The sequence below is a fragment of the Lamprobacter modestohalophilus genome (assembly GCF_016583905.1).
GTDB lineage: Bacteria > Pseudomonadota > Gammaproteobacteria > Chromatiales > Chromatiaceae > Lamprobacter > Lamprobacter modestohalophilus.
Map to the genome: position 1 here is coordinate 112,943 of NZ_NRRY01000005.1, position 51,607 is coordinate 164,549.

Genomic DNA, 51,607 nt, shown 5'->3' on the forward strand with positions numbered 1-51,607 from the left:
CGAGAACGCCGGACGCGCCACCCAGCCGCTGAGCGCGAGCCCGACCGCCTGCTCATCCACCTCGAGCGCATGCTGCACAAAGGTCTCGCCGAGCAGCGTCTGCAAGCGCTCGCCACACGCATGCGCTGACAACGGCTCCGACTCAGGCGCAGCACGCAGATCAAAGAGCTCGCGACCGTTGTGCTGCACGCGAAAGCCGACATCAGCACGCGCCAGCGCCATGCGCCGGATCAACTGCTCGATGTGACCCAGCTCGGTGCGTTCGGTGCGCAGGAACTTGCGCCGCGCTGGCACACGATAGAACAGGTCACGCACCTCCACCGAGGTGCCGACCGGATGCGCAGCCGGCGCCACCTCCCCCGCACAATCGGTGCCGTCGGCGCTCAGGCGCCAGCCGTGCTCGGCCCCCGGCTCCCGGGAGATCACCTCGAGCCGCGCCACTGAGGCGATGCTCGGCAGCGCCTCGCCGCGGAACCCCAGGCTGGCGACCGATTCCAGATCATGGAGGCTGCTGATCTTGCTCGTCGCATGGCGAGAGACGGCTAGGGCGAGGTCCTCAGCGCCAATTCCAGAGCCGTCATCCCGCACGCCAATGCGTTTGATCCCGGCCTGCTCCAGCTCGACGACGATCTGTCGCGCCCCGGCATCGAGGCTGTTCTCGAGGAGCTCTTTAACGACCGAAGCCGGGCGCTCGATGACCTCACCGGCGGCGATCTGGTTGACGAGAAGCGGGGGTAGCGAACGGATGCGTGGCATCCTTGTGATGGAAGCAGAAACCCAGCGATGGAGCAAGCCGACTGTCTCGGCTTCTGTGCTTCTAGACTTATGGGCTTCTGGGCTTCTCGACCCGCGCGTCCCCGCTCTGCCGCCGCTCCCCGCTGAGCCGATTCAACTGCCGGGGATGATCAGCACCTGCCCAGTGCGAATCTCATCGCCGTGCAGCTGGTTGATATCCCGCAGCACACTCAGCCTGACGTTATAGCGACCCGCAATCTCGGACAGGGTATCGCCAGGTTCGATGCGATGTTGACGCGCCCCCGAGGTCGTCGCCTGAGCAAGCGTCTGTGCCGACGTCTTGGCAAAGCGCGTGCCCGGCGGCGGGTACTCGGCGAAGTACTCGATGATGCCGTCGAGGATCGCGTCAGCGAGCTTGTTCTGGTAGCTCGCATTGCGCAGCCGCTTCTCCTCGTCCGGATTCGAGATAAAGGCGGTCTCGACCAGCATCGACGGGATATCCGGTGACTTCAGCACCGCGAAACCGGCCTGCTGAATACGCTGCTGATGCACTTCACCCAGCCGTTGCAGCTTCGACAGCACCTTGCCGGCCGCGATGCCGCTGAGTTCGATCGTTGCGTTCTGACTCATCTCGAGCAGCACGCTGGCGAGTAGATCATCACGCTGTTTGAGATCGACGCCCCCGATCAGGTCGGCACGGTTTTCGCGCTCGGCAATCCAGCGTGCGGCCTCGCTGGTTGCCCCACCCGCCGAGAGTGTGAACACCGACGAGCCACGCACCCGTGGATCTTTGAACGCATCGGCATGGATCGAGACGAAGAGGTCCGCGCGATGCTCACGCGCGATCTCGATCCGCTTGCGCAAGTGAAGGTAGTAGTCGCCATCTCGAACCAGCACCGCTCGCATGCCCGGTTTAGCATCGATGCGCTGCGCCAGCTTGCGCGAAATAGCCAGCGTGATGTCCTTCTCGCGCGTCCCACCGCCACCGACCGCCCCCGGATCTTTCCCGCCGTGGCCGGCATCAACAGCGATGATGAGATCGCGATTCGACGGCTTTGCACTGCGAATCGAGAGATGCTCGTCACCTTGGTTGATCGACGCCAGCCCGGCAGCCTTGGGGGTGACACTCGCCGCGACCGCCGCCTTGGCGTTAGAGCTGCTGGCCGCGCTGGAGCCCGAGCTTGCCCTGCTAGACGCCACCATCGCGCCAGACCGCGGCGAGAGATCGATCACCAGCCGGTGACCATGCGAGCCGCTCGGCCCCAGGTTGAAGCTCTTCGCCCGCACCTGCTGTTTCAGGTCGAGCACGATGCGGAGATCATCGCCTTCACGAATACCGCTGCGCAGGCTGGCGACGACGGGATCTTCGGCTGCAGGCTCAGGAAGATCACCCAGGAGTCGCGCATCGATCAGATCGATCACGAGTCGGTGCGGATCATCGAGCGCAAACACCCGGTGCCCGACGGGAGACTCGACATCCACCACGAAGCGCGTGTACTCGGGGCCAGTCCACATGCGAGCGCCATCCACAGCAACCTGACCCCCGAAGGCCACGCCAGCGAAGCTTACAACAAGCATCAAGAGACTGGTTCGAGCCAGCGTCCAAAGCATCAGTCAGGGTACCTGTGCGCGGTATCACCACCGCTTGGCTAGGTGGTATTTTTACCTCTAGAGCATAGACGCATCCGAAACAATTTCCAAGCTGAAACGGATGCTTGAACGCACTTCTTGACGGCCCGACGAGCTTAGAGTAGCGCCGGCGCAACAGGGCATCAAACAGGACATCAATCAGTTACCAGACCCGCAGCTCGGGCTCGACCAAGCCCATGCGGGCCGCCAACGACAGGCTCAGCGGGCACTCTGGCCCGGCCAGGAGCAGGCCAGCCTGATCAGTCTAGCGCTGCCGCCTGGTCCGCCAGCGCCGACAGGATGGGAGTCCAATTTGGGCAGGCATTCAGCCTGATCCGGCGCCGATCCCCGGCATGCTCGATCAACAGCTCAAGATCCGCCGGCGGCAGTGCGCCAGCGCCTCGCTCCGGCCATTCGATCAGGATCAAGCCGGGACGCTCGAGCAGATCACGGAGACCGAGGTAGTCGAGTTCCTCCGGATCAGCCAGGCGATAGAGATCCAAATGCACGACCGGCGGATCAACCGCGTCATAGGGCTCAATCAGCGTGTAGGTGGGGCTGCGCACTGCACCCTGGTAGCCCAGCCCGCGCAGCAGACCACGTACCAGCGTGGTCTTGCCGGCACCAAGGTCGCCGCGCAGGTAGACGATACCCCGATGGGGCCGCAGCAGCGTTGCCAAACGCGCACCGAGCGTCAGTTGCGCGGTCTCACCGGCAACCTCGAGCTCGACCTGTGCCGGGGACTCGGCCGCTGCTGACGTGTCGCCGACCCGATCTGACTGCTGATCTCGATGCTGGAGTGAATGCATATCTGGATGCTGCCTTAGATAAGGAACGGGGCAAGAATGACCGGAGCATCGACAAGCCAGCGACGACCTTCTTCAACTGGCATCGTTACCACGAATCTCACGCGATTCATCTTCCGGGGTGACACCGCGCCAACAGCCTTAGGCGATTTCTGTCAAAGCTCATACCGCCTCATCCGCCAGGCCGAGCAGCGGCTGCAGGGCAGCAATCAGATCGCTGACGATCAGACCTCGCTCACCCTGCTCCGCCGCGCGATCGCCGGCCGCCCCGTGCAGGCAAACACCCGCCTCAGCGGCTGCAACCGGCTCCATACCCTGCCCGATCAGCGCGGCAATGATACCGGTCAGGGCATCGCCCATGCCTGCGCTCGCCATACCGGGATTGCCGTCCATACAGACCGCGACTGGACGCAGTCCGGGGCCATCGACCAGGGTGCCGGCACCTTTGAGCACGACGACACCACCATAGCGCTCCTGCAGGTGCTTCAGTGCAGCAAAACGGTCAGTCTCGACCTCGGCAACCGAACAGCCCAGCAGCCGCGCTGCCTCACCCGGGTGCGGCGTCAGCACCCAGTTGCTGCGGCGCTGTGGGTCCTGTGCGAGCAGGTTGAGCCCATCGGCATCCAGCACCAGCGGTGTGTTGGCCGCAAGCACCTGCCTGTACAACGACTGTCCCCAGGTGTCTTGTCCCAACCCGGGCCCGAGCGCGACCAGGGTGGCACGCTGCAACAGGGCCCCGAGTTCGGCGGCCTCCGCTACCGCATGCACCATCAGCTCGGGCCGGGTGAGGTTGAGCACCGCCGCATGCGCCGGATGGGTCGCAATCGCAACGCGACCAACCCCTGCCCGCAGGGCGGCCTCGCCGGCAAGACGCGCCGCGCCACTCATGCCCTGGTCACCACCGACCACCAGTAGATAGCCAAAGTCACCCTTGTTGGCGCACCGCCGACGTCGCGGCAACAAGCGTCCCTGCTGGCTCCAGTCGATCCGACGCGCGGCTGGGATCTCGCTGGCATAGATCAGCGCTGGCACACGCAGGGCATCGAAGCAGACCTCGCCGCAATACTCCGGGCCCAGCCCGGTAAAGAGGCCGCACTTGAGACCGATGAAGCTGATGGTGGCAGCAGCCTTGATCGCCGCGCCCAGCACCCGACCACTATCGGCATGCAGACCCGAGGGTATATCCAGTGCCAGGATGGGTGCTCGCGAGGAATGACACTGAGCAACGGCGGCCGCCCAAAGCCCTGTCAGCGGCCGCTCGAGGCCGGTTCCAAGCATCGCATCGACGATCAGCTCAGCGTCTGGCGGCAGCCGCGTAAACGGCTCGATACTTCCGCCCGCTGCTTGGTAGGCCTGAGCAGCGCTCAAGGCCGCTCCCTGCAGCCGACTGTGATCTCCGAGCGTCAGCACGCGCACCCCGAGCTGAGAGTGATGCGCAAGCCTGGCGATCACATAGCCATCGCCACCGTTGTTGCCCGCTCCGGCCAACACGACGAGCGACCGCGCTTGCGGCCAACGTGCGCGTAACAACGAAAAGGCCGCAGCTCCTGCGCGCTCCATGAGCTGCTCGGCCGGAATGCCATACTGCTCGATCGCAATCCGATCCAAGCTCCTGACCTGCTCGGCGCGATAGAGTGCGCGGGGCAACTGCTGAGATTCGGGTAACACGCGGGTCATGAAATCGTCCTCTCGAAACGTCCTACGAACAGCGCGCGTCGCCAGCCCGGACGATGAAGCGCTTGTTTTACGGCAACCGACATGAGGGCCGAAGACATGAGAGCCGAATCAGGGCCGAATCGGGACCGAATCGGGACCGAATCAGATCCGAAGTAGCTCGGCGCGATAGTGGGCCAGCTCGGCGATCGACTCCTTGATATCGGACAGCGCTAGGTGGGCACCCTCCTTTTTAAACGCATCGGCCACCTGTGGCGCCCAGCGCTGCGCTAGAATCTTGACTGTGCTCACATCCAGGTTGCGATAATGGAAGAAGGATTCGAGGCGAGGCATCCAGCGCGCCAAGAAGCGGCGATCTTGGCAGATACTGTTCCCGCACAGCGGCGAGGCCCCGGCCTTGCACCAGGCCTCGAGGAACGCCAATGTCTTCACCTCAGCCGAGCGCTCGTCTTCGCGGCTGTTACGGACCCGTTCGAGCAGTCCAGAGGCCGCGTGGTGGGTTTGGTTCCAGTCGTCCATCGCCGCCAAGACATGCTCGGGCTGACGGATCGCAAGCACCGGCCCCTCAGCAAGGACCTTCAGGTCTGAGTCGGTCACTAGGGTTGCGATCTCGATGATCTGGTCGCGGAACGGATCAAGCCCGGTCATCTCCAGATCAATCCAGATCAGGTTGTCTTCGTTTACCACAGTCACCCCGTAAGGTTCGAAAGTCGATTCTACCCAAAGCATTGCAGGACTCAGCTCAAACTGACTGAGCGTCACTGCAGCCTCTTCAGCCCATTTGCCATTCCACTCGTGGAGAATCTCATGATCCAGCGTTTCCTGCTCAACCTAACCGCCGCGTCCTTGATCACCATCGGCATGCATGCCCAAGCCGAGGACGCCGTCGATGCGCAAGCACTGTTCGATCAGAACTGCACCAGCTGTCACGGCTCCGAGGTCTACACCCGTGATGATCGGCGCATCGACTCACTCGACGCCTTGCACGGCCAAGTCCGCATGTGCGAGCAGAACCTTAACCTGACCTGGTTCGACGATCAGGTCGATGCCGTCACCGCGCTGCTCAATCGCGAATATTACAAGTTTGAGCCTTGACCGCGGCCCGGCGCTCTTAGCATGCCTCGGCGGCGCCTCTCAGAGCGACAGATCGCGCGCATCGAACGCATACAAGACCGCCGCCGCAGCAAGGTCGAGGCGCGTGCCGAGCTCGCGCTCAGCGAGCTCGACGACGAGGCCGCCCGCAACGGTCTCGTCGTCGTCCGCCACGGCGCCACGCTGATCGTCGAGGATCAAGACCAACAGTGCCATTACTGCGTCACCCGACAACATATCGGCCATCCCGTCTGCGGTGACCAAGTGGTCTGGCAGCCCAGCGGCCCAAACGCTGGCGTCATCACTGCGATTCAAGCACGCGAAACGCTACTCAGCCGGCCCGGCGCTAGCGGCCACGACAAGCCGCTCGCGGCGAATATCGGCCTGCTGACCATTGTCGTCGCACCGCAGCCGCCGCCGAGCGGTTTCCTGATCGATCAGTACCTGGTGGCGGCGGAGCGGATCGGCGTCTCGGCCCTGATCCTCTGCAACAAGATGGACCTGCTCGACGACAGCGAGCGCGCGGCCTTCCTCGGCCGGCTCGAGCATTACGCCAAGATCGGCTATTCGCTGCTACCGTTGAGCCTCAAGCAGGACCCTAGCCTTGCGCCGCTGCGCGAGCATTTTGCCGGACGCTCCGGCATCTTGGTCGGTCAATCTGGCGTCGGCAAGTCCTCGTTGATCAAGGCCCTGCTACCCGATCAGGCGATCCAGATCGGGGCCCTCTCCGATGCAACGGGGCTCGGGCGGCATACCACCTCAGCGGCAACTAGTTATCGCCTCGACAGCGGCGGCCGCCTGATCGACTCCCCCGGTGTGCGCAGCTTTCGACTCGGACCCATTGCGCGCGCCGAGCTCGAGCAAGGGTTCCCTGAGTTCCGGCCATTCATCGGCCACTGCCGCTTCAGCAACTGTCATCATCAACACGAGCCTGATTGCGCAATCCTCGCTGCCAGCGCCGATGGCGCGATCGCACCTGATCGGCTATTGGCCTTCCAGCAACTCGCGAAGGACATCACCCGCGGCGCGGAGTGATACCTTGAAAAAGCACCCCTAGTCGCTTGGGGATGACGCGCTACGAACATCAGCACCGCTGATCAAAGATTGGAGACGCAGATGGCCCATTGGCTCCTGAAATCAGAACCTGATGCCTTCGGAATCGAGAATCTCAAAAACCGTCGCAACCAGACCGAGCCTTGGGACGGGGTTCGCAACTATCAGGCACGCAACATGATGCGTGATCAGATGCAGGTCGGGGACCTCGGCTTCTTCTACCACTCGAACGTCAAAGAGCCGGGCATCGTTGGCATCATCGAGATCGTGAGTGCGGGCCACCCCGACCCCACCGCATTCGATCCGCACGCCAAGTATTACGACCCGAAAAGCGATCCGGACCATCCGCGCTGGTATCTGGTCGATGTTCGCTTTGTGCGCGATCTAAAGCGCACCATCAGCCTCAGCGAACTCAAGGACCATGCCGATGATGCACTGGCCGGCTTTCCACTGGTGCGCAAAGGCAATCGCTTATCGATCATGCCGGTCACCGATCAGCAGTGGGAGTTTATCCTTGGCCTCGAGAACGGATGAACGTTGCCGGGCAGGACTTCGGCGGCGGCTATTGAACGGACTCAGCGGATCGCGGCTCAAGACCGAGCATCGGCATCCGGCAACACGATGTTCAACTCAAGGATCTCGTACTTGTCTTCTTGTTCGTAGTGCACTGAAACCGCATCGTTATCGACCTCCACATACTTGCGGATCACGGCGAGGATCTCCTGCTGCAGCCGCGGCAAGTAGGAGGGTCGATCACGCGCGGCACGATCATGTGCAACCAGGATCTGCAGCCGTTCTTTCGCGACTGAGGCCGAGCCCTTTCGCGCCCCGCCCGGGCCGCGGAAATAGTCGAGTAGCCCCACAGATCACCCCCTGAAAAGTCGGCTGAACAACCCTTTTCGCTCCATCTCGAGAAAGCGCATCGGCCGCTCCTCACCGAGATATCTAGCCACCATATCGCTGTAGGCCTGGCCCGCATCAGACTCGACATCCAAGATCACCGGAGTACCCGCGTTCGATGCATTCAGCACGGCCTTCGATTCCGGGATCACGCTCAACAGGTTGAGCGCAAGGATCTCCTGCACGTCTTCAACGCCGAGCATCTCGCCACTCGCAACGCGCTCTGGCGAGTAGCGGCTCAGCAGCAGGAACTCGCGGATCGGCTCCTCGTTCTCGAGTGCTCGGCGCGATTTGCTGGAGAGGATGCCGAGCATGCGATCGGAATCGCGCACCGAAGACACCTCCGGATTCGTCACCACCACGGCATCATCGGCAAAGTACATTGCCATCAGTGCCCCATGCTCGATACCAGCGGGGGAATCGCAGACGATATAGTCATGCGTCTTGCGCAATTCTTCGAGCACTTGGCCAACCCCTTCTTGGGTCAGCGCATCCTTGTCCCGGGTCTGAGACGCCGGCAAGATAAAGAGATGCTCGCAACGCTTGTCGCGAATCAAGGCCTGGTTGAGGTTCGCCTCGCCATTGATGACATTGGCAAAGTCGTAGACCACGCGTCGCTCGCAGCCCATGATCAGGTCGAGGTTACGCAGGCCGACATCGAAATCGATCACCACTGTACGATGCCCGCGCTGCGCGAGGCCCATGGCCATCGCGGCAGATGTGGTGGTCTTGCCGACGCCCCCTTTTCCCGAGGTTATGACGATAGTTCTGGCCAAGAAGGACTCCCCTTATTCATGTTGACCTTATTCGAAAACCTGCTTTCGACTCATCACTGCCGCTGCCGCTGCCCAGCAGGGGCCGCTCCAGTTATCTCGGTGCCTGGCACAGACTAAAGCAAAGCAGCGTCCAGCGCAGGCTAAAGCGGCGAACGACACAGACGATAGCGGCAACCGACACAGACTATAGCGGTTCTATGCGCAAAACATCATGATCCAGAAAGACCTGGGTCTGACAGCCCTTTAGCTTCGCGGGGATGCTGTCACTGACCCGATAATGACCCGCCACCGAGACCAGCTCCGCCTGGAGGTCGGAGCAGAAGATACGCGCCTTCCTATCTCCGTGCAGTCCCGCGATCGCCCGCCCACGCATCGGCGCGTAGACGTGGATATTGCCATCGGCCATGAGCTCGGCACCCGAATTGACCGCGGCAAGCACGGTCAGATCGCCACCAGCAGCATAGACGCGCTGCCCAGAGCGCACCGGACGATCGACCAAATGCGAGCCGGTCTCGACCCCGATCTGTGGCTTGGCGGACTGGCCGGTAACCGGCAGCTCAAGCGCCAAGTCATCAACCACCTCGGGCTTGGCGTTGGGCTTCGCAGCATCGCTCAGTATGGCTAGCTCCATCGCCTTGGCCGCCTCATGCTGGGCAGCGCCGCCACCACGCACCCCCACCGGAATCATGCCAAGCCCACGCAGAAGGCCGACCAGCTGTGGAAACCCAACCTCCTCATCCTCAGACGGCAGGGCGTTAAGCTCGATCACCACCGGCGTATGTTGAAAAAAACCCGGCGCTTGCTGCACCTTCGGCATCAGCTGCGCTTCAACAGCGTCCATATCGAGCCGCAACAGGCGAATCACGGGCAAGGTGAACCCCGCCGCTTTTAGCTCAAACGCCGGCGCAGAGCTTGCCAGCTCGCTGCCCGCAGTCTGATCCTTGGCCGGTATTCCAATAGTCAATGACATGGTCTCGACGATACTCCAAAAGACGCTGCAAGCGGCTGCACTGAGGCGGCGCTCAACCCGAGGCGCTTAGTGTGAAACAAGCGCTTCATTGCACGGGTTGGCGACGCGGCACATCGATTACCCCGGGGGCCATTGCAGCGGACGCCCACCAATCAGGTGGACGTGTAGATGGTAAACAGTCTGGCCGCCGCCAGCGTTACAGTTGATCAGCGTCCGGTAGCCTTGCTCGGCAATCCCTTCCTGCTGAGCCACCTTTGCCGCTGCTAGCATCAAGCGGCCGAGCAGCTCAGCGTCTTCCGGCCCCGCGTCGTTGAGGGTCGGGATTGGCTTGCGCGGGATCACCAGCACATGCACTGGCGCCTGCGGATTGAGGTCGCGGAACGCCACCACCTCGTCGTCTTCATAGATGAGGTCCGCCGCGACCTCACCGTTGGCGATCTTGCCGAAGATCGTATCAGACATCGGTCTCTCCGCTCTTGCTTAACGTGAATCAGAGCCCCTGCCGACCCGCAAAGGCATGTGCCAGGGTACTCCCGTCGACAAACTCGAGCTCACCGCCAAGCGGCACACCATGCGCAATGCGACTCAGACGCAGCTGGGAGCCGCGTGCCAGGTCAGCGATATAATGGGCCGTCGCCAGGCCCTCGACCGTCGGACTGATGGCGAGGATCGCCTCGCCGAGGTCGGGCTCCTTGAAACGCGCCTCGAGCCGGTCGAGGCCGAGCTCTTCGGGTCCAATGCCATCGAGCGGCGACAGCCGGCCACCGAGCACGAAGTACAGCCCTTCGTAATGCGTCGCCTGTTCAATCGCGACAATATCCGACGGCTGCTCAACGATACAGAGTAAGCGCGGATCGCGGCGCTCGCTCGCGCACAAGTGGCAACGCACATGCTCAGTCAACGTCCGGCAGCGCTCGCATCGACCAATCCGCTCCATCGCTGCCGCCATCACCTGCGCCAGCTGACGCCCTGCATCCCGATCACGCTCTAGCAGGTGAAAGGCCATGCGCTGGGCGGATTTCGGCCCAATGCCGGGCAGCCGGCGCAATGATTCCACAAGCTGATTCAGCAGACTGGATTCGGACACTGCAAGCAACCACCGGTCACTGGAAATAGGCGACGGGCAAACAAGCATCCCGGCGCTGACGAGAAGGTCAAAACGGGAGCTTCATCCCAGGCGGCAATGGCAGTCCAGCCGTCAGCTCCGCCATGCTCTCCTGCGACTTCTCGCTAACGCGGCGCGCGGCATCATTAACAGCCGCGGCGACCAGATCCTCGAGCATCTCTTTATCGTCTGCCATCAGCGAGGGATCGATCTCAACCCGCTTGACCTCATGGCGGCCGGTCATGGTGACCTTGACCATACCGGCACCGGATTCACCGGTGATCTCTTCACTCGCAAGCCGCTCCTGCGACTTCTTCATCTCCTCCTGCAATTTCTGGGCTTGCTTCAGCATCCCACCCAATCCGTTCTTCATTGCTCAACCTCTTCTCGTCGATGATCCAAAAATCTCCAGCTCAGCGGCCTTAGCCCAGCCAGCCAAGTCGGCCCCAAAACGCCCAGCAAATGGGCCTCAGCCCCGCCATCAGCTCCCGGCAGACACAGGCAGCGCGGTGAGCGTACCTGGTACCCACTCGGCCTCGAAGCGCTCGCGCAACTGCTGGGCGACGGGATCGGCCTGCAAGGCACGCTCGGCGGCGCTCAAGCGGTTCGCGTCATCGCGAGCGCGGCGCAGCGCAGGCGTCTCATCCATGACCGTATCGGCAACGATCTCTAACCGCAGATCGCTTGCGAGCGCGGCGGCCAACGCCGCTCCGAGCCGTTGCTCGGCGCCCGCGGCACGCAGGTTCAGATGCCCCGGGTCCAGCACCAGCCGCAGCCGCTTTCCATCCCAGGCGCTGAGCGCGCAGTGGCGCGCCAGCTCCAACGCCAGCCCGCCCAGGCCGATGCTCGCCACCAGCTGCTCCCAATCCTCAGCCGAGCGGAGCGCATGAGCCCCGGATGCCAAGCCTGAATCGGGGGCCTGCCGGGACGCCCGCAATGGCGGCTCATCGCCCCGGGGCACCAGGCTTGGAGCAGACTCAAGAGCTGCCGGCTCGAATGCAGCCGTTGAGTCCGCGCACGGGCCGGGTTGGGGCTTTGCCGCACTTGCTGATGCGGTTGGACGCCTTGCTTCTGGAGCACTTCTTGAGGCAGCACTGGCTGAGGCAGAACTGGCTGCAGCCTCAGCGCCACTAACCGCTGGCCGCGGTGCCTGATCTTGGTCGCGAACACCCATTCCTGGCTTAGAGCCAAAGCCAGCGCCGGTGACGGAGCCGGTGACGGAGCCGGTACAAGCGTTCACTCCTGATGTTGACCCTGCTCCCTGCGGCGCAGAATGAGCGCCTGCGCCTGACGTTGCCCCCGATCCCTTCGGCGGTGTTGATGGCGCTGGAGCGCGGGATTCGATCGATGCCGGCCGAAACGCCAACGCTCGCAACAACACCATCTCTAGACCCGCACGCGGATCAGGCGCCAGCTCGAGGTCACCCTGTCCGGTCAGCAGCACCTGATAGTAGAGCTGCACGTCTTCGGTTGATAGACGCTTGGCCAGTGCGTCGAGGCGCGCGTCGTCGGGGTCGTCGCTGAGCAGCGTTGATGGTACCTGCTGCGCAAGCGCGAGGCGATGCAAGGCGCCAATGAGATCCACGAGCACAGCTGAAAAATCTGGCGTCAGCTCGGCGATGCGACCGATCTCGGCGAGGACGCGCGCCGCGTCGCCAGCGGCCATGGATTCGAGTAGATCGAGCGTCAGCTCGCCGCCGCGGGTGCCCAACATGGCCCGCACATCATCAACCTTAACCAGGCCCGCACCATAGGCGATTGCTTGATCCAACAGACTCAGCCCATCGCGCATGCTGCCATCGGCAGCCCGCGCCAACAGCGTCAACGCCGGCATCTCAAAGCCGAGCGACTCGGCCTCGAGCACAGTGACGAAGCGATCGCGAATCTGCTCCGGCAACAGGCGCTTCAGGTTGAATTGCAGACAGCGCGACAAGACCGTCGCCGGCAACCGCTGCGGGTCGGTGGTCGCGAGCACGAATTTCACGTGCGGTGGCGGCTCTTCCAGGGTCTTCAGCAGCGCATTGAAGCTGCTCGCCGAGAACATGTGCACCTCGTCGATCAGGTAGACCTTGAAGCGCCCGCGCACCGGCGCAAAGGGCACGTTATCGAGCAGCTCCCGGGTCTGATCGACCTTGGTCCGCGAGGCCGCATCGACCTCTAGCAGGTCGACGAAGCGCCCGGCATCGATCTCGGTGCAGGCCGAGCAGACGCCGCAGGGCGTCGGACTCACGCCCTGCTCGCAGTTGAGCGTCTTGGCGAGGATACGGGCGAGCGTGGTCTTGCCGACGCCGCGGGTACCGGTTAACAGATAGGCATGATGCAGCTGGCCGCGCTCGAGGCCATTGACGAGCGCCCGCACGACATGCTCTTGGCCAACAAGATCGGAGAAGGACCGAGGGCGCCACTTTCGCGCGAGGACCTGATAGGTCATGAGGTCAGTTACAGGCGAGCCTGACGCAGCCAGGAAATAGGGTGGCGAGCCACGCCAGCCACACCCCGGCACACACATCCACTGCTGCGGCTGCTCCCTTCCGGGCCTGACCGGGTTCACAGTTTCGTGTTGCGAGGGGACCGACGAGGCCCACCATTGCATAATGCGCAACGGCTCACTGCCGAGACGCGACGTGCCAAGTTAGCAGTCACCGAGCGCTGCCGCAAGCATCAGGTGGCAAACCGAGGCACGATCGCAGCCCGATCTTGCTACTCTCTGCACCCTGACTCATCGTGATCAGTCGCACGCGCGGCAGCTAAAGACGAGGCAAGACAGGCTCATGACGCATTGGACATCCGGCCCGGCGCCAGCAGAAAGACCCTCGAGACAACCGCACCGAAGTGCAGGCATCGGCATGGCGCTCAGCCTGCTGCTGGTTGCCGCGGCTCACAGCAGCGCTGCACAAGAGCCGGTTCCAGAGTCCACGGGATTCGCGACAGACGCCAACCCGAACCCTCACCTGAGCGCTAAGGCGGACCCTGAGGCGGACCGGGCGGCGGGCCAGGCGGCAGACCAAGAGGCAGGCTGGGGCGAGCCTACGGCGAACGACAGCCCGGATGGCGACCTCTCGACTCTGCTCGAGCGCTCGCTCGAGAGCGCTGGCTCGCTGTGGCAGCAGTCAACCCAGTCTGCAGACAACTGGTGGCAACGTTCGCGCGAGACCACACTCGAGGCCTGGGATGAGGCCCGGCGCTCCCTGAATCCAGCCGATCCACCAGCAACCGCGGCCCTCTGGAAGCAGCTGGTGCCGAAGCTCGAGGAGACGCTGCAGATCGAAGAGTCTCGGGCAGCGCTACCCGACCAGGCCTGGCTCGGCCGCGACAAGCTAGATGCCGATGCCGATATCAATGCCCTGCTCGACGCCTCGGTCGCCATCCTCTCGGGCTCGCCAGTGCAGGCCTACCGCGCTCAGATCGAGTCGCTGCGCACGCAGATCGCGCAGGCACGCACCGACATCGACCAGTTCCGACGCGCACGCATCGCTGCGCCCACTGAGTCGCTGATCGCAACCACCGTCGCCGGTTACGACGCACGCATCGCCGAGCGCGAGGCCGATATCCGTGAATACCGCGCCGAGCTCGAGCGGATCAAGGCCGAGTTCGTGCGCGAGCTGCGCGCGATGGGGCTCGAGCTCAGTAACGATCAGGTCGACCTGCTGCTCGCCACCGTGGTCGGCGACAACATCATCGACCTCGGCATCGTCTTCGACAACGTCAAGGCGATCACCGAGCAGCTCGAGATCTTGGTCGAAGAGAGCGGCGAGGATCTCGAGAGCGCTCGCCGCTATTACGGCATGTACGTGATCCTGCTGCGCGCCCTTGCGCGTATGCACAGCGATGTCGCGCAGGCGATCGAGACACGTTACATCCCAGAGATCAACGCCATCGCCGGGCGCGCCGCCGACCTCAGCGAGCAGACGCGCGCGTTGATGCGGTCGCAACCGGAGCGCAGTCAGCTGCTGCGCAATAACCTCAAGGCGCAGCAGCTGACCATCGAGGCCGCTGGCGTCTACCGCGATTACCTCGCTGAACAGCGCAACGAGGTCGAGCAGGCTCGATCCGCGCTGGATGCCGACATCGAGACCGCCTGGAACACCTATCAAACGGTCCGTGTCTCGGGCGAGCTGGTCGATCTCGTACAATCCAGCCAGAGCCTGCTTGACGGGTTGCTCGAGCGCGAGGTGCCGCCGCTGCGGCCCTTCCAAAACCTCGAGATGCAACGCGAGCTCGAGAAGCTCACCCGCGAGCTGCGTCGCTCAGAGGGTTGATCTGGCCGGAACGGCGCGATCAGTCGAGCAAAAACGTGACTCAAAGAAGAGGCGCAAAGAACAACCCCCGGCGATGTCTGTAGGCAGCTAACAGGAATCACATAAGCCGAATTTCGCACGAAGTCTTGACCCGGGCGGTTGCCCACCATCAAAGTAACGAACCGGGAATACCCGCAAGATCGGGTAGACCAACCCTGAAGCTCTTCATGGGCTTATCGCCAAGCCTCTGCCTTGTATTTTCATGCCTCGATTCACGCCCGCCTCTGGCGACCACCAAGCAAAAAGGCAGTCGCGCAACCGAGACTACCGCCGTCAATGGCTCGCGGCGGCACCCTGCGCCTTAGCAAGTAGGCACTCGGTCAGGTTCTCGGATGCATCGCCGATCGCAACCCTCTGTTGGCTAGCGCTGATGCTGCTGCTCCTGGCCGGGCCAGCAACTCCGGTTAGCGCCGCCAGCAACACAGACGCCACGCAAATCAGCAGCGCAGACGCCGCCCAACCCGCCACGCCCATCTCCGCGGCAGACTGGCTGCAGCGTTATCGAGCATTGGCCGCCGCAGCACCAGCAAGCTGCCCGCCCGCGAGCATCCCTGTGCTCAATGAGCATGCACCGATACGTGCGTTCGTACTCGAGCCGAGCGCAGATCAACAAGCGTCGGAACCACTTGTCGCGACGCTGAAAGACCCGATTCTCGAGTCCTTCATCGTCTTGGCACAAGACGCTAACGGTTGCATTCATATCGGCGAATCGGGTCGCTTAGCGCCATTCGATCAACGCAGCATCTCCAGTCCGTTCCCGAACAGCCGACTGCCATTGAGCTTTGGCACGACGTCACCGATCGCGATCGTGATGGATCACAAGTCGATTCGTCCATGGATCGAGCTGGTCCCCGAGTCCCAATTCCGGCGCCTTAGCGAGCGTCTCTGGATCGCGCTCGGGATGCTAACTGGCATCCTGACAACCCTTTTCCTGATTGCCATTCTGATGACTCGCTATCAGCGCAGCGCCCTAACGCTCGCCTATCTCGGGTATATCGCGGCACTCCTTTTCTATCAGCTACAAGCCACGGGGCTAGGCCCTGAATGGCTGCCGTTCTGGCCTGCGCCGAGCACTCAGCATCTGCTGCAAGCGCTCGCGGTCGGCAGCGCCGTGATCGGTATGTCGCTTCCAGTCTTCGCCTTTCTGCGTCCCCGCGGTCGACTCCGCAGCCTACTGCTGATCAGCGTTGCCCTGAGCGCGACTGGCTTCTATCTGTCGGCACAGATCGCCGAGGCCTATCGCTTCGGTGCCGCCATCTTGCCCGTGCTCGCAATACTGGTCATCCTGTTGTTAGCGACGCGTCTGCGTGACGACGAGCCAGGCGTGCGCTGGTTTTCGGCAGGCCTCGCGGTCACTCTATTCGGCGGCGGCATCCAAGCGACATCCGTGGTTACCCAGGGTGCCTGGCTTCCGCCCCTGACCGCGTTTGCATTCCCCATCGGCAACCTCATCGAGTCGATCTGCTGGCTAACCGCCATCGCTTTACGGCTAAAGGCGCAGCATCTGGCATTACTGGAAAGGCAGCTCTCCGAGGCAAAGTATGACTCGCTGACCGATTCTTATAACCGCCGTCATGTGCGAAAACGAATCAATCTGGCCATCGCCAAAGCCAAACGCACCAGTAGCAGCCGCAAAGACAACGGCGTCAGTGGATTGCTCTATATCGATCTGTGCGGCTTCAAAGACATCCGGGACCGCTTCGGCCAAGCCATTGGCGATGAAGCCCTGCGCCGGTTCTCCAGCCTGCTGCAGGGGATGGGTTTCAATGTCGATGCTATCGGACGCTATGGCGGCCACGAATTCGTGATCTTGATGCATCAGGACGCGCACTGGAGCGAGACAGAAGGCGCTGCCGCGACGATCCTTTCGCGCTTTCAGGAAGCGCTCGAACTCGACAACCAAAGCATCCTCATCCGACCCGATATCGGCATCGTGCGCATCGGCGCTCAGTATTCAGACGTCGACGAGGTCATGGAGGATGCGAGTCGGGCGCTGAGGGTCTCAACCCAGCTTGGGGGTCGGCGCGCGACGCTGTTCGAGCCACAGATGCGCGATCGCGCAAAGATCGAGCAGGAACTCCTCGATGCACTCGAAGAGGCCATTCGCAACCACCAGCTCGACCTCCATTATCAGCCCATGGTCGCGTTGGAGAACATGTCTCCCGTGGGTTTCGAGGCCCTGCTCCGCTGCCCACACCTCAGCGAGAAGGGGATTGGCATCGAACAGATCTTTGCCTCGGCGGAGTCGGCCGGCATGCTCAAATCGATTGGCGAGCGCGTGATCGAGCTCGCGCTGGCGCAGATCGTCGACTGGCAACGCCAAGGCGTTTGGTCAACGAGCTTCTTTCTCAGTCTCAATGTCTGCCAGCAGCAGCTCATCGACGGCCGCTTTCTCGAGTCTCTACACCGCGCCTCGCAGCGCCTGAACATCGACGCCGGCGCCATTCGACTTGAGCTGTCTGAGCGCTCACTGGGCGTCGACCTCGATTGGTCGCATCATGTCCTGCCGCGGTTGCTGAATCAGCAGGTGCTGCTCGGCATCGATAACTTCGGTACCGGCTTAGCCTCGCTGACGATGCTCACGGATCTGCAGCCAGACTACATCAAGATCGACAAGCGGCTCGTGGCCGTCATGGCAACCTTGCCGCGCGCTCAGCATCTGGCGCGCGCTGCCCGCCTGTTCACCGCCGAGACCGGCAGCCTCGCGATCGCCGAGGGCATCGAGACCAATGTTCAGCTCGAAACCCTGCTCGAGCTCGGCTTCGAGCACGGCCAGGGCCACCTGATCGCGGGCCCCATGTCCGGGTCTGAAACCGCGAATTGGCTTCAGCTAGCCGCGCGCGCTCATGAACAGCCACGGGGCGACAGCCTCTGGCAACGGCAGCTGCATTGATCACCAAGGCGGCTTCATCACCAAGGCATCAGACTGCGCAGTGGCGCGAGCGCAAGCCCAACCGCCAGCGCAATCAGACAGGCCACCAACACCAGCAACAGGGCTCGACGCAGATCCTCGGCATCGAGTTCGGCGGGCCAATCAGGCTCCCCCATATAGGCCTCGTTGACCAAGCGCCCCTGGTGCCAGATCGGCCCCACCAGGCGCACCCGAAGAGCCCCGGCGCAGGCGGCCTCGCTCCAGCCCGAGTTCGGGCTAGGTAGCATCGCGTGATCGCGCAAGGCCGCCGACAACGCCAGGCGCGGATGCAAGCGCAGCAGGGCGGCGGCAAGCATGATCACCAGCACCGCAAGGCGCGCCGGCAGCCAGTGCACCAGATCATCTGAGCGCGCGCCAGCCCAGCCGAAGCGCGCATAGCGCGCATTCTTGTAGCCGACCATCGAGTCCAGGTTCGAGACCACCTTGACCAGGATCAGCCCCGGCAGCCCGAATAGGCACAGCGCCCAGAGCGGCGTCAGTACGCCGTCGGTCAGGTTCTCAGACAGACTCTCGATCGTCGCTCGAACCACCCCAGCGCGCGGCAGGGTCTCGGTATCGCGGCTGACCAACATCTGCAGCTCGCGTCTAGCCAGCGGCAGATCATCCAAGGCCAGGAGCACGCGCCGGCCCTGATTCAGCAGATCGCGCGCACAGAGCAGGCTGTAGGCGATGAACAGGTCCCAGACAAAGGCCAGCCAGGGATGCAGCAGTATCAGCCCAGCATGCACCAGCCACCAACCGCCAAGCGCCCCGCCGACGGTGGCAGCCCAGAGCAGGACACCACCCAGGCGCCCGTCGAGCCCACGCGCAAACAGCCAGCGCTCACAGGCCAGCGTCCAGGCACCGAGCACGCGGATGGGGTGCAGGCGGTAAACCGGATCGCCAACCAGCGCATCCAGCGCGCAAGCGGCAAGGATCAGCAAAAGATGCTGCGTCAGCCCCATTTGCGCGCGAACCCCTGCGCAACGGCGCGAGCCGCGAGCACACCGGGGGCCAGGTCGCGATGCTGCTGCAAGGCCTCGCGCAATGCGGGGAACTGCGCGGGATCGACCGCAACCGCCGCCGCCAGCAGCGCGGCCTGATTGAAGATCGCCTCCTGCGCCACCTCAGCGTGCAATACGCCAGCTCGAGCCAGATCGATGATCTCGGCCAAGGCATAGGCCGCGGCCGCCGTCTGCGGATCATGGATGAGCGCCATCAGATTGTGCGCGAACAGCTCGGCGTCGGCGCGCTCGAGCTCAGCCTCAGCCTGAGCCAGCAGCTGCGCCTCATCGCAACCATGGCGGCCGAGCGCGCTACAGACCGAGCGACGCAGCTCGGCGCAGACCCCATTCTGCAGCAGGATGCAGCGGGTCACCGCCGCGTGCACGGCCCGTCCCAGCAATTCGCCAAGGCTATTGTGGCCGCCGGCCCAGTTGCGCTCCCAGTCGCCCGCGGCCGGCAAAGGCGCGGCAATCACCAGTTGATCGGTCCCGGTGCCGGTCGCCAGGCCCGCCGACTGCAGGCTCGGCATCCGCAGGTCGAGCAGCGCCGTGCTCTTCGCCTCCGTTACCAGGGTCGCGGCGCGGACCAGGCAGGGCGCCGTACAAGGCTGATTGATGAACACCAGCAGCACGATGGTGCCGGAGCCGGTCGCATCCGGCGAGCGCATCGGCACGGACCCGGACTGCGACGCCTGTTGCATGTCGAACAGGGTCTTAGCCTCGACCTCCCCAGCAGTGTCACTGGTGCGCGGGATCGGCCGGCTACCGTCGCGATACTCATGCCAGCCCGCAGGATCACCGGCACGGGTCGCATTACCGAGCACACCCGCAGTAGCCGCCACCGAGACCACCAGATCCTCGTGCTCGGCCTGCGCCAGCACCGCACATTGCATATTCGCGGCGGTCGACATCAATGCCGTCTTCGCCGGCGGCAGATCGGCATCCAGACAGGCTTGAGCATGAAACGCGTCCAGCCCCGGAAGCGGTGACTGATTGCGCGCATAGCGCGTCAGATGCGCAACGCCCTCGCAGCTCTGGTGGTTCGCGACATGACTGAGATCCTCGCGCAGACCGCCATTGACCTTACAGGTGCTGAGCACGCGGTGTGCCCGCTTGAGCGCCGCCCAGAGAAAGCGACCTCGACGATACAGGCGGTAATGATCGGTCTCACTGAGCAACATGGCGTTTAACGTAAATCTCACGCGATTCATCGTCCGGAGTGGCGCCGCGCCATCAGCGTTAGACCGGACAGCTTGTACCGAAGGAACGTCGCCGCGGCTAGGCTGAACGCGCTAGCGTCATCAGCTGATACGGCTCGAGCAGCAGCTCTTGGGTGGCAATAATGGTCTGGCCGGCGAACAGATCGACCATGGTCTTGCGCATGCCCATCTGGCGCAGCCGACGCGCCTCCAAGCGTTGCGGATGCTCGCTGAAGTTGCCGATAACGAAGACCGTGGACTGCTCGCTCGAGCGCAGGAAGCCGAACACCTGGCGATTGCCAGTATCCAGCAGCTCAGTATCACCGCGCGCGAAGGCATGGTTATGGCTACGCACCTGCAACAACCGCAACAGGCCCTGATACACGCGCCCGGCAACCGTCTCGACATCGCGACGCTGGTCGGCGAGCTCCCAATCAAAGGTGCCGCGATGCAGCCAGCGCGAATCACCAACCTTCTCCGAATCCTGGTCGTAGCCGTAGTTGTTGAGGGTCGCGATCTCATCACCGAGATAGATCAACGGAATACCGCCGATCATGATGATGATGCCGTGGATCAGCAAGATGCGGCCGATGGCCAGCTCGAGCTCTGCCGTATCCTGCTCGGCAAGGGCTTTCTCGATCCCGGTCAGTGAGGCACAGGTGCCGGAGATGCGCGCATCCCCGGTGACCGGGTCTTCTTGGAAGGGTGCCCCGCGGGCAAAGCTGCCCTCGAAACGCCCGGTGTAGAAGCGCGTGAGGAAGTTTCGGTGCCGATCCGCATCGAAACCAACCGCTTCGACGTCGTCATTGGCGAAGGCCCAACCGATATCGTCGTGGCAGCGGACAAAATTCACCCAGGCACAGCCCGAGGGTACCGAGAAGCGATGTTGCATGGCCCGCTGCAGCACGCGCACATCACGCGTCGCCAAGGCATCCCAGAGCAGCGCCATGAGCTGCGGGTTATAAGACAGCGGGCACTCGTCCATGCTGATGTATTCGCGCACCTCGTCCGGATGCACGATCGCCTCAGACTTGAACACCATGGCCGGCGCAGCGATGCTGACAAGCGCATTGAAGGCCTGGATCACCCAGTGCGCCTCGGGCAGATTCTGTGAATTGGTCCCAAGGCGTTTCCAGAGGAAGGCGACCGCATCGAGACGCAGGATCTCGACGCCCTGATTGGCCAGGAACAGCATCTCCTCGAGCATCCGGTTGAAGACCTCCGGATTCTCGTAGTTCAGATCCCACTGATAGGTGTGGAAGGTGGTCCAGACCCACTTCTTGATGCCCGTGCGATAGGTGAAGGCGCCCGGGTGATCCTCACCAAAGACCTCAGGCATGGTCTTCTCGTAAAGATCCGGCAGGGTGCGGTCCGGAAACAGCCGATAGTAGCCCTGATGGGTGCGATCACCCGCCAGCGCGGCACGCGCCCACTCGTGCTCGTCGCTGGTGTGATTGAAGACGAAGTCCAGCGTCAGCGAGATGCCATGATGGCGCAGTTCCGTGGCCAGATCCGCCAGATCATCCATCGTGCCGAGCGCTGGGTCGACCTCGCGATAACTGCTGACCGCATAGCCGCCATCATTATCGCCCTCGGGCGAGCGGAACACCGGCATCAGATGCAGATAGGTGATGCCGAGCTGGGTCAGGTAAGGGATGCGCTCGCGCAGACCCGCCAGGTCGCCGGCGAACAGGTCGACATAGCACATGGCGCCGACCATCCGATTGGACTGATACCAGTACGGGTCGGCGCCACGCATCGCATCCAGCGCCTTGAGCTCTGGCGAGCGCGCGATCCACATCTCGGTGGCCGAGGCGACGATGCTCTCGAGATGGTAGAAGAAGTCGTAATAGCCGCCATACAGGCCGTATAGCCGCTTGAATAGGCGCGGGAAGTGGCGCTCGAGGCGCTCCCGATAGCCAAGCCATTCGACCTCATCAACCGCATTGCTGAAGCGTTGCTCGAGCCGCGGCAGCAGGCGTGCGAGCGACCGGTCGGCCTGCTCGCGGACCCAATGTTCATCGGTGATCGGCGTCTTGTTATCCATTAAACCTTCGATCGGGCTCGCTGAGCGGGCCTGTGCAGAGTCTTGATACTGGGCGGACTGGGCGTGATCCGGCGCATAGCAGGCCCCAAGCCTGTCGAAGCAACCGGACTCGGGCGCGACCGCGGCGTGACCACACCAGGGTTAACGTCAATCCCACAAGGATTCATTGTCCGGGGTAGCGCCGCGCCATGACGCTTAGTTGTCGACCTCGACGACAGCGCCATGACCGTCGCTGCCCTCGATCAGCACCAGCTTGCCGAGCGTCGGATGGCGCACAATGATGATCTGAAACAGAGGTAGCTGCTTGACCATCATGACGGTTCCCTCGTCTCTGAGGTCGGCGACGACCTGCTTCTCCGCGTCGAACATGCGCATCGATGGATTCTCCGATGGATTCCCCTAGAGGTGGGTCACGCCCAGTTGCATGCAGGCAGTAACCCGGATTCCCAACGCTCGCGGCTAACGACACTCCGACGCGAACGACAAGGTCCACAGCCGGAGGCGCAAGGATGCTGAGTCTCCAGCTCAAGCGTTCTTGCCGCGCCAGCGCATCAGCACAACCGTGATCCCCGCGACGACAATGCCACCAATGCTGATCAGCAGCGCATTGTCATCGACGAAGGCGATACCAAGGGCACTCGCGATCAGGAAAGCACCAAAGACCGACATCTTCCAATCGACATAGATACCGGACAGCAACGCGGACAGACCAAGGATATAGGCGACCACGAAGCCTTGGCTCTCGGCGTTCAGGAAATGCGGCGTATCGCCCATGAACAGGAGATAGATCCCGACCAGCACCGCCGCCCAGTACAGAACCTGTTTGCCGATGTAGCGCGCCTTCTCTTTGGTGTCCTCGCCGGAAAAACGCCAACCACCGATCACCGAGACCAGCGCAACAACCGGCATGAACAGTCTCCAGAGATCAGCCGTTCGCTCAGGATCGGCGTCGGTCATGGCGACCAGTACGATGGCTGCAAGATACAGCACCAGATAAGGCAGGCTCACGAAGAGCAACTTGGTCCAGCTAACCGGTTTGGCCTGCGGGTCGTTGTTCATAGCAGCTTCGGGCACATCATGTCTCCTCTATTGAGTGGGTTAAGACTGTGCAGGGCTGGTCATGGAGTGTCGCCCATATCGGTTGACGACCAAGGCACAGCTCAAGCGACCATCAAAACACGGCCGCTTTAAGCATAGTATCAACGTGGGTATCCGCAGGACCAACCGGAACAACGATCGGGCAGCGTGCAACAAGTGCCTTATTGTTCCAGGTTGCGACGCGGCTCCGGGTTGCGACGCGCCATGAACGTGAGTGCACAACCGTGCTTGCTCGAGCATTCGCTGAAGCGCCCGACCGGGCTCAAGCAGACACATGATCGGCCTCAACCGCCTCTAGCAGCCGCTCATAGACCAGGGGAAAGCTATAGGCGACGCGGTTCCAGGAAGGGATGAGCTTGGCCTCCTGGGGCCCCTTGGTCTGCATCCAGGCATCCCAGAGGAACCCGCGGAAATGCCCGGCAGCCGCCTCTTCTTGATAGAGATCGTAGGAGAGGTCGTTCACATCCGCGTCATAGCTGTACTTTCGCACGTAGGTCAGCGCCGTCTGGTAGTAGGTATGCAGCAACATGTCGACATAGGCATCGTCGAGCGGGACACCATGCGAGCGCATGTAGGTCAGATAGAACTTGGCGATGTCGACCACCATCCGATGCAGCCCCTTGGACGTATCGTCGGGCGACAACTCCTGGTGCTTGTGCTCGTAATTCGCGGCCAGATCGATCTGCGCAACCTGTCGGCGCGTCAGCTGATCGTAGACCTGTGACAGGGTTGCCACCTCGAGCCCCCAGTCATAGGCAATGTTGAGGCCCCGCGCGAGGTCTGAGGTAAAGCAGAATTCGCCGGCCAACGGATACTTGAATCCGCGGTGGTACTCGAAAAAGCGTTGCAGCTCGGGCAGCCCCTGATTACACATCACGCGTGACAGCGTATCGACGAAGGGGGTCACGAACAGCCGGGTCACTCGCCCTTTCATCGAGCGCTCACTCGGCGAGATCCGCGCGTAGTAGCCTTTGCAGAACTGGAACGCGTTGTTCGGGTTAGCAACCGGCTCGATCAGCCGGCCGAGCATGGTGCGGTCGTAGGTGACGATGTCGCAATCGTGCAAGGCAATGGTATTGGCCTCCGCGCGCGCAAACAGATAGCCCAGGGTCACCCACACCGATTGCCCCTTGCCTTGCTGACCCGTCGGTATGCCGCGCTCGCCCAGCTCAGACAACAACCCCTGGACGCGCGGCCCGTCGACCCAGACCACCCGAACCAGACAATCCGACCTCGCCAAGCGTCCGAAATAGGCCTGCGCCTCGCGGAACTGTTGCTCCTCAGGTGCCCCGCCGAGGGCGACGACGATACTGCGGAGATAACGCACCTCAGCGATCCGCTCGACGATCCGATCAAGCACATCGCCGTTACTGATCTCGCTGAACAGTGAGGGCAGCAGCAGGCACATATGATCCTGCTTGGCATGCGCCTCGAGCTTGCACTCCAGCCGTGTCAGATAATGATCGGCATCAAAGGCTTCATGCAGCCCGTGCAGGGTCGTGATCTGGGGCTCTTGGTGAAAATCGGCCATGCGCTATCAACTCCTGCCGTGGATTGCGGCACGATTGACCGCAGGCGCAGCCGACCAGACACACCAGCCAGCTGCTTGATCATCGTGAACTAGGTGCCCAGCGAAGTGGCGCTGGTCGCGCGATGGCGCAGGTTATTCATGCGCAATCGGCTTGTCGGTGAACAGGTAATCCTTGAGTTCGTCGTCGAATTTCGAGTCCCGCCGCCGAATCCACTCGAGCACCATCGCCGCATGCTCCTTCTCTTCATCGCGGTTGTGCGCCAAGATCGCGCGCAGTTCCGCATCCTTGCACGCATCGACGCGCTGGTTGTACCAGTCGACGGCCTCGAGCTCCTCCATCAGCGACAGGATCGCGCGGTGCATATCGCGCGTTTCGTCCGACAGTTCAGTGATCGGCTCGTGATAACCCTCGTTGGACATCGCTTGTCTCCGAAGCTGGGGCCGCGGCAGGCGACCCTGGAATATACCTGGAATGAACCTAGATGAAACGAGCGGGGCCGAGCCAAAACAGCTGCGCCTCCGCTAGACGCATTGTCCGAGCCCACGCGAAAAATTACAACGCGCGTTGACCCTATTGAAACTTGATGAAACCTGATATCAGGAGAAGGCGCTCGCGTCCAGAGACAATCCCGAGGCCGCAGCACGACCGGCGCTGGTCCCATGGCCTACCGCACCAACCGAGACCAGCACCTGGGCGTCGCGCGGCAGCACATCGACCTCGGCACCGGAGGCGATCAGCTGTTCTGTCTCCATCACCTCCATCACCGCCGCCAGCGTTTCCGGGTCCTCGCGCGCGATCTCATTCAGGGCCTCACCGACCACCCGCGGCCGGGTTGCCGCCGCCTCGGCCATCTTCTGTGAGACCTTGAAGGCGGTCTCGCTCTTGATCAGGCCGACCCGGTTATCGCCGTCCTGCTTCATCGCACTGGTGACCTGGATCAGGCGCTTGACCACCTTTTCGGTGATGTTATCGACCATCTGCCGATCGGTAAAAGCGACCTTGCGGATATACACCGAGCCCAGCTTGTAGCCCCACTTCTCCGATAAGGGCGAGACCGTCGCCCTAACCTTGCGGCTGAGCTGATGCCGATCCTCGAGCATCTTGTCCATCTCCAGGTTCGACAGCGTCGAGATGGTAGAGCTGGCGACGTTAGCCTGCAGCGAGCCCTCCGGGTTGGCGTTGGTGAACAGGTAGGCCACGGGGTCGCAGACCTGCATCTCGTACCAGATGCCAACCCCCATCGGCGTGCCCTCCTCCGAGTTCACCATCAGATCACGCAAGTAATACTGTCGCAGCGCGGTGTTCACCAGATAGCGCTTGCCAAAGAAGGCCACCAACAGGGCCTTGGGACCGAAATAGGCGATCGGAAAGCGCAGTCCAGGCTCATCGAGGGTGCCGATGACCTTACCGAACAGCGTAAATACCTGCGATTCGCGCTCGCGCACGACGGCATAGAGGCCGAGCTGCCTAGCAATGCCCAGAACGGCCGGGATGGCGATGATGCCAAGCACGAAGGCAATCAATGGGGCGAAGTCAGAAACCGGCATGGTTAGGCTCCTCCGCGCGAAGCATGATCAGCGCCGGCAGTTCCGGCAGTTCCGGCACTTCCAGCAGCTCCGGTCACGATCGCTGCACCTTCATGGGCGGTCGGACCCGCAACCTGCACGATGCGTTTTGCCTGCTTCAGGAGCGGGATACGCATGTTACGGATGTAGGCGCTCAAGGCGGCCGCACCCCCTGTGCGCTTAATGCCCATCAAGGTCGCCGCCAGCTCGCGCAGCGGCGCCACCTCGGCCTGGGCATTATTGCTGGCAATATCGACGGCCCGATTGCTCATGGTGATCTGCTGCTCCGCATCGGCGCGCGCGGTGCTGATATCGGCAGCGACCTGATTCCGTGTGCTATTGATCGCCGAGAGGGCGCGGTCGACCTCGTGCGGTGGGTCGATCTGGGTAATCAAGGCCGCATCCAGCTCGATCCCATAGCGCGCTGCCGTGGAGCGACACTGGCTCTCCATGTAGTCGTTGAGCAGTGGCAGATTCTTGCGCAGGTCGTTGATCGAGACCCCTTCGGTCAGATCCACCGTCGCGGCCCCCGCCTCGCCTGAGACATCGCCGGTGTCGACCAGGCTCTGCCCTTTCGGGTCGACGAAGTTCGCAATCCGCTCGCGCAGCACCGCGATGAAGTAGCCCATCACGTGCTCGAGGGGGCTATCGACGCCGAAACAGTTGGCGTAGAGATTACCCTCGGCGACGCGGAAGCGGATCTGGCCGTCGACGCCGGTGGTGAGATTATCCTTGGTCACCGCTTCGATCGTGGTCTGGCGTTTGGTTGGGTCCCAGGTCAGATCAATCGACTGGGTCGCGACATCGACCTTATAGACTTCTTGCCAGGGCCACTTGAAGTAGGGCCCACCCGGGCCGATCACTCGCAACTGCGGGAAACGATAGCGCTCCCGCTCGTCTTCATTGAGGCTCTCGTCGGCGACCCATTGCTCGCCGAGGCGCACGGCGCGACCAAAGGACGTAAGGACCGCGCGCTCGTTCGGCTTCACAGTATAGAGCGCCCGGATGAAGACCTTAACGACGACGTAGACAACAACACCCAGAAGGAAGGAAGCGAGCAGCATCAAAACCCCCGTGACTGGACGCGCTCATTGGCATCCGTCGCTTGCTTGCTGGAATCCTGTGAACGCCAGCTCATCATCGGCTGGTCGAGACTCAGGTCGGCACTGGTGAAGCGCTCAGAGGCGCGTTGGGATGGGCGGCTTAAGCTCGGCGCGGGCGTTGCCGCGAGCGCGGGGAAGACCTCAGACGCCTGCAGGTTCATCGATAAGTCCCACCAAGGCTCTTGCGCGGGCTGTTGATTTGACGATGCTTCCGGCGAAGAGGCATCCGGCTGACTCGAGTCCGGCGCCCGCCCGGCACTTCGTGCCGCCCTCGGCGCGGCCTGATCGGGCGACAACAACTCAGCCTGGCCGTCATGCTGAGCATTTACGGTTGCCTTGAGCCCCGCTTCAGCCGCCCCGCTGGACGCGACCGGCTCAGCCGTCTTAGCGGTGGCGGTTGGCGTTGGCATCGCCGTAGTCGTCGCCGGAGACTGCAGCTCGGGCTCAGTCACTGGGGCCTCGACCTCACTAAAAACTAAGCGGTCAGCTCGGCTGGGGCCACCAAGCCTGGAGAGCAAGCTTGCGTCGCGCTGATAGAGGTCGTTCCGAAACCCGACCCGACCCTGCTCATCAGCGCGCGCAGTCAAGTAGTAGAGGAGCACGGGCAGGTGCTCGTCGAGATTCACATAGCGGGTGCGGCCGCTATCGACGACGCGATTGATCGCGCTCATGTCCCAATTCTGGCTGACCAGAACCTCTCGAGCCAGGTCTAAGGGCTCCTGAACGCGCACGCAGCCGTGACTGTAAGCGCGGCGACCGCGCGCGAAGAGATGGCGGCTGGGTGTGTCGTGCAGATAGATCGCATGACCATTCGGAAACATGAACTTGACTTTTCCAAGCGCGTTCTTTGGGCCAGGCTGCTGGACAAGGCGGTAGCGACGATGATCAGTCGGATTCGACGGATAGGCGCGCCGACCGGTGCGCCGATCGATCACATGGTAGTCACTCGGGACACCGCGCATCTTCTTCTGGATCGAAGACGGCACCGACCAGGTCGGGTTGAACACCAAATGCTCCATCTCGTCGCGGAACATCGGCGTCTGATTCTCGTCGGTGCCGACAACGGCCCGCGTGCTCCAAACCAGCTGCTGGTCACGCACCAGCTCGAGCTGGTAGGCGGCAATGTCGACCAGCAAGTAATCATGCGGTAGCTCGTGGTAGAGCCAGCGCATCCGCTCCAGGTTGGCGCGAATCGCTGCGAGACTCTCATCCAGCGGGCGATTCAAGGCAGCCAGAGTGCGTGGCCCAATCACCCCATCTGGCGCCAAGCCGGAACGCTTCTGGAACTCCCGCAGCGCCTCATAGAGGGCCTTGTCATAGATATCCGGATCCGCCGTCGGCGGGAAGTCATCACCATCGAGCAACGCGAGCTGTTCGCGAATTCGCGGCACGCGCGAATCGCGCATACCAATCTTGAGGTTGGGCCCAGCAGGGAGCGGCGTCCAACCGCCCTCGTCCTGCAGCCGCTCACTCAGCGACAAATAGCGCGCATAGCCGAGCTTGAGCTGCTCGTAGAAGGGCGCATGCGGTAGAACCGCGTCGACTGCTGCCGACAGTTCATCCGCAGCAAGAACCTCCTGTATCTCGGCCTGCAGCGCGGCGGCATCGACCGAGGCGACGAAAGTCCAATCGGGGTTGATCTCTTTGGGGTTGTACTTGCCGTACTGAAGATGATGCAGATAGCGGAGTAAGGTGTCGCTGAGGATCAGGTCGGCGCGCCAGCGTGCGGCGCTGTTGTCACTCGCATCAAGATCATGCGCCGCCAACAGCCCCTGAATCGCGTCTACATTAAAGTCCTTGGCGTCTAGGCCGTGGGCGACGCTGTCTTGCGCGAGACCGAGCATCGAGGCGGCCTGAGCAGGGCTCCACGCGTGGCTAAAACCGCGCGCCGCATAAAACTCGCGCAGCAGGCGCGGAGAGAACAGCGACAGATCCTCCATCGCCTGCTCGAGCGCGTCGTCAACATTCACGGCAGCGACCGCAGCGTCCTCCCGATCTTGCGCGAAAAGACAGGACGGGCCGAGCATCGCTACGGAGAACCCGATCAGTAGACAACCGATCGGAAAGGTGCCGACCGGGAAGTAGTTCGACATCGACCGCGTACCCCGTTTGGTGATCAAATGCCTCGTCTTCCCGACCCAATCTGTGCCAAAAGCGCCCGATTAGGTCTCTCCGACGAGCTGAACGCGACCATGCTCGTCGACTGCTTCCATACGCACGTCAAAGCCCCACAGGCGGTGGATGTGCTTCAGCATCTCGTCGAGAGAATCGCCTAATGGGCGACGATTGTACCGAAAGTGCCGCAGCGTCAGTGAACGATCGCCACGCACATCGACGTTGTAGACTTGGATGTTGGGCTCACGACTGCCGAGGTTGTATTGATCAGCGAGCCGTTGCCGAAGTTGCCGGTAACCGGTCTCTTCGTGGATCGCGGTGATCTCAAGCGTGTCTTCGCGATCGTCGTCAGAGACTGCAAACATGCGGAATTCGCGCATCAGATGTGGCGACAGGAACTGCGCAATGAAGCTCTCGTCTTTGAAGTTGCGCATCGCGAAGTCGAGTGTCTTCAGCCAATCCTGTCCTGCCATGTCGGGGAACCAGTAGCGGTCCTCGTCAGTCGGCTCTTCGCAGATGCGACGAATATCCCGCATCATCGCAAAACCGAGCGCATAAGGATTGATGCCACTGTAGTACGGAGAATCGAACGACGGCTGATAGACGACGTTGGTGTGCGACTGCAGCACCTCCATCATGAAACCGTCGCCGACCATGCCCTGATCGTAGAGCCGATTGAGCAGGGTGTAATGCCAGAACGTTGCCCAGCCTTCGTTCATGACCTGGGTCTGGCGCTGCGGATAGAAATACTGTGCGACCCGTCGCACGATGCGCACGATCTCGCGCTGCCAGGGCTCGAGTAGCGGCGCGTTCTTCTCGATAAAATAGAGCAGGTTCTCCTGCGGCTCAGCCGGAAAACGACGCTCATCGAGCTGCCCTTCTTCCTTATCAATCACCGGCAAGGTGCGCCAGAGATCGTTCACCTGAGACTGCAGATAGTTCTCCCGTTCGGCCTGCCGCCGTTTTTCTTCCGCCATCGACAAGGGAGAAGGCCGCCGATAACGATCGACGCCATAATTCATCAGGGCATGACAGGAGTCGAGCAGGAGCTCGACCTGCTCAGTACCATAACGCTCTTCACACTCGGCAATGTAATTGCGCGCGAAGACCAAGTAATCGATGATGGCGTCGGCGCTTGTCCAGGTTCGGAATAGATAGTTGCCCTTGAAGAAGCTGTTGTGGCCGTAGCAGGCATGCGCGATCACCAACGCCTGCATCGGCAGGGTGTTCTCCTCCATCAGATAGGCGATGCAGGGATCGGAGTTGATCACGATCTCATAGGCCAGACCCATCTGCCCGCGGCGGTAGGTCTGCTCGGTCGCAACGAACTGCTTCCCATACGACCAATGATGGTAGTTGATCGGCAGCCCCACCGAGGAATAGGCGTCGATCATCTGCTCCGATGAGATCACCTCGACCTGATTGGCATAGGTATCGAGACCAAACTCATCGCTCGCCACCCGCGCGATCGCTTGATCAAAGCGTTTCAGTAGCGGAAAGGTCCACTCGGAACTATCGGAAATGATCCGGTTGCTTGCCATAGCGATTTGACACTAAGCCTCTTGTCTTTTGAAGAGCTCTCGGAACACCGGAAAGATGTCATCGGCGCCGTTGATCTCTTCCATCGCGAAGTGCCGATGCACCGCTTTCACGTCTTGATAGGCGTACCACAGGCTTTGATGCTGCCGCGGCGTGATCTCAACGTAGGCGTAATAGCGGATCAGCGGCAGTAGATCCTGAATCAGCAGATCACGACAGATACTCGAGTCGGAATCCCAGTTATCGCCATCCGACGCCTGCGCGGCATAGATGTTCCAGGACTCGGAATCGTATCGGTCCCGAATCACCTCATGGGCCAGCTGCAATGCGCTGGACACCACCGTACCACCGGTTTCACGTGAGTAGAAGAACTCTTGCTCATCGACCTCTTGCGCAATGGTGTGATGGCGGATAAAGACGACATCGATCTTGTCATAGTTGCGCTGCAGGAAGAGGTACAACAGGATGAAGAAGCGCTTCGCAAGATTCTTGCGCACCTGATCCATCGAGCCGGAGACATCCATGATGCAGAGCATCACCGCCTTACTCGTCGGCTCGGGGAGCTTGGTGAAGGATTGGTAGCGCAGATCGAAGGTATCGATGAAGGGCAATGCCGCGATGCGGGTCTTGAGCCGATCGATCTCCTCGCGCAGCGCGACAACCTGGGCATCAGTCTCCGCGACCCCAGAGGCCAGCAGTGTCGCCAGTTCCTCTTCGAGCGCGCGGATACGACCGCGATACGGCGCTCCTAACGCCGTTCGCCGGGCGATGGCACCGCGTAACGAGCGCACCACATCGATGTTGCTCGGCGCGCCCTCGGTCGCATAGCCGGCGCGCACGGTCTTGAACTCGGTAGTGCCAACCAGTTGGTTGCGCACCAGGTTCGGTAGCTCAAGGTCATCGAATAGAAGATCCAGGAACTCCTCGCGCGACAGCTCGAAGACGAAATCGTCCTCACCGCTACCACCGCGGCCAGCGCGCCCCTGCCCGGCCCCTTGACCCTGGCCACCTTCTGGGCGCTGCACCCGGTCACCGGCCTCGAACTCCTTATTGCCCGGATGGACCATATCCCGCTGACCGCCTGAACCATGATGGAACTGCGGCTCAGAGATGTCCTTAGACGGGATACCGACCTGCTCTCCACCGTCGATATCGGTGATGCTCCGGCGATTGACCGCATCAGACGCCGCCCGCTTGAGCTGCGTCTTGTAACGCCGCAAGAAGCGCTGCCGATTGACAGTGCTCTTGTTCTTGCTATTGAGCCGGCGGTCGATGAAGTGAGACATAAGCAGGCGTGTGATTCCGGTTACTCGTGCTTCGTTGGCGCGACGATCGTTGAACTGTCTATTCTGTCCGTTAGCGAGCCGTTAGCGAGCCGTTAGCGCACCGCTAGGCTACTGCGATTTGCGCACGCGCAGATACCATTCGGAGAGAAGACGGACCTGCTTCGGCGTGTAGCCCTTCTCGACCATCCGGTCGACGAATTGGTCGTGCTTCTTCTTCTCGTCGCTCGACGCCTTGGTGTTGAACGAGATCACCGGCAACAGCTCCTCGGTGTTCGAGAACATCTTCTTTTCGATCACCACGCGCAGCTTTTCGTAACTGGTCCAGCGCGGATTGGAGCCATTGTTGTTGGCCCGTGCGCGCAGCACGAAGTTGACGATCTCGTTGCGGAAGTCTTTCGGATTGGATATGCCAGCCGGTTTTTCGATCTTCTCGAGCTCTTCATTCAAGGAGCCGCGATTCATCATCTCGCCGGTATCCGGATCGCGGTACTCCTGATCCTGAATCCAGTAGTCGGCATAGGTCACATAGCGATCGAAGATGTTTTGACCGTACTCGGCGTAGGATTCCAAATACGCCGTCTGCAGCTCCTTGCCGATGAACTCAGCATAGCGTGGTGCCAGGTATTGCTTGAGGAATCCAAAATAGCGGTCCTGCACCTCTTGCGGGAGATGCTCACGCACGATCTGCTTTTCGAGCACATAGAGCAGATGCACCGGATTCGCGGCGACCTCGGTGTGATCGAAGTTGAACACCTGCGACAGGATCTTGAACGCAAACCGCGTCGAGATGCCAGACATGCCCTCATCGACACCGGCGTAATCACGGTATTCCTGTACGGACTTCGCTTTTGGATCGGTGTCCTTGAGATTCTCGCCATCGTAGACGCGCATCTTCGAGAAGATGCTCGAGTTCTCGGGCTCCTTCATCCGTGTCAGTACCGAGAACTGCGCCATCATCTCCAGCGTCCCTGGCGCGCAGGGCGCCTGATTCAATGAGCTATGGCGCAGCAGCTTGTCGTAGATCTGCTTCTCTTCAGTGACCCGCAAGCAATAAGGCACCTTGACGATGAAGACGCGATCAAGGAAGGCCTCGTTGTTCTTGTTGTTGCGGAACGATTGCCACTCAGACTCGTTACTATGCGCCAGGATGATGCCCTGGAATGGGATCGCTGAAAGTCCCTCGGTGGCGTTGTAATTGCCTTCCTGAGTCGCAGTCAGCAGCGGATGCAGCACCTTGATCGGCGCCTTGAACATCTCGACGAATTCCATCATGCCCTGGTTGGCTCGGCACAGAGCGCCCGAGTAGCTGTAGGCATCAGCATCGTTTTGCGCGAAATGTTCCAGCTGGCGGATGTCGACCTTGCCGACCAGCGCGGAGATGTCCTGATTGTTCTCGTCGCCAGGCTCAGTCTTGGCAACCGCGACCTGCTCGAGGATCGACGGATAGAGCTTGACGACGCGGAATTTGGTGATGTCGCCGTTGTACTCCTGCAGCCGTTTCACCGCCCAAGGCGACATGATGCTACGCAGGTAGCGGGTGGGGATGCCATAGTCCTCTTCGAGGATCTTGCCATCCTCCTCGGGCGAGAACAGCCCTAACGGGGACTCGAACACTGGGGAGCCCTTGATGGCGTAGAAGGGCTTTTGTTGCATCAGCTCCTTGAGCTTCTCGGCCAGTGACGACTTACCACCTCCCACAGGACCGAGCAGGTAGAGGATCTGCTTCTTTTCCTCGAGTCCCTGCGCCGCGTGCTTAAGATAGGAGACCAGGTGCTCGATCGACTCTTCCATGCCGTAGAAGTCGGAGAAGGCTGGATAGCGCCTAATGACCTTGTTCTGGAAGATGCGGCTCAGCCGCGGGTCGTCATGGGTATCGATGAGCTCGGGCTCGCCGATAGCAGCCAACAGGCGCTGAGCGGACCCCGCGTAGGCCATCGGGTCGCTTTTGCACAGCTCCAGATACTCCTGCAGACTCATGTCCTCTTCGCGGGACGACTCATATCTGGCCTGATAGCGCTCAAAGATCGACATTCAAGATACCTCGCTCGGAAATCACCATCGGGAGGCGCTGCCTGAGCGCGGCTTTCGCCGCCGCTACACGGGCGCGCCAGTCATTCTGTTATCTCGGCCTGTGCTGTATTGGAGATGAACGCCCCAGGCCCGTTATGCAAGCTTCTCCTTCGTTACGCCATCCGGGACCCCACCGGTGCTTCTGCGGGGATCGGCCGGACCTGCTCGGGGAGTCTGCCTCGGCAGCCGGGCTGGTCGTGACAATCCGTGCAAACTCTGCGCCACGCTCCGGGGCGGCGCGCCGGCACTCGATGTTCAGCACCGATAATGCCAGCATTCGGTGCCCTTGCGTCAAGCACTCGCACCGAATCGGTGCGGAATCACGAATGGTCTTGGTGCACTAGGCTCATCCTGCGACCCAACACCCATGATCCAAATCTCAGAGGCCCAAGCTCAGAGGTACCAGCCTCAGCGATGCAGCCCTAACGGCACACCCCAGAGCTGCCTTCCCCGGTTAGACAGTCCTCGCCGCCCGGGTTCAGACCTGATCAACCAACACCCTGTGGCCGCCGCTAGTCCGCGTCCTAGTCCGCGTCTAAGAGGGTGAAGCAGATCAGCGTCGCGACGAGGCCGAACATGACTAAACATCCCAGGCTGCCACAGACCAAGAGCAAGGCGGCAGCTCCAGCCCAGGCATACAGACAGTAGGCCTGGTTGTGCCGGTAGCTGGGCATCCGCCTGCGCTGCTGAAAGTCTCGATAGTCCGCACGTCCCGCGCATAGCCAGTCGAGAGCACGCCGTGGCCAGCCACAGATCGAGGCTCGGGTTGGTGGTCGTCGCGTCGGTGCCATAGAGGTTACCTTAACGATTGCGGCCAGTGCCTCGGATGTCACTCGCGGCCGAGGCGCTGATGACGATTGGACCATCCTGATCCTGAAGGCCACCGCTTAGAGACACGTCGATTAAGAGACACGCTAATTGAGAGACAAGCCGATGAGCAGCACGCAGATTCGCATCCAAGCGACCCCCTTTGACCCCTTTGCGGAGCAGGATGAACTGCGCCGCGGCCAGCCTCAGGTCGGCGCCCTGGTCGCCTTCGTCGGCCTGATGCGGGATCTCAACGAGGGTGCAGACATCCGCGCGATGACGCTCGAGCACTACCCTGGCATGACCGAGCGCGCCCTCGCAGCGATCGCCGACGAGGCGCGACGCCGCTGGCCGCTCGAGGGGATTCGTATCTTGCACCGCGTCGGCCGGCTCGAGCCGGAAGACCCCATCGTGCTGGTCGCGGTCACCAGCCGGCACCGAGGTGACGCCTTCCGCGCCTGCGAGCTGATCATCGACTACCTGAAGACCGACGCACCCTTCTGGAAGAAGGAGCACACCGAGCGCGGCGCGCGCTGGGTTGAAGCGCGCGATAGCGATGGCAGCGCAAAGGCCCGCTGGCGTGATGGGAGTTAACCAGGCACGGTCGGGAACCCAGCGCGCGGCCCCATCTCGAAGCGGTCACGCGCATACAGCGGTGGCGATTGCATGTAGATCGCGACCAGCTCGGCGAGCGATTCAAGCGCCTCCTGGTGGATTCGCTCATAGCCGTGTGAGGCATCGATGCCAAAGGTCACCAGCGCCGTGCGCACATCGTTACCGGCCTCAAGCGCCGCCGCACTGTCCGAACGGTAATACTTGAAGATATCGCGCTGATGCGGGATCTGAAACTCCTGGCAGATCTGAATGATGCGATGCGTCAGATGGTAGTCGAACGGGCCGCCCATATCCGCCATGCAGATCGTCGCGCCGAACTCGCTCGAATTTTGCCCCGGCGCCGTGGTGCCGTTATCGATGGTTAGCATCTCGGCGACATCCTTGTGCAAGGCCGCCGACGCACCAGAGCCGACCTCTTCCGAGATCGTAAACAGCGGATGGCAATCGACCGGGAGCTTGACATCGCCCTCCTTGACCGCCTTGACCGCCGCCAGCAGCAGCGCCGCGCCGGCCTTATCATCGAGATGCCGCGAATTGATGTAACCCGTCGCCGTGATCTCCGGCGCGGTGTCGATGGCGATGAAGTCGCCAACATGCACCCCGAGCTGCAGCAGGCCTGGGAGGTCGTAGACGCGCTCGTCGATGCGAAACTCGACGAAATCCCAGCCACCCTCCTGCTTGTCGATCTCAGGCCCGAAGGTATGGCCCGAGGCCTTCAGCGGCAGAATGGTGCCGCGATGCTGGCCGATATCGGTGAACAGGGTACAGCGCGCCCCCTCGGCGAAGCGGGAGTTCCAATGGCCAACCGGAACCAGCTGCAGACGCCCATTCGGCTTCAGCGCCTTGACCATCGCCCCAAGGGTATCGATGTGCGCGACGATGGCCTTATTCGGCCGCGCCGCCTCACCCTTCAAGGTCGCCCGGATCGCTCCCCGGCGGGTGAGCTCGAAGGGCACATCAAGGCGCTCGAGCTCCTCGCAGACCAGATGCACGACGCGGTCGGTATAGCCGGCCGGGCTTGGGGTAAACAGGAGTTTGAGCAGGATCTCGAGCAGGTACTCGTTATCGATTCGAAGATGCTTCAAGCGCGGAGCTCCCGGGCTGCTGTCTGCGGAAAGAGCAGATCGACGAAGCGCTCGGCGGTTGGTTGGGGCTCATGGTTGGCTAGCCCCGGCCGCTCGTTGGCCTCGATGATCACGTAATCAGATGCGGTCACGTCTGGCACTAGAAAATCCAGGCCGGTTACCGGAATGTCAAGCGCGCGGGCGGCTTTGCAGGCGGCTTGCGCCAGCGCCGGACTGAGATCGGCGGTCACATCATGGATGGTGCCACCAGTGTGTAGATTGGCGGTCTTGCGCACGACCAGCGTCTGCCCATAGGGCAAGGTGTCATCCATCTTGAAGCCGGCCTCGCGCACGCAGCGCTCGGTCTCGTCATCAACCGGAATGCTTGACTCGCCACTCGTCGCTGCCCGCCGCCGCCGACTCTGGATCTGGATCAGCTCGCTGATACTATGTGCTCCGGTGCCGACGATCTGCGCAGGCTTGCGAATGGCCGCGGCCACCACCTGAAAATCGATCACGATGATGCGCAAGTCCGCACCACTGCAGAATTGTTCAAGAATGACGGTCTCACAGATCCGACGGGCATTTTTGATTGCCCGTTCGAGATCATTCGGATCGCGGATATCGACACTGATGCCCGCCCCTTGCTCGCCACGCGCCGGCTTCACCACCACGCTACCATGCCGCGTTAGAAAGGCCTCCGCCTGATCCAGCGCCTCATAGGCGCACTGATCTGGCACCTTCAAGCCAGCGCCTCGCAACAGCCGCTGGGTCACGGCCTTATCGTCGCAACGGCTCATCGCCACCGCAGTGGTCAGCTCACTCAACGACTCACGGCAGACGATCCGTCGCCCGCCGAGCCCGAGGGCGAAGTAGCCAGCCTCAGCATCAACCACCTCGACCCCGATCCCACGCCGTCGCGCCTCGTTGACGATGATCGCCGAATAGGGATTCAGCTTCGCCGCCGGTTGTCTACCGATGAACAGCGGCTCGTTGTAGGCATTCTTGTTTTTCAACGCAAATACCGGAACCCGCTCGAAACCGAGCTTCTCATAGAGACGGATCGCGCCCTTGTTGTCATGCATCACCGAGAGATCTAAGAACGCACGACCCCGCGCCTGATAAAACTCAGCGACTTGACGGACCAGCGCTTCACCAATGCCAGGATAAGGGGCCTGGGCATCGACGGCCAATGCCCAGAGGCTAGCGCCACGCTCGACATCGCTGAAGGCCTCGACATGATCGATACCATTCACGCAGCCAAGGATACCGCCGTCCTGCTCATCCTGCGCAACCCAGAACTGCACCACCCGCGAGGCCCGCCGCTGCCAGATGAATTCAGCGCTCGGCGGCACCATACGGCGTGACGCATAGAGCCGATGGACAGCCTCCGCATCGGCTCGGTTGTTGAGCAGTCGCACAACGAAGCCCTTCGGCCGACGCGGCGAATACTGGTAGCGATCCAACCAGAGGCGAAAGGTATGCGAAGGGTCGAGAAACAGGTCTTGCGGCGCATAGGAGAGCACCACGTGAGGATCACGCAGATACATGGCCACATCGCGCCGGCCGGAGCGTTCCTCTTGCAGGCACCTGGCCAGTTGCTGCGGATCATTGAAGGTCTGACCAAAGATCAGCCGACCCCAGCCGCAGTCGACCGCCGTTTCCGACCAAATCTCGTTCTCGTGTCGGCGCTTATTGTCCCAGCTACTCACCGACTGCGCCCGCCGACGTTCGAGCCGGTGATGGATGTGCTCTCGCGTGCTCATTGCGCTGTCCCCTCGCCCGGATTGTCCGGTTATCTGTTCTCGTTACTACTTCCGCCGCAGGCCGAGCACTTTAGATCCCCTGCTCTTGTAGCCAGAGCTCCAGCAGCGTCACCTGCCACAATTTGGAGCCGCGCAACGGCGTAATGTGCTCATCTGGTGCATCGAGCAACTGCTGCACATAGGCCGGTTGGAACAGCTCGCGCTCGCGTGCACGCTGACTGAGCACCGTCTCGCGCATCATCTCGAGCACCTCGCCACGCGGGTACTTGAGGGCCGGGACCGGGAAATAGCCCTTGGGTCGGTCGATGACCTCGCTCGGGATGATCCGCCGCCCGACCGCCTTGAGTACACATTTGCCGTCGTCGCAAAGTTTGTGCCGCGCCGGCATTCGCGCCGCCAACTCGACCAGCTCATGATCAAGGAAGGGCACGCGTGCTTCCAGGCCGGCGGCCATGGTCATGTTGTCGACGCGCTTGACGGGATCATCGACCAGCATGATCTGCTGATCGATGCGCAGCGCCTTATCGACCGCTGCCTCGGCGCCCGGTATCGCGAAATGATCGCGGATGAAGGCTCGACTATGGTCGTCGCCATGCAGCCGCGGATGCACCGCCTGCAGATACTCGGCATGCTCGCGGTCACAGAAGACGCGCGCGTAATCGGCCGCCGGGTCCCGGCTCTCGAGCATGGGTGGATACCAGTGATAGCCGCCGAAGACCTCGTCGGCGCCCTGCCCGCTCTGCACCACCTTGACGTACTTGGCCACCTCCTGCGAGAGCAGATAAAAGCCAATCACATCATGGCTAACCATCGGCTCGGACATCGCCCGCACACAGCCAGGCAGGCTCGAGAGCAGCCGGTTGCGCGAATCGACCTGGATCTTGTGATGGTCGGTCGCGTAATGCTTGGCGATGATGTCCGAGTACTGGAACTCATCGCCGATCTCATCGCCAACGCTCTCGAAGCCCACCGAGAAGGTATTCAGCCCGCGCTGGCCCTGCTCCGCCAGCAGGCCAACGATCAGGCTCGAGTCCAGCCCTCCAGAGAGCAGCACACCAACGTCGACATCGGCGACCAGACGGCGCTCGACTGCGGTGCGCAGCGAGGCCAGCAGCTGCTCCTGCCAGTCCTCGAAGCTCATGGACTGCTCTTCGGGGCTGGCAACGAAGCTCGGCTGCCAATACGGATGATCGCGCACCTGGCCATCGGGCTCGATCACCCGAATGGTCGCTGGCGGCAGCTTCCGCACGCCACGCAAAATGGTATAGGGCGCCGGCACCACAGCATGGAAGTTCATGTAATAGTTCAGCGCCACGGGGTCCAAGTCGGTATCGACGCCACCGGCGGCGAGCAACGCCGGCAGACTCGAGGCAAATCGCAAGGCGCCGGGCAGCTCGGCATAGTAGAACGGCTTGATGCCGAGCCGATCACGCACCAGCGTTAAACGCCCCGTGTCGCGCTCGGCCATCGCAAAGGCGAACATGCCATGGAAGCGCTGCACGCAGTCTGGCCCCCAGGCATGGAAGGCCTTGATGATGACCTCAGTGTCGCTGTGCGAGAAGAACCGATAGCCTTTGCCGATCAGTTCCTCGCGCAACTCCTTGTAGTTGTAGATGCAGCCGTTGAAGGCGATGCTCAGCCCAAGCTCGCTATCGACCATCGGCTGATTGCCATGGGTGCTGAGGTCGATGATGCTGAGTCGGCGGTGGCCGAGCGCGATCTGCGCCTGCTGAAAGAGACCGCTGCCATCGGGTCCGCGGGCCTGCATGCTCTGGTTAACGGCCGCCAGCGCACCAAGATCAATGGCCTGGCCGTCAAAACGGATTTCACCGCAGAATCCACACATCTGGACATCCTCAAAACTAGATTTGGTTAGGGCTGAGCTTCATCGCGCGCCGCTACCTCGCAGTCGCCACCACACAAGATGAGGCAATGGCTGAACGGACATCGAATCGGCGCGCTAGGGGCATCGCCGATGTAGGACAGCAAGCGCCGGGCCGGGTCGGGCACAGGGATGCCCGAGCCAAAGGACCAAAAGCCAGGACCGAGAGGCAATCGGTCGGCCTGCGAGCGTCGAGCGATGGACACCGATAGGCTGTCTGGCGCCCGGCTCTGGGAACGGACTAATGGGGCTCGCGTGTTGAACATCGGGCCGCGCTGAGAAGACGGTTGCACCGTCAAGTTGAGCACTAGTTTAACGAATCCGACCCTAGCCTTCCATCCAGGGCTCCCGACCCGCAGGCCAACCGCCCGCCAGCTAGTCACTAGATGGTCACATTTCAATGCGGGGAGTTCGACTCTTCGCTAGCATGGTTGTCGGTCGCCCGGGGGCGTCCGGCCAGATTGGAAGAAAAAAATATGCCCGCAAACACCAAGCGCTCGCGCCTCACCACTGAGGGACACTACGCTGATAGTTTTGAGCCAACCAACGAACAGGAGGTCTATGACCCGCGCAAGGAGCACCTGATCCATGAGATGCTGACCGAGATCGGCGAAGACCCGCAGCGTCAGGGGCTGAAACGCACCCCGCTGCGCGTCGCCAAGGCCTTCGATTTCCTCACCAGTGGCTATGCGATGTCGGCCGAGGAGATCATCAAAGCAGCCCTGTTCGAGGAAGATGTCCGCGAGATGGTGATCGTGCGCGACATCGAGTTCTACAGCCTCTGCGAGCATCACATGCTGCCCTTCTTCGGCCACGCCCATGTCGGCTATCTGCCCAACGGCAAGGTCGTTGGCCTGAGCAAGATCGCCCGCGTCGTCGATGTGTTCGCGCGCCGTCTCCAGGTGCAAGAACGCCTGACCAGCCAGGTCGCCAATGCCTTGATGGATCACCTCGGCGCGCACGGCGTCGCCGTCGTCGTCGAGGCCAGCCATACCTGCATGATGATGCGCGGCGTGCAGAAACAGAACAGCACGACCGTGTCGAGTGCGATGCGCGGCACCTTTGAGTCCGATGCCCGCACGCGCGCAGAATTCATGGGTTTCCTGGGTCGCTAGCGGCAGATTGCTCGCCGGCAGACTGCTCGCCAGCCGACATCCGTCGACATCCTCAGCGGATTGCCTGAGCCATCCAACCCATGGGGTCAGCATGAAACTCTTCAGCTGCACGAACTGCGGCAACATCCTCTACTTCGAAAATGTCAGCTGCACGCAATGCGGTCTGCCACTCGGCTTCCTTCCTGATCGCCTGCGCCTGCTGCCCATCGAACCGAGGACTGAGGGTTCATGGCAGCCGGTTGGCGAACAGGCCCACTATCGGATGTGTAATAACTACGCCAACCACGAGGTCTGCAACTGGATGGTGGAGGCCGACAGCGATCAGGCCTTTTGCATCGCCTGCGCCCTCAACGGCACCATCCCGGATCTCTCCGTAGCCGGCAACCACGAGCGCTGGCGAGCCATGGAGACCGAAAAGCGGCGTTTAATCTACTCGATGCTGCAGCTTGGCCTGCCGATCGTCCCGCGCCGAGTCGACCCAGCTGGCCTTGAATTCGCGTTCCTCGCCGATACGCCAGCCAGTTTCAGCGAGCGCAACAAGGTGATGACAGGGCATGCGCAAGGCCTGATCACCATCAATCTCGCTGAGGCCGATCCAGCCGAGCGCGAGCGCATGCGCGAGCAGATGGACGAGCCCTATCGGACCATCCTCGGCCATTTCCGACATGAATCCGGACACTATTATTGGGATCGGCTGATCCGCAATAGCCATTGGCTGAGGCCATTTCGAGACCTGTTCGGCGACGAAACCGAGGATTATGCGCAGGCGCTCGATCAACACTACCAAGACGGCGCGCCGCCCAACTGGCAGGAGCAATTCATCAGCGCCTATGCCAGCATGCATCCCTGGGAAGACTGGGCCGAGAGCTGGGCCCACTACCTGCTGATGGTCGATGCGCTAGAAACGGCCTATCAGTTTGGCCTCAGCATCCGCCCGCGCGCAGGCAACGACGATTCACTGGATGTCGACCACGGCTTTGATGCCTATCGGGCGATGTCCTTCGACAACCTCCTACAGCATTGGCTACCGCTGACGCTGGCGCTCAATAGCCTGAATCGCAGTATTGGCCACGAACATGCCTACCCTTTCGTGCTGGCGTCGCCGGCGATCGAGAAGCTGCGCTTTGTGCATCGCGTGGTGCATGAGGCATCGACCACCTGCGACAAAGGTTGCGATAAAGGCCCGCCAGAATCACTTCTCGGTCAGTAACCCGTAGGTCACCCGACAGAGATTGCAGGCGTAGGTATCGGCTGAAAACGCCTTGTGCGCGGCATCGGCCAGTTGATTGAAGAGCCCTGTATCAGCGTTGTAGACGAAGATCAGCTCATCGCGAGACATGAGTCGCGGCTCCGAGCGTAGCGTCTTGCTCCGAGTACTGAGTCGGTGTCCGAGTCGGCGCCAGCGGCAGCCGCAACAGACGCGGCAGGGTCTGCCAGGCTGGCTCATCATGATGACCGGTGCCGAAGACGATCTGTTGCAGATCCGGGCGCAGTCGGAAGCTGCCGAACAACCGATCCCAGAATGAGAACACCGTGCCGTAGTTGGAGTTGGTCTCACGCGGAATCCGCGAGTGATGCACCCGATGCATCGAGGGCGGCACGATCAGCCAGCGCAGCCGCACATCCCAGTGGCTCGGTACGCGCACATTGCTGTGATGGAACAGGATGATGGCCAGCATCACCGACTTATACAGGATCAGCTGCGTCAGCCCCATACCTAAGGCCAGGATCACCAGCGGGTTCAGCAGCGACGAGATCAGCAGTTCACCCGGATGGAAGCGCAAGGCGGTGGTCGCATCCATCGCCGGATCGGTATGGTGGACCTGATGGAAGCGCCAGAGGAAAGGGATCTCATGGTTGGCACGATGCCAAGCGTACATCCAGAGATCGAACAGCAATACCGCCAGCGCCAGCGTAAGCACCGCACTTAGCAGGCCATGCAACGGCCAGCCATCGAGCGGCAGCCAGTGCAGCAGGCCAATTCCATGCTGTTCGGCAAAGACAATCGCGCCTAGCAACAGCGGCGCAAGCAGCACACCGAGGGCGCCGTTCAGCGCAGCCAAGGTTCCGTTACGCAGCCCGTGGCGCAGGCGTTGCTCGCGCCCCAGGTAGAAGGGCATGGTGCCTTCCAGCACCAGCAGCGCCGTTAGCACAATCAGGCCAATGATCAGGTCTGGGGTCATGGTGGTCAGTCAAACATGGTCTTTGTGGTCTCATGAACCGCTTGATCCGCGCCGCATCTCATAGCGGCGTCGCAAAGATTCCGGTGAGGCGCCGAGCGAGAAGCGCAGCATCAGCTCCGCATTCAGGAGCTGCTGGCGCAGGATACCGTTTTCCAGAAAACGTACCGTTGAGGTTGTGACCACTGCCGGCAGCTTTTTGATCCGCTTGCGGGTGCGATGGCGAGCACGATTCAGCAGATCGACATCCTCGAACAACGGCCAGTCCGGGAAGCCGCCGATGGCAGCGAAGAAGGAGCGCCGGATTAGGATGCCTTGATCGCCGAAGCTGGTCAGCGAGCTATCGAAGCGCGAGCAGAAGGCATAAATGGCGAGCAGCCAGTGCTCATGGTCGAAACGCAGGCGGAAACAGGCAATCTGCGTCCTGGGGTCGGCAAAAGCGTTGCTCACCACACCTGGCGCCTCGACCGGCAGCGCGGTGTCATCGTGCAAAAAGAGCAGCAACGGGCCAGTCGCGCGAGCAGCTCCAGCATTGCACTGAGTTCCGCGCCCGCGCGGTGCACGCAGCCGCTGGATGCCGCTAGTGGCGGTTGAATCAACGCCGCTATCGGTGCTGATGCTGGAGCTTCCACCGATACCCTGCTCAGCAGGCTGATCAAGCCTATCCGTCTGATCTGGCTTCCTGATCTGATCTAGCTGATCCAAGCCATCCAGCGCTCCCGCCGAACATGAGGCCCCGCGCAACCCATTATCTCGCAGCAAATCATCCGCTAGCGGTAGATCCGAAGGCTCGACAACGATGATCTCGGCGTCCGGAAACAGTTGCCGATGCGCCTCGATGCGCACCGCAAGCTGATCGGTAAACCGCCGCGTCGGGATGATGATCGACAACCTCATCGCCGGCCCCGATCCCTGTCCAGCTTAGACAGCGTCTCAGGCACCATCTCACAAACAACCCGGCGTCCAGCGCAGATCGAGCGTATACGGATGCTCGCCAGCCGGCTCCTCGGGCGGCGGATCGATATCGCCCGGCGTATGCCCCATGTGCCGAAAGCGCGCGATACGCCGACTCTCGGCCTCGTAGCTGTTGACCGGGAAGCGCTCCTCGGCGCGACCACCCGGATGCGAGACATAGTAGCTGCAGCCGCCCAGGCTGGCCCGATTCCAGAGATCGACCACATCGAAGATCAGCGGGTCTTGGGCCGGGATGGTCGGATGCAGGCCCGACGGCGGGCTCCAGGCCTTGAAGCGCACGCCGGCGACAGACTCGCCCTTGCGGCCGGTTGGACGCAGCGGCAGGCGTCGACCATTGCAGCTGACGACATGGCGCGCATCGGTCAGGCCATTGACCTTGATCTGCATCCGCTCCACCGCCGAGTCGACGAAGCGCGAGGTGCCCTGCGCGGTGACCTCCTCACCGAGCACATGCCAAGGCTCGATGGCGCCCCGCAGCTCGAGACGGATGCCGTTGGCCGTGACCAGATCACCATAGTGCGGGAAGCGGAACTCAAAGAACGGATCGAACCAGGCCGACTCGAAGGCATAGCCGGCACGCTGCAGATCACAGATCACGTCCTCGAAGTCCTGGCGCACGAAATGCGGCAGCAGGAACCGATCATGCAGCTCGGTGCCCCAGCGGATCGGCGCCCGCGTATAAGGCTGCTTCCAGAAGCGCGCCACCAGCGCCCGCAGCAGCAGCATCTGCGCCAGACTCATACGCGCATGTGGCGGCATCTCGAAGGCACGAAACTCAACCAGCCCCTGTCGACCACTAGCCGAATCGGGCGAGTAGAGCTTATCGATACAGAACTCGGTGCGATGGGTGTTGCCAGTGACATCGACCAACAGATTGCGCAGCACCCGATCGACGATCCAAGGCTGGGTCACCTGCCCGGCCGGCATCTGCTGGAAGGCAATCGCCAACTCATAGAGGCTATCGTCGCGTGCCTCGTCCACCCGCGGCGCCTGACTGGTCGGGCCGATGAAGGTGCCCGAGAACAGGTACGACAGGCTCGGATGATGCTGCCAGTAGGTGATCAGGCTCTGGATCAGATCCGGCTTGCGCAGTAGCGGACTGTCAGCCGGCGTCGGGCCGCCGAGGGTCACATGGTTGCCACCGCCGGTTCCGGTGTGGCGCCCGTCGAGCATGAACTTCTCGGTGCCGAGCCGAGTCTGGCGTGCTTCTTCGTAGAGGATCTGGGTGTCGCGCACCAGGTCATCCCAGGAGCTGGCCGGATGCACGTTGACCTCGATCACACCTGGATCTGGAGTCACCGCCAACTTTTGCAGGCGCGCATCGCGCGGCGGCTCGTAGCCCTCGATGATGATCGGTTGAGCCGTCTCAGCGGCGGTCGCCTCAAGCGCGGCGACCAACTCAAGCCAGTGCTCGAGATGGGTCAGCGGCGGCATGAAGCAGTAAAGCCGACCCTCGCGCGGCTCGATGCAAAGCGCGGTGCGCACCAGCTTGGCCGGGTAGTCATCAGGCAGCGAAGCCTGCTCGACGAGCGGCTGGCGATGATCCTCGGCCAGCGCCTCGCGGCCATGGCGTCGGGCCAGCTCATCCGGCCGCAGCCCTTGCTCGTTGATGATTTGGCGCGGCTGATTCGGCTCCACCAGGCGGCTATAGCGTTGGGCGATCTCGTCGTAAGCGCCGGTTGGCACCCCTGGCGGCTGATCCGAGCGACGAGGCGCAGCGAGCGGTGCCACTGGCTCGAACGGATCGCGCGGCGGATGCGTATCCAGCTCAGCATCCGGCACGTAGGGCAGCGCATCCAACGGCAGCCGATAGCCCATCGGCGAATCGCCGGGGATCAAGAACAGGTTGCCGTCGCGCAGCGTCCAGCGCCCGCTGACCCAGCCACATTGGCGATCAGCCCAGCGCAGCGGCAGCGCATAGCCAGCGACGCGATCCAGCCCCTGGCTGAAGATCCGCGCCAGCCGCGCGCGTTCGATCGGGTCCTTCAGCTTGCTATCGAGCGGATTGACATTGGCCGGCAGCCGCGACTCCTTCCACAGATAGTAGAAGACATCCTCATGCGCCGGCTGCGCATGCGCTGGATCGATGCCCAGCTTGGCCGCCAACGCGCGAATGAAACCCGCCGCCTCTTCCGGCCCCTGGCCCTGATCATGGCGCTCATCGCCCATCAGCGCATCATCCTGCCAGACCGGCTCGCCATCCCTGCGCCAGTAGCAAGACAGCGCCCAGCGCGGCAACTGCTCGCCCGGATACCATTTGCCCTGACCGATGTGCAGCATCCCACCGGGCGCAAACTGGCGCTTGAGCCGCAGCAGCAGCTCCTCAGCCAGGCCCTTCTTGGTTGGCCCCAGCGCGGCAATCGTCCACTCGGCACCTTCCATATCATCGATCGAGACGAAGGTCGGCTCGCCGCCCATGGTCAGGCGCACATCGCCCGCCTGCAGCTCGGCATCGACGGCATGGCCCAGCGACTCGATCGACGCCCACTGCTCGTCGGTATAAGGCTTGGTGACGCGCGGGTCCTCATGGATGCGCTTGACCCGATTATGGAAGTAGAACTCGACCTCACACTCATCGGTCGCACCGGTGATCGGCGCCGCCGAGACCGGGTCCGGCGTGCAGGCCAGCGGGATATGCCCCTCACCCGCAAACAGGCCCGAGGTTGGATCAAGCCCGACCCAGCCGGCCCCAGGGATATAGACCTCAGCCCAGGCGTGCAGGTCAGTAAAATCCTCCTCCGGCCCACTGGGACCATCCAACGCCTTCACATCGGCGGTCAGCTGCACCAGATAACCCGAGACGAAGCGCGCAGCCAGTCCAAGTCGGCGCAGCGTCTGCACCAACAGCCAGCCAGTATCGCGACAGGAACCGCAGCCCAAGGTCAACGTCTCCTCGCTGCTCTGGATGCCAGTCTCCATGCGCACCACATAGCCGATCATCTCCTGCAGGCGCTTATTCAGATCGACCAGAAAGTAGACCGTCTCGCGGCGCGTGCGATCGATGCTCTTGACCCAGGCATCAAACTTCGGCCCGCTGTCCTTGATCTGCAGGTAGGGCGCCAGCTCCTTGGTCAGCTGCGCGTCGTACGCGAACGGATAATGGTAGGCGTACTCATCGACGAAGAAGTCGAACGGATTGATGGTGATCATCTCCGCGATCACATCGACCTCGACGCTCAGCGACCGCGTCTTCTCCGGGAACACCAAGCGCGCCAGATAGTTGCCGAACGGGTCCTGCTGCCAATTGAGAAAATGCTCAGCCGGCTCGACGCGCAGCGAATAGGAGCGGATCGGCGTGCGGCAATGTGCCGCCGGGCGCAGCCGGATGGTATGCGGGGCGAGCCCCACCGAGCGATCGAAGTGGTATTCGGTCTTATGATTGAGCGCAACCAGGATGGCCATGGACGGCGTGGCTCCTAAGGAAAGAGGCAGGCAGGATAAGCGCCGTACTTTACCGTGAAACTGGGCATTTGGCGCCCTCGGGACGCGTGCAGCCGGCATCCGTATCATAGCGAGTCACAAACGCTGACACGGCGCGGTCGATCGGCCGACGCAACCACCTAACTTCGGAGCCTCTCCATGACCGCTGCTGCCTTCCGCCCACCACCGGGCGGCCTCCTCCTGCTCCTGCTGCCGTTGCTGCTGCTTGGACTGCACTACGGCTACGAGGCCTATATCGCCGACGCCTGTCTAGAGCGCGGCGGCTCCTTCGACTACGAGACCTGGACCTGCTCGGTCAGTGCCCAGTTCGATGCCGCCCGCCCTTACCTGCATCGGCATTTTGGCAAGGCTGTTGTTGCGCTGAGCTTCTCGCTCAGTGGGCTGATCGTGCTGTTGTTGAGCTGGTTGCGGCATCGTCGGCGTTGACAGGCCGAGCTGGAGCGGCTGGTTCGGCCTCCAAGCCGAGCTGGAGCAACTGCTTGGGCATGTCGTCGATCTGGTGGAATACCCGGCCGTGCGCAACCCCTAGGTGCGCGCCGACATCGAACGAACGCGGGAGCTGGTGTATGCCGCGTGATATGGAATCCAGCGGTTGGCATTTCTTGCTCGAAACACGGAAGCAAACGCGATGAAGAAGGACCCGTCATCTGACGACGACGCCAGGGGCCAGTTCCTGGTCTACGCGGCCGAGGACGGACGCATCAAGATCGATGTACGGTTGGCGGATGAGACCGTCTGGTTGACGCAGCCGCTGATGGCCGATCTGTTCCAGACGACACAGCAGAACATCAGCCAGCATATCCGCAACGTCTATGACGAGGGAGAGTTGGCTTCGAGAGCAACCAACAAGAAATTCTTGTCAGTTCGCCAGGTAGGTGGTCGAGCGGTCCAGCGCAACCTCGACCACTACAACCTCGACATGATCATCTCGGTCGGCTACCGGGTGAAGAGCCATGCGACGCGCTTTCGGATCTGGGCCACCCAGCGCCTGAAGGACGACATCATCAAGGTCTTCGGTTGCAGCATTGTCGGCGCTGAAGCAAACTCAGAGTCGAAAGACCCGCATCGAACGAAATCGCATCACGAAGATGGACCTACAGCGAATCATCAGCGCATTCCCCTCAGGCCGAACAACAGGGGACCTTCTGCGCATTCTCGGATACGACTTTGATCCACCAAGGCGGCGCGAGCTGCTCACCGAGCTAAACCGACTGACTCGAAGCGGCCACATCGTGCTGGAGGCGGACCGCAAATGGCGTGTGCTCACGCGAGCGCAAACATCGGCACCCAGTCCCACCACCCCCATCGATTCACCTTCCGAGCGCAAGGCTTCGGAAGGCTTGTCGCAAAGCACCCTGCTTGCAGTCCCCGCTCGCTTTGAGCAGATAGCCACAGAGACCGCACCCGAGACACCGGATGATGTCGCACCGGCAGCCCCTTCTGCGCAGGCTCTCTTGCGCTATTACGCCTCGACCTTGCGCGCCGATCCGCGTGGCGCCATGGCACAGGGACCAGACCGTCACGGGGTCAAGTTCCAACTCCTGGCAGGCCGCGGCATCTGGTGGGGCGATACTGAAGGGGTAGGTCGAATCTGCATTGAATTAGACAACCTACCCGCACACTTCCGGGAAGGTAAGCGTTCAGAGACCCCTTGACCGTGCCCCTCAATCGGACAAGGATACCCGCAACGCCACCGCCCTATGAAACCGCCTTCCTTGAGCGTTGCACCTGAGCGATCACAGCCTCGGCCAGCTTGACGCGGACTACCTCCAGCGCTTGGAGGTGGAGTCGTTGCGCGGTCTGTCGCTGCGCTTGCTCGAGGATCTCAAGGAAGCGCGCGAACGCCTGGGGCAAAATCCGACCAACAGCTCACGACCGCCCAGCAGCCAAGCCCCCTGGGATCGCCCCTCAGCGAGCGACACCGACTCAAGCGACGACGAGGAGACGCCCCTGCTCGATGAGGCCCCCGATCAGCCGGCTGACAGCGGTGCGTCCCCGCAGGATGAGTCCGAGCCAACGCCGCCCCCGGCGGCGACGGGCGAAGCCCGCCAAGCCGAGCCACCCAAACGCAAGCCCGGCAAGCAACCCGGCGCGCCCGGATTCGCACGCACCCAAGTCTTCAAGGCGCATGAGACGATTGCGCATCGCGCCGAGACCTGCGCGGCCTGCGCCGCGGCGCTGGGCGCCGCCGCCCCCAGTGTCGCCTACGCGGGGTTCCAAACGATCGATCTGCTGTGGGGCGATGCCGAACACCCCGGTCTGCACCTGCACATCGTCGACCATCGGTTCTATGACAGCCACTGCGACTGCGGCCATCACACCCGCGCGCAGCCCGGCCAAGGCGAGGTCAACGACGCGCGCCTTGAGCCCGTCGCCTTGAGCGAATGGCGGCTGGTTGGCCCCGGTCTGGCGACCCTGATCATCGCGCTGCATCTGCGCTTTCGCCTGTCCTACCGGCGTATCGGCGAGTTTCTACATGACTGGCTCGGCCTGAGTCTGAGCGTCGGCACGATCAAAGCCACCCTGCACGAAGCCGCCGCCGCCAGTGAGCCGCTCGAACAGGAACTCATCGAGGCCCTAGTGGCCAGCGACCTGCTGCACGCCGATGAGACCTCCTGGCCGCAAGGTGCCGAGTTACTCTGGCTCTGGGTCTTCACCAGCGCCACGGTCACCCTGTTCGCGGTCGCCAAGCGCGGACGCGAGCTCCTCGAGCGCCTCCTACCGGACTTCTCTGGCTGGCTGATGAGCGATGGCTGGACAGCCTACCGCCACTTCCCGCAACGGCTGCGCTGCTGGGCGCACCTCACGCGCAAGGCGCAAGGGTTGATCGACAGCTTCGATCAAGAGGCCCAGGCCTTTGGGCGACAGGTGCAAGACACCTTCGACACCCTGATTGACGCGATCCATGCCGCTCGAGACGGTCCGCCGGGCGAGTTACCAACCCGCTATGCCCCGTTGCTTGACTCACTGCAGGCCGCCTGTCGGCGTGTGCTTGGGCACCGCCATGCCAAGACCAATGCCTTGGCCGTGGAACTGCTGAACGACTGGGAGGCAATCTTCCGCGTCTTGGAGAATCCCCACTGGCCGATCACCAATAATGCCGCTTATGCCGCGCGCGGCATAAGCGACATTATGCCGCATCCTCGGTTATGCCGCATGGCAGTGCGTCGGTTCAACGGATATGGTTGGGTCTCTGATTCGTGGCGCATTTTGAGTCGGCATAATCACAGTCCCTTCAGGAAGGCGAGCAAGCTA

At 62.1% G+C, this 51,607-nt stretch carries 43 protein-coding genes and 1 other RNA gene (1 of these 44 only partly in view); 11 read left to right on the forward strand and 33 right to left on the reverse strand.

Translation table 11 applies throughout. The annotated features are described in order from the left end of the window. The 5 genes from mutL to orn all read right to left on the reverse strand — a co-directional run. Positions 1-756, reverse strand: the beginning of a protein-coding gene (gene mutL / locus CKO42_RS05275; RefSeq protein WP_200240165.1) for a DNA mismatch repair endonuclease MutL. Its footprint begins 1,221 nt before the window's first position; the window shows 756 of its 1,977 coding nt (coding positions 1-756); its start codon is at positions 754-756; its stop codon lies off the left edge, out of view. 132 nt (positions 757-888) lie between these two features. Continuing rightward, positions 889-2,250 carry an N-acetylmuramoyl-L-alanine amidase gene (locus CKO42_RS05280; RefSeq protein ID WP_242479142.1) on the reverse strand — a complete coding sequence of 454 codons (1,362 nt, stop codon included), beginning with the start codon at positions 2,248-2,250 and terminating at the stop codon, positions 889-891. A gap of 374 nt (positions 2,251-2,624) precedes the next feature. After that, positions 2,625-3,173 carry a tRNA (adenosine(37)-N6)-threonylcarbamoyltransferase complex ATPase subunit type 1 TsaE gene (gene tsaE, locus CKO42_RS05285; protein WP_200240170.1) on the reverse strand — a complete coding sequence of 183 codons (549 nt, stop codon included), beginning with the start codon at positions 3,171-3,173 and terminating at the stop codon, positions 2,625-2,627. 159 nt (positions 3,174-3,332) lie between these two features. Next, entirely contained in the window at positions 3,333-4,847 is a 1,515-nt protein-coding gene (locus CKO42_RS05290) for an NAD(P)H-hydrate dehydratase (protein ID WP_200240172.1), read from the reverse strand. 141 nt (positions 4,848-4,988) lie between these two features. Then, positions 4,989-5,537 carry an oligoribonuclease gene (gene orn, locus CKO42_RS05295; protein WP_420844267.1) on the reverse strand — a complete coding sequence of 183 codons (549 nt, stop codon included), beginning with the start codon at positions 5,535-5,537 and terminating at the stop codon, positions 4,989-4,991. Between the two features lie 114 nt (positions 5,538-5,651). Between orn and CKO42_RS05300 the strand changes: the two genes are divergently transcribed. From CKO42_RS05300 to CKO42_RS05310, 3 genes are all read left to right on the forward strand, one after another. Continuing rightward, on the forward strand, positions 5,652-5,939 hold the full coding sequence (locus tag CKO42_RS05300) for a c-type cytochrome (protein WP_200240177.1): 288 nt from the start codon (positions 5,652-5,654) through the stop codon (positions 5,937-5,939). Between the two features lie 21 nt (positions 5,940-5,960). After that, entirely contained in the window at positions 5,961-6,971 is a 1,011-nt protein-coding gene (gene rsgA, locus CKO42_RS05305; RefSeq protein WP_200240179.1) for a ribosome small subunit-dependent GTPase A, read from the forward strand. A gap of 81 nt (positions 6,972-7,052) precedes the next feature. After that, complete coding sequence (locus tag CKO42_RS05310; RefSeq protein WP_200240182.1) at positions 7,053-7,523, forward strand: EVE domain-containing protein; 471 nt, start codon at positions 7,053-7,055, stop codon at positions 7,521-7,523. Between the two features lie 56 nt (positions 7,524-7,579). On the opposite strand, the gene minE is transcribed toward CKO42_RS05310, so the two are convergent. The 8 genes from minE to ffs form a co-directional block, all read right to left on the reverse strand. Next, complete coding sequence (gene minE, locus CKO42_RS05315) at positions 7,580-7,852, reverse strand: cell division topological specificity factor MinE (RefSeq protein WP_200240184.1); 273 nt, start codon at positions 7,850-7,852, stop codon at positions 7,580-7,582. Positions 7,853-7,855: 3 nt separating this feature from the next. After that, positions 7,856-8,665 (reverse strand): septum site-determining protein MinD, encoded by an 810-nt coding sequence (gene minD, locus CKO42_RS05320; RefSeq protein WP_200240187.1) that lies wholly within the window; start codon positions 8,663-8,665, stop codon positions 7,856-7,858. Positions 8,666-8,849: 184 nt separating this feature from the next. After that, positions 8,850-9,635: a septum site-determining protein MinC gene (gene minC, locus CKO42_RS05325; RefSeq protein ID WP_200240188.1), complete on the reverse strand. Its 786-nt coding sequence runs from the start codon at positions 9,633-9,635 to the stop codon at positions 8,850-8,852. 117 nt (positions 9,636-9,752) lie between these two features. Next, a complete protein-coding gene (locus tag CKO42_RS05330) occupies positions 9,753-10,097 on the reverse strand; it encodes a histidine triad nucleotide-binding protein (RefSeq protein ID WP_200240189.1) in 345 nt (114 codons plus the stop codon). Between the two features lie 28 nt (positions 10,098-10,125). After that, a complete protein-coding gene (gene recR, locus CKO42_RS05335) occupies positions 10,126-10,722 on the reverse strand; it encodes a recombination mediator RecR (RefSeq protein ID WP_200240190.1) in 597 nt (198 codons plus the stop codon). A gap of 67 nt (positions 10,723-10,789) precedes the next feature. After that, positions 10,790-11,113, reverse strand: a complete 324-nt coding sequence (locus CKO42_RS05340) for a YbaB/EbfC family nucleoid-associated protein (RefSeq protein WP_200240191.1) — start codon at positions 11,111-11,113, stop codon at positions 10,790-10,792. Between the two features lie 108 nt (positions 11,114-11,221). After that, the gene (gene dnaX / locus CKO42_RS05345; protein ID WP_200240192.1) at positions 11,222-13,171 is read right to left on the reverse strand and encodes a DNA polymerase III subunit gamma/tau; all 1,950 of its coding nucleotides are present in this window, start codon (positions 13,169-13,171) and stop codon (positions 11,222-11,224) included. Between the two features lie 49 nt (positions 13,172-13,220). Next, positions 13,221-13,317, reverse strand: an RNA gene (gene ffs, locus CKO42_RS05350) — signal recognition particle sRNA small type. Positions 13,318-13,586: 269 nt separating this feature from the next. On the opposite strand from ffs, the gene CKO42_RS05355 reads away from it, so the two are divergent. Both CKO42_RS05355 and CKO42_RS05360 read left to right on the forward strand, forming a co-directional pair. Next, entirely contained in the window at positions 13,587-14,999 is a 1,413-nt protein-coding gene (locus CKO42_RS05355) for a hypothetical protein (protein ID WP_200240193.1), read from the forward strand. A 409-nt stretch (positions 15,000-15,408) separates the two neighbouring features. Beyond that, positions 15,409-17,931 carry an EAL domain-containing protein gene (locus CKO42_RS05360; protein ID WP_200240194.1) on the forward strand — a complete coding sequence of 841 codons (2,523 nt, stop codon included), beginning with the start codon at positions 15,409-15,411 and terminating at the stop codon, positions 17,929-17,931. A 17-nt stretch (positions 17,932-17,948) separates the two neighbouring features. On the opposite strand, the gene cbiB is transcribed toward CKO42_RS05360, so the two are convergent. From cbiB to CKO42_RS05425, 13 genes are all read right to left on the reverse strand, one after another. After that, positions 17,949-18,914 carry an adenosylcobinamide-phosphate synthase CbiB gene (gene cbiB / locus CKO42_RS05365; protein WP_200240195.1) on the reverse strand — a complete coding sequence of 322 codons (966 nt, stop codon included), beginning with the start codon at positions 18,912-18,914 and terminating at the stop codon, positions 17,949-17,951. Then, positions 18,905-20,134, reverse strand: coding sequence for an adenosylcobinamide amidohydrolase (locus tag CKO42_RS05370; protein ID WP_200240270.1), 1,230 nt, complete (start codon positions 20,132-20,134; stop codon positions 18,905-18,907). The genes cbiB and CKO42_RS05370 overlap by 10 nt, the downstream gene beginning before the upstream one ends. Before the next feature lie 97 nt (positions 20,135-20,231). Then, complete coding sequence (locus CKO42_RS05375) at positions 20,232-22,199, reverse strand: alpha-amylase family glycosyl hydrolase (protein WP_200240196.1); 1,968 nt, start codon at positions 22,197-22,199, stop codon at positions 20,232-20,234. A gap of 195 nt (positions 22,200-22,394) precedes the next feature. Beyond that, complete coding sequence (locus CKO42_RS05380) at positions 22,395-22,574, reverse strand: hypothetical protein (RefSeq protein ID WP_200240197.1); 180 nt, start codon at positions 22,572-22,574, stop codon at positions 22,395-22,397. A 150-nt stretch (positions 22,575-22,724) separates the two neighbouring features. Beyond that, positions 22,725-23,273, reverse strand: a complete 549-nt coding sequence (locus CKO42_RS05385; protein WP_200240198.1) for a hypothetical protein — start codon at positions 23,271-23,273, stop codon at positions 22,725-22,727. Positions 23,274-23,559: 286 nt separating this feature from the next. Then, positions 23,560-24,828 carry a glycosyltransferase family protein gene (locus tag CKO42_RS05390; RefSeq protein ID WP_200240199.1) on the reverse strand — a complete coding sequence of 423 codons (1,269 nt, stop codon included), beginning with the start codon at positions 24,826-24,828 and terminating at the stop codon, positions 23,560-23,562. Between the two features lie 132 nt (positions 24,829-24,960). Then, positions 24,961-25,248: an encapsulin-associated ferritin-like protein gene (locus tag CKO42_RS05395; RefSeq protein WP_200240200.1), complete on the reverse strand. Its 288-nt coding sequence runs from the start codon at positions 25,246-25,248 to the stop codon at positions 24,961-24,963. 177 nt (positions 25,249-25,425) lie between these two features. After that, positions 25,426-26,376 (reverse strand): SPFH domain-containing protein, encoded by a 951-nt coding sequence (locus tag CKO42_RS05400; RefSeq protein WP_200240201.1) that lies wholly within the window; start codon positions 26,374-26,376, stop codon positions 25,426-25,428. A 2-nt stretch (positions 26,377-26,378) separates the two neighbouring features. Then, a complete protein-coding gene (locus CKO42_RS05405; protein WP_200240202.1) occupies positions 26,379-27,458 on the reverse strand; it encodes an SPFH domain-containing protein in 1,080 nt (359 codons plus the stop codon). After that, on the reverse strand, positions 27,458-29,590 hold the full coding sequence (locus CKO42_RS05410; protein ID WP_200240203.1) for a L,D-transpeptidase family protein: 2,133 nt from the start codon (positions 29,588-29,590) through the stop codon (positions 27,458-27,460). Before CKO42_RS05410 ends, CKO42_RS05405 begins: the two co-directional genes overlap by 1 nt. Before the next feature lie 69 nt (positions 29,591-29,659). Beyond that, on the reverse strand, positions 29,660-31,153 hold the full coding sequence (locus tag CKO42_RS05415) for a SpoVR family protein (RefSeq protein ID WP_200240204.1): 1,494 nt from the start codon (positions 31,151-31,153) through the stop codon (positions 29,660-29,662). 12 nt (positions 31,154-31,165) lie between these two features. Next, positions 31,166-32,437, reverse strand: a complete 1,272-nt coding sequence (locus tag CKO42_RS05420) for a YeaH/YhbH family protein (protein ID WP_200240205.1) — start codon at positions 32,435-32,437, stop codon at positions 31,166-31,168. 108 nt (positions 32,438-32,545) lie between these two features. Then, entirely contained in the window at positions 32,546-34,468 is a 1,923-nt protein-coding gene (locus tag CKO42_RS05425; RefSeq protein ID WP_200240206.1) for a PrkA family serine protein kinase, read from the reverse strand. 972 nt (positions 34,469-35,440) lie between these two features. Between CKO42_RS05425 and moaE the strand changes: the two genes are divergently transcribed. Beyond that, complete coding sequence (moaE, locus tag CKO42_RS05430) at positions 35,441-35,908, forward strand: molybdopterin synthase catalytic subunit MoaE (protein ID WP_200240207.1); 468 nt, start codon at positions 35,441-35,443, stop codon at positions 35,906-35,908. On the opposite strand, the gene CKO42_RS05435 is transcribed toward moaE, so the two are convergent. The 3 genes from CKO42_RS05435 to CKO42_RS05445 form a co-directional block, all read right to left on the reverse strand. Then, the gene (locus tag CKO42_RS05435) at positions 35,905-37,014 is read right to left on the reverse strand and encodes an osmoprotectant NAGGN system M42 family peptidase (RefSeq protein ID WP_200240210.1); all 1,110 of its coding nucleotides are present in this window, start codon (positions 37,012-37,014) and stop codon (positions 35,905-35,907) included. The genes moaE and CKO42_RS05435 overlap by 4 nt on opposite strands. Beyond that, positions 37,011-38,759 (reverse strand): N-acetylglutaminylglutamine synthetase, encoded by a 1,749-nt coding sequence (ngg, locus tag CKO42_RS05440; RefSeq protein ID WP_200240212.1) that lies wholly within the window; start codon positions 38,757-38,759, stop codon positions 37,011-37,013. The genes CKO42_RS05435 and ngg overlap by 4 nt, the downstream gene beginning before the upstream one ends. Before the next feature lie 70 nt (positions 38,760-38,829). Further along, positions 38,830-40,605: an N-acetylglutaminylglutamine amidotransferase gene (locus tag CKO42_RS05445; RefSeq protein ID WP_200240215.1), complete on the reverse strand. Its 1,776-nt coding sequence runs from the start codon at positions 40,603-40,605 to the stop codon at positions 38,830-38,832. Positions 40,606-41,117: 512 nt separating this feature from the next. Here CKO42_RS05445 and folE point away from each other — a divergent pair. Together folE and CKO42_RS05455 are read left to right on the forward strand one after the other, a co-directional pair. Further along, positions 41,118-41,756 carry a GTP cyclohydrolase I FolE gene (folE, locus tag CKO42_RS05450; protein ID WP_200240217.1) on the forward strand — a complete coding sequence of 213 codons (639 nt, stop codon included), beginning with the start codon at positions 41,118-41,120 and terminating at the stop codon, positions 41,754-41,756. Between the two features lie 91 nt (positions 41,757-41,847). Then, positions 41,848-42,966 carry a zinc-binding metallopeptidase family protein gene (locus CKO42_RS05455; RefSeq protein ID WP_200240219.1) on the forward strand — a complete coding sequence of 373 codons (1,119 nt, stop codon included), beginning with the start codon at positions 41,848-41,850 and terminating at the stop codon, positions 42,964-42,966. On the opposite strand, the gene CKO42_RS05460 is transcribed toward CKO42_RS05455, so the two are convergent. The 4 genes from CKO42_RS05460 to CKO42_RS05475 are packed head-to-tail and all read right to left on the reverse strand — an operon-like array spanning position 42,949 to position 48,313. Beyond that, the gene (locus tag CKO42_RS05460; protein WP_200240221.1) at positions 42,949-43,095 is read right to left on the reverse strand and encodes a hypothetical protein; all 147 of its coding nucleotides are present in this window, start codon (positions 43,093-43,095) and stop codon (positions 42,949-42,951) included. The genes CKO42_RS05455 and CKO42_RS05460 overlap by 18 nt on opposite strands. Then, the gene (locus tag CKO42_RS05465; RefSeq protein ID WP_200240223.1) at positions 43,082-43,939 is read right to left on the reverse strand and encodes a sterol desaturase family protein; all 858 of its coding nucleotides are present in this window, start codon (positions 43,937-43,939) and stop codon (positions 43,082-43,084) included. Before CKO42_RS05465 ends, CKO42_RS05460 begins: the two co-directional genes overlap by 14 nt. Positions 43,940-43,969: 30 nt before the next feature. Continuing rightward, on the reverse strand, positions 43,970-44,827 hold the full coding sequence (locus tag CKO42_RS05470) for a TIGR04283 family arsenosugar biosynthesis glycosyltransferase (RefSeq protein ID WP_200240226.1): 858 nt from the start codon (positions 44,825-44,827) through the stop codon (positions 43,970-43,972). A 54-nt stretch (positions 44,828-44,881) separates the two neighbouring features. Further along, positions 44,882-48,313, reverse strand: coding sequence for a transglutaminase family protein (locus CKO42_RS05475; RefSeq protein ID WP_200240228.1), 3,432 nt, complete (start codon positions 48,311-48,313; stop codon positions 44,882-44,884). Positions 48,314-48,490: 177 nt separating this feature from the next. Here CKO42_RS05475 and CKO42_RS05480 point away from each other — a divergent pair, with 177 nt between their 5' ends. From CKO42_RS05480 to CKO42_RS05490, 3 genes are all read left to right on the forward strand, one after another. Then, entirely contained in the window at positions 48,491-48,778 is a 288-nt protein-coding gene (locus tag CKO42_RS05480) for a hypothetical protein (RefSeq protein ID WP_200240230.1), read from the forward strand. A 202-nt stretch (positions 48,779-48,980) separates the two neighbouring features. Continuing rightward, positions 48,981-49,523 (forward strand): virulence RhuM family protein, encoded by a 543-nt coding sequence (locus tag CKO42_RS05485; RefSeq protein WP_200240232.1) that lies wholly within the window; start codon positions 48,981-48,983, stop codon positions 49,521-49,523. Positions 49,524-50,074: 551 nt separating this feature from the next. Further along, on the forward strand, positions 50,075-51,607 hold a 1,533-nt coding region (locus tag CKO42_RS05490; protein WP_200240234.1), incomplete at its 3' end, for an IS66 family transposase.

Bases quoted from the DNA above. Each gene is read 5' to 3' on its own strand.
- CKO42_RS05280 (WP_242479142.1), bottom strand. From the start codon at position 2,250: ATGTGGACTGGCCCCGAGTACACGCGCTTCGTGGTGGATGTCGAGTCT.
- tsaE (WP_200240170.1), bottom strand. From the start codon at position 3,173: ATGCATTCACTCCAGCATCGAGATCAGCAGTCAGATCGGGTCGGCGAC.
- CKO42_RS05290 (WP_200240172.1), bottom strand. From the start codon at position 4,847: ATGACCCGCGTGTTACCCGAATCTCAGCAGTTGCCCCGCGCACTCTAT.
- CKO42_RS05300 (WP_200240177.1), top strand. From the start codon at position 5,652: ATGATCCAGCGTTTCCTGCTCAACCTAACCGCCGCGTCCTTGATCACC.
- rsgA (WP_200240179.1), top strand. From the start codon at position 5,961: ATGCCTCGGCGGCGCCTCTCAGAGCGACAGATCGCGCGCATCGAACGC.
- CKO42_RS05310 (WP_200240182.1), top strand. From the start codon at position 7,053: ATGGCCCATTGGCTCCTGAAATCAGAACCTGATGCCTTCGGAATCGAG.
- minC (WP_200240188.1), bottom strand. From the start codon at position 9,635: ATGTCATTGACTATTGGAATACCGGCCAAGGATCAGACTGCGGGCAGC.
- CKO42_RS05330 (WP_200240189.1), bottom strand. From the start codon at position 10,097: ATGTCTGATACGATCTTCGGCAAGATCGCCAACGGTGAGGTCGCGGCG.
- CKO42_RS05340 (WP_200240191.1), bottom strand. From the start codon at position 11,113: ATGAAGAACGGATTGGGTGGGATGCTGAAGCAAGCCCAGAAATTGCAG.
- dnaX (WP_200240192.1), bottom strand. From the start codon at position 13,171: ATGACCTATCAGGTCCTCGCGCGAAAGTGGCGCCCTCGGTCCTTCTCC.
- CKO42_RS05355 (WP_200240193.1), top strand. From the start codon at position 13,587: ATGGCGCTCAGCCTGCTGCTGGTTGCCGCGGCTCACAGCAGCGCTGCA.
- CKO42_RS05360 (WP_200240194.1), top strand. From the start codon at position 15,409: ATGCTGCTGCTCCTGGCCGGGCCAGCAACTCCGGTTAGCGCCGCCAGC.
- cbiB (WP_200240195.1), bottom strand. From the start codon at position 18,914: ATGGGGCTGACGCAGCATCTTTTGCTGATCCTTGCCGCTTGCGCGCTG.
- CKO42_RS05370 (WP_200240270.1), bottom strand. From the start codon at position 20,134: ATGTTGCTCAGTGAGACCGATCATTACCGCCTGTATCGTCGAGGTCGC.
- CKO42_RS05375 (WP_200240196.1), bottom strand. From the start codon at position 22,199: ATGGATAACAAGACGCCGATCACCGATGAACATTGGGTCCGCGAGCAG.
- CKO42_RS05380 (WP_200240197.1), bottom strand. From the start codon at position 22,574: ATGCGCATGTTCGACGCGGAGAAGCAGGTCGTCGCCGACCTCAGAGAC.
- CKO42_RS05390 (WP_200240199.1), bottom strand. From the start codon at position 24,828: ATGGCCGATTTTCACCAAGAGCCCCAGATCACGACCCTGCACGGGCTG.
- CKO42_RS05395 (WP_200240200.1), bottom strand. From the start codon at position 25,248: ATGTCCAACGAGGGTTATCACGAGCCGATCACTGAACTGTCGGACGAA.
- CKO42_RS05400 (WP_200240201.1), bottom strand. From the start codon at position 26,376: ATGCCGGTTTCTGACTTCGCCCCATTGATTGCCTTCGTGCTTGGCATC.
- CKO42_RS05405 (WP_200240202.1), bottom strand. From the start codon at position 27,458: ATGCTGCTCGCTTCCTTCCTTCTGGGTGTTGTTGTCTACGTCGTCGTT.
- CKO42_RS05410 (WP_200240203.1), bottom strand. From the start codon at position 29,590: ATGTCGAACTACTTCCCGGTCGGCACCTTTCCGATCGGTTGTCTACTG.
- CKO42_RS05415 (WP_200240204.1), bottom strand. From the start codon at position 31,153: ATGGCAAGCAACCGGATCATTTCCGATAGTTCCGAGTGGACCTTTCCG.
- CKO42_RS05420 (WP_200240205.1), bottom strand. From the start codon at position 32,437: ATGTCTCACTTCATCGACCGCCGGCTCAATAGCAAGAACAAGAGCACT.
- CKO42_RS05425 (WP_200240206.1), bottom strand. From the start codon at position 34,468: ATGTCGATCTTTGAGCGCTATCAGGCCAGATATGAGTCGTCCCGCGAA.
- moaE (WP_200240207.1), top strand. From the start codon at position 35,441: ATGAGCAGCACGCAGATTCGCATCCAAGCGACCCCCTTTGACCCCTTT.
- ngg (WP_200240212.1), bottom strand. From the start codon at position 38,759: ATGAGCACGCGAGAGCACATCCATCACCGGCTCGAACGTCGGCGGGCG.
- CKO42_RS05445 (WP_200240215.1), bottom strand. From the start codon at position 40,605: ATGTGTGGATTCTGCGGTGAAATCCGTTTTGACGGCCAGGCCATTGAT.
- folE (WP_200240217.1), top strand. From the start codon at position 41,118: ATGCCCGCAAACACCAAGCGCTCGCGCCTCACCACTGAGGGACACTAC.
- CKO42_RS05455 (WP_200240219.1), top strand. From the start codon at position 41,848: ATGAAACTCTTCAGCTGCACGAACTGCGGCAACATCCTCTACTTCGAA.
- CKO42_RS05460 (WP_200240221.1), bottom strand. From the start codon at position 43,095: ATGTCTCGCGATGAGCTGATCTTCGTCTACAACGCTGATACAGGGCTC.
- CKO42_RS05465 (WP_200240223.1), bottom strand. From the start codon at position 43,939: ATGACCCCAGACCTGATCATTGGCCTGATTGTGCTAACGGCGCTGCTG.
- CKO42_RS05475 (WP_200240228.1), bottom strand. From the start codon at position 48,313: ATGGCCATCCTGGTTGCGCTCAATCATAAGACCGAATACCACTTCGAT.
- CKO42_RS05480 (WP_200240230.1), top strand. From the start codon at position 48,491: ATGACCGCTGCTGCCTTCCGCCCACCACCGGGCGGCCTCCTCCTGCTC.
- CKO42_RS05485 (WP_200240232.1), top strand. From the start codon at position 48,981: ATGAAGAAGGACCCGTCATCTGACGACGACGCCAGGGGCCAGTTCCTG.